Here is a 57,162-nt window from a genome sequence, read left to right on the forward strand (position 1 = left end):
GCAGGATCCCAAATACTCACTCGATCCCGTCATCAGCATCGGCCGCCAGATCGTCGAGACCCTGCGCACCCATGAGACGGTCTCAAAGGCCGAGGCAAGGGAACGCGCCCTCGACATGCTGGCCGCCGTGCAGATCCGCGATCCCAAGCGTGTCTTTGATCTCTATCCGCATGAGGTCTCGGGTGGCATGGGCCAGCGCGCCATGATCGCCATGATGCTGATCGCAGATCCGGAGTTGCTGATCGCCGACGAGCCGACCTCGGCGCTCGACGTGACGGTGCAACTCGATGTGCTGGCCATCCTCGACAAGCTGGTCTCGACACGCGGCATGGGCCTGATCTTCATCTCGCATGATCTGCGGCTCGTCTCCTCCTTCTGCGACCGTGTCGTGGTCATGTATGCCGGCAAGGTCGTGGAACAGCTACCGGCCTCGGAGCTGGCCAACGCACAACATCCCTACACACAAGGCCTGCTCGACTGCATGCCGAAGATCGGCAACGACCGGCATCCTTTGCCGGTGCTGGCACGCAAGGCGGAGTGGGCGGCATGACGGCGACACTTCAGGCAGACAGGGTCGAGGTCGTCTTCGACCACTTCAAGGCGCTGAAGGGCGTCAGCGTCGCAGTACAACCGGGTGAATCCTTCGGGCTGGTCGGCGAATCCGGCTCCGGCAAATCGACGCTGCTGCGCGCCATTGCCGGTCTTGCTCCGGTCGCCTCGGGCAGCATAACCGTCAACGGCAAGCCGCTCGGACGCAAACGGGACAAGGCCTTCTACCGTCAGGTGCAGATGGTGTTCCAGGATCCTTATGGCTCCCTGCATCCACGCCAGACGGTTGACCGGCTGCTGCAGGAGCCTTTGGCCATCCACGGCATCGGTGACAGCGAGGTCCGCATCCGGCGTGCGCTGGAAGAGGTCGGCCTCAGCTCCGGCTTCCGCTTCCGCTATTCGCACCAGCTGTCCGGCGGGCAGCGGCAGCGTGTGGCAATCGCCCGCGCGCTGATCCTGGAGCCATCGATCCTGCTGCTCGACGAGCCGACCTCGGCGCTCGATGCCTCGGTGCAGGCGGAGGTGCTAAACCTGCTCGAACAGGTGCGGCGCGACCGCAAGCTCACCTACCTCATGGTCAGCCACGACCTCGCCGTCATCAACCACATGTGCGAGCGGCTGATGGTCATGCAGAACGGCGAAGCTGTCGAAGAACTCGCCGCTGCCGACCTCGTCTCACACACCGTCACACAGGACTACACTAGACGCCTCCTCAAGGCTTCCGAGGGGTTCGTCAGGGCGGGGTGACGACACCGACCACCGGTTCGGAGTTACCCGAACAGCCGACTCGCTTCTTCGGCCGTGTAATATCCCATGGCGACATCGTGCCGGACGGCCTCGCTCGAACGTTCGAGCGGGTTGCCATAGCCGCCACCGCCTGGGGTACCGACACGCACGCGGTCACCGGCTTTCAGCGGAATGTCCTGCTCCTTCGACAGGTGCGGCGGGATATGTTCCTTGCCATCACGGATCACCGTCACGGTGTTGACGGCGCCGTCCTTGCCGCCGAGCGCACCCTGCGGGCCGAAACGGCCGTGGTCCATGACAAAGGAAGCACGCGCCTCACCACGCAGCAGTTCGACCTCATAGGCAAGGCCCATGCCGCCGCGATGCCGGCCTGCCCCGCCAGACGCTTCGCGCAGCGCATAGTGCCGATAGAGCACCGGAAAAGCCTGTTCCATGATCTCGACCGGCGGCGACTTCGAGATGCCGATGGTCGAGCAGCCGTTGGACAGGCCGTCATGCCAGGCATTGCCGCCGTAGCCACCGCCGGAGATCTGGTACATGACGAAGTCGCGACCACGGGCCGGGTCATGTCCGCCAAGCGCGAAATTGCCGCTGGAACCGGCGGGGGCGGCTGTTACCTTGCCCGGCAGGGCCTGCACCATGGCGGCAAACACCGCCTCGGCGATGCGCTGTGATACTTCAGCGGCGCAACCCGACACCGGGCGCGGATATCGGGCGTCGAGGAAAGTGCCTTCAGGGCTTTTGACGACAAGCGGCTCGAAGGCGCCGGCGCTGATCGGCACGTCCGGGAAGATGTGACGCATGGCGAGATAGACCGAAGACAGCGTGGTCGCCAGCACGCTGTTCATTGGTCCCGCGCAAGGCTTGGAGGAACCCGTAAAATCGAAGGTCAGTGTTTCGCCCTTCTTCTCCACAGCAAGCGCAATGGTGAGTGGTTCGTCGACGACACCGTCGGAATCGACAAAAGCCTTCGAGCGATAGATGCCGTCCGGGATCGCCGCGATGTTGGCGCGCATCTGTTCGGAGGCACGCTGGCGCAGTTCACGGATCGCTGCCGAGACAGTCTCGTCGCCATAACGGTCGAGGATTTCGCCGAGCCTGTCCTGGCCGACCAGCAGGGCGGCGGCCTGTGCCTTGATGTCGCCGATACGCTGGTCGGCGACACGGATGTTGGAACAGATGATGGCGTAGATCTCGGGATCGAGCACGCCCTGCTTGAACAGCTTCACCGGCGGCAGGCGCAACCCTTCCTGCTCGACGGCAGTAGCTGAAGCGGAAAAGCCGCCCGGCACGGCACCGCCGATATCGGGCCAATGGCCCGTGTTTGAGAGCCAGCAGAAGATGTTGCCGCCGCGATAGACCGGCATGACGAAGCGCACATCCATCAGATGCGTGCCGCCGAGATAGGGGTCGTTGACGATGTAGATGTCGCCAGGCTGCGGCGGCAGGCAACGGCCGGCCGCGATCATCTCGATCAGCGTCCTGGTCGAGTGCTGCATGACGCCGACAAAGACGGGCAGGCCCTGCGAACCTTGGGCAATCAGCGAACCGTCGACGGCGGAATAGATGCCATCGGAGCGGTCATTGGCCTCGGCGATGACCGGCGAAAAGGCGGCGCGCGAGAAGGTAAGGTCCATTTCGTCACAGACCTGCTGCAGCGCAGCCTGGATGACCGAGAGCGTGATGGCGTCCAGCGTGATGTGCATCATCGGCCGCCGACCTCCATGATCAGATTGCCATCCGCATCGCTGCTTGCCCTGTCGCCGGGTTCCAGCACTGTCGTCGCGTCCATCTGCTCGATGATCGCCGGCCCGTCGATGACGGCATCGAGCGGCAGCCTGTCGCGCGCATAGACAGGGGTGTCATGCCAGTGGCCGTCATACCAGACCGGTCGGATTTCAAGCCGCGCTTCTTCCAGTGTGTCAGCGCGTCCTGCCGGATCGATCAATGTCGAGAGATCGACTTCGGGGCGCACGCCGACGACGGACGTGTTCAGATTGACGAGATTGGCACGGATCTCTGGCAGCTCGACCTTGAAGCGGGCAAAATAGGCCTTCTCGAACAGATCCTGCAGCCCGGCGCGGTCGACCCTGGACGACGGCAGCGACACATTGATCAAATGGGTCTGGCCAACGAACTGCATGTCGGCGGAATGGCTGATGCGAACCGCCTGCGCTTTCACCGCCTCCTTGGCGATCAGCGCCTCCCCTTCGGCGCGGTGGCGTTCGAGAACGGCATGAACCTGATCCTCGTCGAGGGTGGAGACGGGCCGGTTCAGCGTGTTGACGAAATCGTGCCTGAGATCAGCGACCACGCAACCAAGCGCGTTGGTGATACCGGGTCGCGCCGGCACCAGGACACGCGGCAGGCCGAGTTCGCGCGCCAGTGCGCTGGCGTGCAGCGGGCCGGCGCCGCCAAAGGCGAACAGGGTGAAATCGCGCGGATCATGACCACGGCCGACTGAAACCATGCGGATGGCACCGGCCATCTTCATGTTGGCCAGTTTCAGCACCGCACCGGCGGCTTCGACACCGGAAAGGTTGGTGAAAAGCCCGATCCTGTCTTCGAACACGCGGACGACGCCTTCCACCGACACCGGATTGTCGACGGCGAGCAGCTTGGTCGGGGAAAGGCGGCCAAGCACCAGATTGGCGTCGGTGATGGTCGGTTCGGTGCCGCCGCGACCATAGCAGATCGGCCCGGGACTGGCGCCGCTACTTTCGGGGCCGACGCGGATGAGGCCGGCAGCATCGACGCGGGCGATCGAGCCGCCGCCGGCGCCGACCGTGTGCACGGCCACCATCGGCACGTGGATCGGCATGGCATATTCGAGTTCGATCTCGTTGGAGACCGCGGGCTCGGCGTCGCGGATCAGCGCCACGTCGGTGGACGTGCCGCCCATGTCATAGGTGACCAGATTACGATGGCCGGAACGGCGACCAGTGTAGGCCGCGGCAATGACGCCAGAGGCCGGACCGGACATCACGGTTTTGGCAGCTTCGCGGGCGACAAACCGCGCCGAGATCATGCCGCCATTGCCGTTCATGATCAGGAAATCGCGCCCATAGCCCTGAGCTGCCAGCTCCTTGCGCAGCTTCGCGACATAACGTTCAAGGATCGGCTGCACGGCAGCATTGACGGAGGCCGTCACGCCACGCTCGAACTCGCGCGCCTCCGACAGCAGCGTATGGCCGGCGGTGATGTGATCGTTTGGCCAAAGCTCGGCTGCGATCTCGACGCTGCGTCGCTCATGCGCCGGATTGGCATAGGCGTGCAGGAAATGGATGACGAGGGATTCGCAGCCCGCCGCCAGCAGGACTTGCACCGCGTGCCGTACAGCTGCCTCGTCCAAAGGCACGCGCACCGAGCCGGACGCTTCCATGCGTTCTGCGACCTCCAGCCGCAGGTTGCGGGGTATGACCGGCACGAAGGTCCCAGTCATACCATAGGCCTGCGGGCGCGTGCGACGACCGAGCTCGATGACGTCGCGGAAACCCGCTGTGGTGATCATGCCGGTCCTGGCCAGCCGGCGCTCCAGCACCGCATTGGTCGTGGTCGTGGTGCCATGCACGATGAGGTCGATGGCGGAGGCCGAAAAGCCGGTGGCTGCAAGTGCGGAAACAACGCCAGAAGCCTGATTGTCGAGCGTCGTCGGCGTCTTGGCGATGCGAACCTTGCCGCCATTGCGGCCGTCGATGAGGATCAGATCGGTGAAAGTGCCGCCGACATCGATGCCGGCCACGACGCTGTCTGATTGCGTTGGGTCCGATTGCGCCGGAACTTTCTCATCCATTGCCAAAATCCGAAATGTCCCAACTGCCGACAACGGTCAGTTTGGAAAGGCGTTCCGCGGCTCGATCTTGACGCTAAGTTCATTTGTATACTAATAGATTTCCGATACAAGAGCCTGCCCCCTGAGCAATGCCGTTGCATATCGGGACCCGCCAAGCGGGCACGCAGGACGGCCAAAGCATCAGGAAAAGGTTGGTTCCATGAGCACCGCTTCCGCCCCCAGCACGGACGCCGCAAAGCCGCTGGAGTTTCCGATTCCGGCGAATGTCTATGCCGAGAAGGTCGTTTCGGTGAAACACTACACCGACCGCCTTTTTGCATTCCGCATCACCCGGCCGCAGTCGCTCCGCTTCCGTTCCGGCGAGTTCGTGATGATCGGCCTGCCGAACGCCGAGAAGCCGGTGTTCCGCGCCTATTCCGTCGCAAGCCCGGCCTGGGACGAGGAACTCGAATTCTTCTCGATCAAGGTGCCGGACGGCCCGCTGACCCAGCACCTGCAGAAGATCCAACCCGGCGACACCGTGCTGATGCGCCAGAAGTCGACGGGTACCCTGGTGCTCGACGCTTTGACGCCAGGCAAGCGCCTGTTCATGATCTCGACGGGCACCGGCATCGCGCCCTTTGCCAGCCTGCTGCGCGATCCCGACACCTATGAGAAGTTCGAGCACGTCTATCTCACCCACACCTGCCGCGATGTCGCCGAACTGGCCTATGGCCAGGAACTGGTGGCTTCGCTGGCCGAGGATCCGTTGATCGGCGAGTTCACCAATGGCCGCGTGACGCTCTACAATTCGACGACGCGCGAAACCTCCGAGCGCATGGGCCGCATCACGGCGCTGGTGGGGTCGGGCAAGTTCTACACCGATCTCGGCATCGAGGCGCTGAACCCGGAAACCGACCGCATCATGATCTGCGGTTCGATGCATATGCTGAAGGACGTCAAGGAGATGGCGGAGAACCTCGGCTTCGTCGAGGGATCGCTGAGCGCCCCGGCAAGCTTCGTGGTGGAACGCGCCTTCGTTGGCTGATTTCCAGAGTTCGGCAATATGAAAAATGGCGCCTTAAGGCGCCATTTTTGTTTCAGTGATTGTTCTTATTTCACCGTCTTGCCGTCCGCGTCGAAGCGATAGGTCTTGCCGGCGTCCGGAGTCGCATAGAGCGTCGACCCCGGCTCGGCATCGTAGACGCCGAAGATACGCACGGTGATCAGGCCGGCCTTTTCGCAGTCGAGATAGACGTTGGTGTCGGCGCCGAGATGTTCGGTGTGCACCACCGTACCTTTCCAGTTGCCTGCATTCTTGTCGACCGTCACATGCTCGGGACGCACGCCAACCGTCTTGACGCTCTCGCCCAGTCTGGCGCCGTCGATGAAGTTCATCTTCGGCGAGCCGATGAAGCCGGCAACGAATTCATTGGCCGGCGCATGATAGAGCTCCATCGGCGCACCGATCTGCTCGATGCGGCCGGCGTTCAGCACCACGATCTTGTCGGCCAACGTCATCGCCTCGACCTGATCGTGGGTGACGTAGATCATTGTCGCCTTGAGGCGACGGTGCAGTTGCGCGATCTCCAGGCGTGTATTGACGCGCAGTGCTGCGTCGAGGTTCGACAGCGGCTCGTCGAACAGGAACAGCTTCGGCTCACGCACCAGAGCGCGGCCGATGGCGACGCGCTGGCGCTGACCACCGGACAGCTCCGCCGGGCGCCGCTTGAGATAAGGCTCCAGCGACAGCATCGTGGAAGCAGCCGTGATGCGTTTGTCGATCTCGGCCGCCGCTTCGCCAGCCTGCTTGAGGCCCAGCGCCATGTTGTCGCGCACGGTGAGGTGCGGATAAAGCGCGTAAGTCTGGAACACCATGGCGATGCCACGCTTGGCCGGTGGCGTCGAGGTGACATCCTGACTGTCGATCAGCACCTGGCCGGAGGTCGCGTCCTCCAGGCCGGCGATGACGCGCAGCAGGGTCGACTTGCCGCAGCCCGATGGGCCGACGAAGACGACGAATTCGCCATCCTTGACGTCGAGGTCGATGCCTTTCAGCACATCCACCGGACCGAAGGATTTCTTGACATTCTCGATCTTCAGAGAGCCCACGGCTGTTCCTCGCTCGATTGTTAGAGTTTGACGGGCTTGCCGGTGCGCACGCTTTCGTCGGCCGCAAGGCAGACGGCAAGCGAACGCACGGCATCGTCCATGTGACGGGTGAGGTCGATGTCCTCGCGGATGGCCTTCAGTACGAAGGCCTGTTCAAGGTCGCAGAGTTCCTGGTGGCCCGGCTCACCTTCCATGGAAAGCAGTTCGTCAGGCTTCAGGAACTTGCCGTCCGGACCGGTCGCGGCCTGATGCAGGCGGATGGTCGAGGTCTTGGTGTGGGTGTCGATATCGTCCGACTTGACGCCCTCGGCCATGACGATGGACACGCAGCCATTCGGCGACATCACGTCCTTCACGAAGAAGGCGGTCTCGGAAATCATCGGCCCCCAGCCGGCTTCGTACCAGCCGACCGAACCGTCCTCGAACAGCACCTGCAGGTGGCCGTAATTGTACATGGTGGGCGCAACCTCGTCGGACAGGCGCACACCCATGCCGCGAACCTCGACAGGCCTGGAATCGGTGATCTGCAGCATGACGTCGAGATAATGCACGCCACAATCGACGATCGGCGACGTCGTCTGCATCAGTTGCTTGTGCGTCTGCCAGGTATGACCCGACGACTGCTGGTTGAGGTTCATGCGGAAAACGTAGGGACCGCCAAGCTTGCGACCTTCGGCAATCAGCCGCATCCAGGATGGGTGATGGCGCAGGATGTAGCCGATCACCACCTTCTTGCCGTTGGCCTTGGCGGCGTCGACGACACGCTGTGCATCGGCGACCGTCGTCGCCAGCGGCTTTTCAACAAAGACGTGGCAGCCGGCCTCGAAGGCCTCCACCGCATAGTCGGCATGGCTGTCCGAATAAGTGGCGATGCACGCCAGCTCCGGCTTCTCGTCGCGCAGCGCGTCCTCGAAGGAACGGCGGATCTCATGGCCCGCCAGTCCACCGGGCAGCGGCACATCGGAGCGGTTGACGAGCGCTGCGATCTCGAAGCCCGGGTTGTTGTAATAGGCCAGAGCATGGCTGCGGCCCATATTGCCCAGGCCGGCAACGACTACACGTATGGGTTTCGTCGAAGTCACTGTGTTGTCCTGTATTGTTTTTCTTCGTTGTTGGTCTGAAGCGGCGCCTTACTTCACGGCACCCGAGGTGATGCCGCGGATGAGCTGGCGCGAGAAGATCAGGTAGAGGACCAGCACCGGCAGGATCGCCAGCGACAGCGCCGCCAGAATGGCGTTCCAGTTGGTGACGAACTGTCCGAGGAAGATCTGCGCGCCGAGCGTGACGGTCTTGGTTGCCTCCGAAGGCGCCAGGATCAGCGGGAACCACAGGTCGTTCCAGATCGGGATCATGGTGAAGACGGCAACGGTGGCCATGGCCGGGCGCACCAGCGGCAACACCAGCCGGAAAAAGATCGTGTATTCGGAAAGTCCGTCGATGCGGCCTGCGTTCTTGAGGTCGTCAGATACGCCCTTCATGAATTCCGACAGGATGAAGATGGCGAGCGGCAGGCCCTGCGCAGTGTAGACCAGGATGAGCGCCGTCAACGTGTTGACCAGTCCTGAAGCCACCATCAGCTGCAGGATGGCCACCGTGCCGAGGCGGATCGGGATCATGATGCCGAGCGCCAGATAGAGCCCCATCATCGTGTTGCCGCGGAAACGGTATTCCGACAGCGCGAAGGCTGCCATGGCACCGAACAGCAGCACGAAGAACAGCGAGACGACGGTGACGATCATGCTGTTCTGGAAATAGAGGAAGAAATCCCCCTGGCCGAACACGGTGGTATAGCCGATGAGGTCGAAGGTCTTCGTCGTCGGCGGCGTCAGCGGCTGCTGGAAGATCGCCTGGCGCGACTTGAACGAATTGATGACGACGACGAAGACCGGAAACAGCGCGATGATCGTGTAGGTCAAAAGGATCGCGTGCGCGCCGATGGTCCGTGGCAGGGAAGCAGTGGCCTTGCTCATCGTGACACCTCAGAACTGGTAGCGGCGCAGGCGCCGCTGCACGAGGAAAAGATAGAAGCAGACGCCGATCAGGATGATCAGGAACATCATGGTGGCGATGGTGGCGCCCATATTGGGATCGCCCACCTGCAGCTGGAAACCGAAGAAGGCGCGATAGAGGAACGTGCCCAGGATGTCGGTCGAATAGTTCGGTCCCGCCAGTGCGCCCTGCGCGGTGTAGATCAGGTCGAAGGCGTTGAAGTTGCCGACAAAAGTCAGGATCGAGATGATGCCGATGGCGGGCAGGATCAGCGGTAGCTTGATCTTCCAGAACTGCGACCAGCCGGTGATGCCGTCACATTCGGCAGCCTCGATGACCTCGTCGGGGATGGACAGCAGCGCTGCATAGATCAGCATCATCGGGATGCCGACGAACTGCCAGACCGAGATCAGGCTGAGCGCGGTCAGCGCATACTGCTCCTTGCCGAGCCAGGGTGTGAACAGGCTCTTGAGGCCGACCATCCCCATGAGATCGGGGGCAACGCCCCAGATCGGCGACAGGATCAGCTTCCAGGCGAAACCGACGATGACGAAGGACAGGATGGTCGGGATGAAGATCGCGGTGCGGTAAAAGGCAGTGAAACGCAGTTTCGGGCTGGACAGAAGTGCTGCCAGCATGACGCCGATCGGGTTCTGCACCACCATGTGGATGATGAAGAACCAGACATTGTTCTTCAGCGCATTCCAGAAATTGAACGACCATGACGGGTCGGTGAACAGGGTGCGGAAATTGTCGAAGCCGACAAAGGTCTGCACCTGTTCGATGGAACGGAACAGCGAGAGCTGCAGCGTGCCGAACAAAGGCAGGATCATGATCGCCGTATAGACGAGCAACGCCGGCGCCAGGAAGACGCCTATGTGCCAACGAAACGGTTTCTTCGATGCTGCAGCCATGAGCTCGGTCCTTGCCGCCTCCAGAGCGTCCTCGTTTTCACGGAAACGCTCCAACTCTCTGTTTCAACGCAATCCCGGGCGCAAAAACCATTACGCACGTTGCGGGAATTGCTCCGGTATCACCGTCAAATTGTCGGAATGCCGCCCTCGCTTGCCCGCCGTATCTTCCTTCGATCTTCGAGGAAGCGGTGAACGTGAAGCCGGCGCCCCTTCTCCAGTCTTCATCGAGCAATTCCAGGAAAAGTGTTTAACGGTTTTCCGTCCGGAATTGCGTAAAAACAAAGAGTTAGAGCGTTTCCGCGTTTCCGTAAAACGGAAACGCTCCAAGGAAGAGCGTAAGGGCGAGGAACCGCGCCGACAATCGGAAATTAGTCAGGGACAGGCCGGGCCACGGCTAACCGTGGCCCGGCCGTTTCGCAGTCTTACTTCGCCGGCTTGTACCAGCTGTCGAGGCCCTTCTGCAGCTTCTCGGCCGCGACTTCCGGCGTGTCGGTGCCGTTGATGACGTTGGCCGATTCAACCCAGGTCTCGTTTTCCAGGTTCGGCGTGCCACGCGACAGGACCTGATAGGTCGAGCGGATCGACGGCTTGCACTTCTCGCGCCAGGAAACGAATTCCTGCGCCAGCGGGTCTTCCATCTTCACCGGAGCGGAGTTCAGGCTGAAGAAGCCCGGCAGCGCATTGGCATAGATGGTGGCGAATTCCGGCGAAGCGACCCAGGTCAGGAAGGTCTTGGCCGCGTCGGCATTCTTGCTCTTGGCGTTCAGGCCGATACCGATGTCGGTGTGGTCGGAGATGTAGCAGGTGTCGCCGGCCTTGCCGACCGGCGGCGGGAAGGCGCCCATCTTGAACTGGGCCTGGGTGTTGAACAGGCCGATTTCCCACGAGCCGGCCGGATAGATTGCGGCGCGGCCGAGCGTGAACAGGTTCTGGCTGTCCGGATAGGTCTGCGCCTCGAAGCCATCGCCGAGGTAAGGCTTCCACTTGGCGAGTTCGGCGTAGGGTTCGACCCAGTCCTTGTCGGTCAGCTTCTGTTCGCCCTTGATCAGCGCCAGGCGGCCTTCTTCGCCCTTCCAGTAGTTCGGGCCGATATTCTGGTAGCCCATGGTCGCGGCTTCCCAGAGATCCTTGGTACCCATGGCCATCGGGATGTAGGTGCCGTCAGCCTTGATCTTGTCGAGAGCGGCGAAGAACTCGTCGCGGGTTTGCGGAACCTTGAGGCCGAGCTTTTCGAAGGCGTCCTTGTTGTAGATGAAGCCGTGGATGACCGAGGCCATCGGCACGCAGAAAGTGGCCGCGCCGTCGTCCGTCGTCCAGGCCGACTTGGCGACATTGGAGAAGTTCTCCATGCCGGACAGCTTGGTCAGGTCGGCGAGATCGCCCTTCTTGTAGAGTTCCAGCGACTTGTCGAACGGACGGCAGGTGATCAGGTCGCCAGCCGAACCAGCGGCGAGCTTGGCGCCGAGAGCGGCGTCATATTCGGTCGGAGCCGACGGCGCGAACACAACCTTGATGCCGGGGTTCTTCGCTTCGAAGGCCGGGATCAGCTTGTCCTTCCAGATGGCGAGGTCGTCGCCGCGCCAGCTCTCGATGTTGAGCGAAACGTCGGCAGCGGAAGCAACCCCGGCAAAGCCGAGTACGCTGGAGCCTAAAAGCAGTGCCGTAAGAAATTTCGTCTTCATTCTCAGTCTCCCTATTGACCTTTTTCAGGTTCGGTTTTGACGAGACGGGAAGCCTTAAGCCCCCTGTTCTCCTCTGATGGCGGAAAGGGCCGGCCGCAGCTTCTGGCCGGTCTTCTCCAATATTCCCTCGGCCGCATCGATGCTTTCGGCACCGGCAGCGAGCAGAATGGCCGTCTTCACCGCACCGCCGCTTTGCTCGAGCGAGCGGTCGGCGACATCGCGATCAAGCCCGGTGATGGCGGCAACGATGCGGGCAGCGCGGTCGCGCAGCTTGGCGTTGTCGGCAAAGAGATTGACCATATAGCCGTCATGGACGTGACCGAGATGGATGGCGGCTAGAGTCGACATCATGTTGAGCGCGATCTTCTGGGCAGTGCCCGCACCCATACGCGTGGAGCCGGCGATTACCTCCGGCGGGGTCTTCAGCAGAATGGCGACGTCGGCCGCATTGAGCAGCGGGGTGTCACCATTGTTGGCAATCGCGATCGTCGCGGCGCCGCGCCGGCTTGCATCGAGCAGGGCGCGAACCGCATAGGGGGTTGAGCCGCTGGCCGAAAGCGCGATGACGCAATCGGCTGCGGCGACGCCTGCGCCGTCGATCGCTGCCGCGGCCTCTTCTTCATCGTCCTCAGGACCGCCGGCCAGATTGTGGAAGGCCTCGTCGCCGCCGGCGATAAGGATGACGATGCGATCGCGCGTTATGCCGAAAGTGCCTGGAAGTTCGAGAGCATCGGCGACGGCCATCAGGCCAGAGCTGCCGGCAGCAGCGTAGACAAGCCGGCCACCTGCCTTGAGACGTTCCGAGATCAATGCGGATGCAGAGGCGATTGCAGGAATGGCTTCACGGACGGCGCCGGCGGCCTCGATCTGGGCTTCGGCCAGCGACTTCAGTACGGCCTCGGGCGCCTGGATATCCAGCCCCTCGGCATCTCGATGCTGCGCTTCAGTGCGCTTCTGCGCCATTCCGTTTCCTCCACCTTCCTAGACAATACCAAAAAAATACCACTTGTCCACTGGCATTAGCAATTTCGTAACGAGCTGGTTTACGCATGCGAAAAATGCTTAATATTTTCAGACAAATGCCGGTTATTGAATCGAACCATAATTTTGTCCTTGGCTATTGGTATTTTATTGGTATTATTCGGCAAGAGGAGATTTCAGCGTGACTTTCGTGCTCGGCATTGACGGCGGCGGCACCAGCTGCAGGGCAGCGCTCGCGACGGCGAGCGGTGAGATCCTCGGTCGCGCGAAATCGGGCGCCGCCAACATCCGCAGCGACCTGACCGGCGCACGCACCCATATCGTGGATGCTGCGCGACAGGCTTTTGTCGCGGCTGGCGCAGATCCCGAACTGATCACACAGACGCCTGCCATATTGGGCCTCGCAGGCGCCAATGTCGGCACCTACAAGCAGCAGCTCGAAGCGATCCTGCCGTTCAGTCGCTCGAGCGTGGAAACGGATTTCGAGATCGCGCTCGAAGGGGCGGTAGGTTCCGGCGACGGCGCCATCGCCATCCTCGGTACGGGCAGCGCCTATATGGTGCGCAAGAACGGCAGGTCGCATTCGGTGGGTGCCTGGGGTTTCCAGGTCGGAGACCAGGGCAGCGGCGCGCGCATCGGGCGCGATCTTCTGGAGCAGACCCTGCTTGCCTATGACGGTATTCGCGAGGCCTCACCGCTGACCCGCGAGATGATGGCCATCTTCCGCGACAACCCGCAGGACCTGGTCGAGTTCACCACCCACGCCAAGCCGGGTGATTTCGGCGGGTTCGCGCCGAAAGTGTTCGAGAATGCCTCAAAGGGCGATGCCGTTGCCACATGGATCGTCGACAAGTCGGTCGCGGATGTGGAAGCCTCGCTCAATGTGCTCGGCCTCCAGGCAGGCGATCCGCTCTGCCTGCTCGGCGGCCTTGCGCCTCTCTATGCCCCCCGCCTCGCCGAACGTTTTCGGGCACTGCTGAGGACACCCATCGACGACGCCCTGGGCGGCTCCGTGCGGATGGCGGTACGAAAATTCGCCAGCGTAGCGGAGGCGGCACGATGAGCGAAGCGGCGGACGTCATCTTTGCCTCGCTCAAACAAGCCTCGCAAAGCGGTGCGCCGCTCTATCTCCAGCTTCGCCGCAGCATCGAGGATGCCGTCAACCGCGGCCTGATCGGTCCCGGCGACGCGCTGCCTTCGGAGCGCGACATCGCGTCGATGGCCGACATCTCGCGCGTGACCGTACGCAAGGCGGTGCAGGATCTGGTCAAGGGTGGGATCCTGGTGCAGCGCCACGGTTCCGGCACTTTCGTCGCACCGAGGATGGAACGCGTCGAACAATCCCTGTCGCGGCTCACCTCTTTCACCGAAGACATGGCGCGGCGCGGCAAGACTGTTCGCTCAGCCTGGCTGGATCGCGGACTTTATGCGCCCTCGCCCGAAGAAATGATGGTGCTCGGCCTCGCGGCCAGCGAAATGGTGGCCCGGGTAGCCCGACTGCGTATCGCCAACGATACGCCTCTGGCGATCGAGCGGGCCTCGCTGTCGGCAAGCGCGCTGCCCGATCCGAGCGTGGTCGGCTCTTCGCTTTATGCGGCGCTGGAAGCGACCGGCAACCGACCGGTCCGGGCGGTGCAACGCATCTCGGCCGTCAATCTCAACGAAGCGGATGCCCGGCTGCTCGAAGCGCCGACCGGTTCGGCCAGCCTGCGCATCGAGCGCATTTCCTATCTCGCCAGCGGCAAGGTGATCGAGTTCACACGCTCGGTCTATCGCGGCGATGCCTATGATTTTGTCGCCGAGCTGCGGCTTGGCGTAACCAGTGACGACAACGGAGTGCGGCAATGACAACAACAAAATCCCATATGCTCCGCGAGGTCGAGGAGATTCCTCAGGCAACCGCCCGTCTCCTCGAAGGATCCGGCAAGGTGCTGGCTGAAGCCGGGCGCGGCATTCGCGAGCGCGACCCCAATTTCATCATCACCGTGGCGCGCGGCTCCTCCGACCATGCCGCCACCTTCATGAAATACGCGGTGGAACTGACCGCCGGGCTCGCCGTCGCCTCGGTCGGCCCGTCCGTCGCCTCGATCTATGGTGCCAGGCTGCGGTTGAACGGCTCGGCCTGCCTGGCCATCTCGCAATCGGGCAAAAGCCCGGACATCGTCGCCATGGCCGAGAGCGCACGGGCAGGCGGGGCGCTCACCATCGCGCTCACCAACACCGCCGATTCGCCGCTGGCGCGCGCGGCGGATTATGCCGTCGACATCCTGGCCGGGCCGGAACTCAGCGTTGCCGCAACCAAAACCTACGTCAATTCCGCGGTAGCCGGCCTCGCGCTTATGGCGCATGCGACCGGTGACAATGCGCTGATTGCCGCCCTGAAGCAGTTGCCCGGGCATTTCAGCAAGGCGGTCGCCTGCGACTGGACCCCGCTGACAGCGGCACTCGACGGACACAACTCGTTCTTCATTCTCGGCCGTGGGCCATCCTTCGCCATCGCCTCGGAAGCGGCGCTGAAATTCAAGGAAACCTGCGCAGTGCATGCCGAGGCCTATAGCGGCGCCGAGGTCATGCATGGTCCCATGGCCCTGGTCGGCCCGAAATTCCCGGTGCTGGCGCTTGCCGCCCGTGACGCTTCGGAACCGTCGCTCGCCGCTGCCGCCGACACTCTTGCCGCAAAGGGTGCGGCTACCTTCATCACCTCGATGCTGGCCAAGAACGCGACAACGCTGCCGCATGTCGCGACCGGACATCCGCTGACCGATCCGCTGACGCTGATCGTGTCGTTCTATGCTTTCGTGGAGTCCTTTGCCCGCCATCGCGGCCTCGATCCAGACACCCCGCCGAACCTGCGCAAGGTGACGGAAACCGTATGAGCAAGCATCTCGCACTCACCGGCGCCCGCATCTTCGACGGCGCCGACTGGCATGACGATGCTGCGCTGGTTGTCGCCGACGGGCTGGTCGAGGCTATCGTCGAACGCGGTGCTATTCCGTCCGGCGCCGACGTCGTCGACCTCGGCGGTGGCATCCTGGCACCCGGCTTCATCGACCTGCAGGTCAATGGCGGCGGCGGCGTGATGCTGAACGACCACCCTGACTTCGCTTCGATCGAAACGATCTGCCGGGCGCACGCGCCGTTCGGCACCACGGCGCTGCTGCCGACGCTGATCACCGACACGCCGGAAATAACCGCCGCCGCGATCGCAGCGGGTGCCGAAGCCGCGCAACGCAAGCTGCCGGGTTTCCTCGGCCTGCATCTGGAAGGCCCGCATCTGTCGCTTTCACGCAAGGGCGCGCACGATCCCAAGCTGATCCGGCCGATGAACCAAGCCGATCAGGCGGCGTTGATCGCTGCCAGGGCGAAGCTGCCGGTCCTGCAGACCACGATCGCCCCGGAATCGGTGACCGCGGCCCAGGTCGAGGCGCTGTCAAAGGCCGGCATCGTCGTCAGCCTCGGCCATTCCGATACCGACTACGCAACTGCCACTGCCTATGCCAAGGCTGGCGCTTCCATGGCCACGCATCTGTTCAACGCGATGAGCCAGATCGGCAATCGCGAACCGGGACTGGCGGGAGCAGCCATCGACGGCGGCACCATCCATGCGGGCCTGATCGCCGACGGCATCCATGTGCATCCGGCAACCATCGAGATCGCGTTGAAGGGCAAGCAGGGCCCGGCTCGCATCTTCCTGGTCACCGACGCGATGGCGACCATCGGCACCGACATGACCGAGTTCACGCTGAACGGCCGCACCATTTATCGCAAGGACGGCAGCCTGCGGCTCTCCGACGGCACGCTGGCCGGCGCCGACCTCGACATGATTTCGGCCGTCCGTTTCATGCACGAAGTGGTCGGCATCGATCTCGCCGAAGCCTTGCGCATGGCTTCGCTCTATGCGGCTGAAGCCGTCGGCCAGTCGCACCGGCTCGGTCATTTCGCCAGGGGCACGGCAGCCGACATCGTCTCCTTGAGCGACGATCTGGCTATGAAGGGCACCTGGATCGGCGGCGAGCGGGTTTTTGGCTGACAGCACGACGGTGCTGGTTACCTCGTCGCCTCTCTCTTGGTGCGTCCTTCGAGACTCGCCCGCATTGCTTTTCGCTATAATTCCAACGCCATGCGGGCTCGCACCTCAGGATGAGGGCGGTCGTACAAAGACAGCCTGGTTCTGAGACGTTTCAGAATGCTCGTCCGTGTAGCACAACGGCCCTCATCCTGAGGTGCGAGCCGGCAAGGCATTGGATAGATCGTAAAAAAACAGGCGGGCGAGCCTCGAAGGACGCACCCTAGAGAGAGACGCAGGTCAGAGCGCCGCCTTGTCCGCAGCCGTCCGGATCGCCGCGATGTTGCTGCGATAGGCTTCGACCGTGCCGCCCTTGAACACGGCGGCGCCGGCGACCAGCACGTTGGCGCCGGCGGCGGTAACCAGAGGCGCGGTTTCCGGCGAAACGCCGCCGTCGATCTCGATGTCGATCGGCCGATCACCGATCAGCGACTTGACCCGCTTCACCTTCTCGACAACCGCAGGGATGAAAGCCTGCCCACCGAAGCCCGGATTGACCGTCATCAGAAGGACGAGGTCGAGGCGGTCGAGCACATATTCGATGACGCTTTCCGGCGTGCCAGGATTGAGCGAGACACCGGCCTTCTTGCCGAGATTGCGGATGGTCTGCAGCGAACGGTCGAGATGCGGACCTGCCTCGGCATGCACGGTGATGCCGTCGCAGCCTGCCTCGGCGAAAGCCGCCAGGTAAGGATCGACCGGCGCGATCATCAGATGGCAGTCGAAATAGGCCTTGGTGCGGTTGCGGATCGCCTTGATGACCGGCGCACCGAAAGTGATGTTGGGCACGAAATGCCCATCCATGACGTCGAGATGAATCCAGTCGGCGCCGGCTTCGACAATCGCTTCGACCTCGTCGCCGAGCCTGGAGAAATCGGATGACAGCACCGACGGTGCGATAAGGGTTTTTCCGGCCATGACCGCTCCCGCAACTGTGTTTGCCACCGCCTAGCCGCACGAGCGCTAATTGTCGACAGGAATCGCCACCCGCTGATCCACAACTTCGGGTCAGCTTGACCCGCGCTGGGCACAATGCCAGCTTCGCCGGGTTATGCGGCTCTCTCAACAAGAAAGGTATAGGTGCTCAAATTGAGCGAATCAGAACAGTTAAAGGCATGGATTGAAAAAAACGGCCCGATCGAAAGCGTTCAGGCAGTGGTCTGCGACCTGAACGGCATCATGCGCGGCAAGCGCATCCCAGTCGAACAGGCATCCAAGGTTCTCGGCGGCGGCATCCGCATGCCACTTTCCATCGTCGGCGTCGACGTCTGGGGTGAGGACATCATCGGCAGCACGCAGGTCTTCGCCACGGGTGACGGCGACGGCATCTGCGAGGCTACCGGACGCGGGCCGCTGCCAGTCAGCTGGACCTCACGGCCAAGCGCGCTCATCCCGTTGCAATTGTCGCTGGAGGATGGCCGCCCGTTCCTGGCCGACCCACGGCAGGCGCTGGCAGCGATCGTCGCGCAATATCGCGAACTGGGCCTCCGGCCAGTCGTGGCGACAGAAATGGAATTCTACCTGATCGACCCCGAGCCTGACGGCGCCGTGCCACCTATCTCGCCCTATACGGGCAAGCGGCTCGATTCCGACGCCATCCTCTCCATCGATGAACTGGATGATTTCGGCGAGTTCTTCTCGGACGTCTACAAGGAATGCGCCAGGCAGGACGTGCCGGCCGACGCAGCGATCGCCGAAAACGGCATCGGTCAGTTCGAGATCAATCTTCTGCACACAGACGACCCGCTGAAGGCAGCGGACGACAGCGTCTTCTTCAAGCGCATCGTCAAGGGCGTGGCGCGCAAGCATGGGCTGGCCGCAACCTTCATGGCCAAGCCCTATGGCACGCGTTCGGGCAACGGCATGCATGTGCATTTCTCCCTGCTCAACGAGCAAGGCGAGAACGTCTTCGACGACGGCACCGCCGAGGGTTCGGCGGTGCTGAAGAGCGCAGTTGCCGGCCTGCTGCGGGGCATGGCGGAAACGACGCTGATGTTTGCGCCGCATTACAACTCATATCGCCGCCTGCGGCCCGATACGCATGCGCCGACCTCGATCTCCTGGGGTTACGAAAACCGGACGGCGGCTATTCGCATTCCGGGCGGTAATCCGAAGGCACGGCGTATCGAACACCGTGTCGCCGGCGCCGATTCCAATCCCTATCTGGTGCTGACGGCGATCCTGGGTGCGGCTCTGGTCGGTATCCGAAACAACTGGAAGCCGACGGCCCCGCAGACGGGACGAGCCTATTCGGCCAAGAAGCAGCGCAAGATCCCGGCGGAATGGGGTCAGGCGGTGGATGCATTCGAGAGCGGCCCGATCGCGGCCGAAATCTTCGCGCCGGTGCTTCGGCAGATGATGGTCGCGTGCAAGCGGCAGGAGATCGCCGGTTTTGCCGAGCAGGTGACGGACTACGAGTTCAGCGCCTATCTCGAAATCGTCTAGCCTCGGACTCTGGAGTGGAATGCTGTCGTGGCATTCCACTCCAATCGGTTGTTCTGGGCATCCTTCCTTCGAACAGGTCGCGCTCGCGGACCAGCCCGTCGCCGACCTGTTCGAAGAAAGCCCGCACCCGTGCCGTCCGTTTCAGGTCGGCATGGGTGACGATCCAGAATTCACCTTCCAGATCGGGCAAGGGTTCCGACCGCACCCGCACAAGGCCGGGATCGCTGTCGCCGAGATAGCAAGGCAGCAGCGCGATACCGATACCGGCCTTTGCCGCGACCGACTGGTTGACCAGGCTGTTGGTGCGGTAGACGAAGGCACTATCGGGTGCTGCCCGGCTCAACCATTCCGCCGCCTGAATGCCCGCCGCTCCCTCCTCCCAGCCAATCAGATCCTGGCGGTGACCAATGTCCGCGACCGGTCCATCGAGAGCCTCCAGATAGGAGGGCGCCGCAAAGAAGGTCCAGGCCGCAGCGCAAAGCTTGCGCCCCCACAGATCGCCTTCCTTCGGTCGCACCGGCCGCAACGCGATGTCGGCTTCACGCCGTGACAGGCTGAGCACGCGGTTGTCGATCAGCAGTTCGACCACGATCCCAGGATTGGTCCGGCGAAACGCCGCCAAATGGTTCGGCAATCGGCTGTATGCCAGCGTTTCGGAAGACGTCACCCGCAATCGCCCTGACAGGCGATGGTCGGAGCCGGCGATGTCGCGGTCGAGCGCCAGCGTCTCATCCTCGACGCGCTCGGCGGTCGCCGCCATGCGCTCGCCGGTGGCGGTGGCCTGATAGAGGCCGCCGGGCAGGCGCTCGAACAGGCGCACGCCGAGACGAGCCTCCAGGATATTGAGCCGACGAAAGGCCGTCGAATGATCGACGCTGAGTGCCTTGGCGGCGCCGGTCAGGCTTCCCTCGCGTTGAACCGCCAGAACCAACCGCAATTCATTCCAGTCATCCATGCCGGATGGATAGCACATTCGGTATTTGCAGTCATGCAAGCATGGCCGGCAAAAACCCAATGAGCAATGCGCAGATGCCAATCCTATTCTTCAGGACGGAAGACGTCGCCAGACGCGACGACACCAGTCCTCGGAAGGATCTGCCATGAAACTCTACTACGCCACCGGCACCTGCTCGCTGTCGCCTCACATCGTTGCGCTGGAAGCGGGCATTGCCCTCGACCTCGAAAGGGTCAACCTCGCCAAGACCCCGCACCCGACCGAAACCGGCTTGGACTTCACCACCGTCAACCCGCATGGTTATGTGCCCGCGCTTGAGCTGGACGATGGCTCGGTGCTGACCGAAGGTGCTGCCATCGCGCAGTATCTTGCCGATCTCAAGCCGGCATCGGGCCTGATGCGGCCGGCGGGATCGGCCGAGCGCTACCAGCAGCAGAGCTGGCTCAACTTCATCGCCAGCGAACTGCACAAGATGTACAGCCCATGGCTGTTCCATCCCGAATATGGATCGCAGGCACAGGACGTCGCACGCCAGAAGATAGCCGAACGGCTGACTGTCGTCGAAAACCACCTGACGAAATCGGGGCCCTATCTGACCGGGGACAGCTTCAGCGCCGCCGACGCCTATCTCTTCACCATCGTCGGCTGGTCGGCCTTCACCAAGGTCGACCTCACTTCCTTCCCGATGCTGCGCGCCTTCATGGATCGTGTCGGCGCGCGACCGAAAGTGCGCGCGGCGATGCAGGCCGAAGGCATGAAGATCGCGGCTTGAGGAGGTTCCCATGCAAACGCTCACGCTCGTCAGCCATCATCTGTGCCCCTATGTGCAGCGCGCCGCCATCGCACTGTCCGAAAAGGGCGTGCCCTTCGAAAAGGTGCTGATAGACCTTGCCGACAAGCCGGCATGGTTCCTCGACCTGTCGCCGCTCGGCAAGGTGCCGCTGCTGATCGTGCGGCAGCCAGACCGGCCGCAGGCGGTGCTCTTCGAAAGCTCGGTGATCTGCGAATACATCGAAGAGACGCGTGCAGGTCCCAAGCTGCATCCGGGCGATCCGTTGCTGCGTGCCCAGCATCGCGCCTGGACGGAATACGGCTCGACCATCCTTTCCGACGTCTGGGGCCTGGAGACGACGCCGGACCCCACGGTCTATGAGCAGAAACGCACCGCCATCGCCGACAAGTTCGAGCGGCTGGAAGCCGTAATCGGCAATGGACCCTATTTTGCCGGCAAGGATTTCAGCCTTGTCGACGCAGTCTTCGCGCCGGTGTTCCGCTACTTCGACCTGTTCGACACGATCGCCGAAACCGCCGTTTTGGCCAACACGCCGCGTGTCCGTGCCTGGCGGGCCGCTCTTGCGGAGCGCCCGAGTGTGCAGCAAGCCGTGGGACCGGATTATCCGGAGCGCCTGTACGCCTTCCTGCGCAGGCACGATGCCTACCTGCTGAAGGCAGCCTGAGGTTTGTGAGCGCATGAAGGCGCCGCAGCCGCGACGCCTTCATGCAAGCGATCAGGCCGTGACCTGCTTCGCGGCACCGAGCAGGCGCAGCGCATTCAGGGTGACCAGCACGGTGGCGCCGGTATCCGCCAGGATCGCGGGCCACAGGCCAGTGATGCCAAGCACCGTGGTGACCAGGAACACCGCCTTCAGGCCGATGGCGATGACGAGGTTCTGCTTGATGTTGGCCATCGTACGCTTGGACAGCTCGATCATTCCGGCGATGTCGCCGACGCGTCCGTGCAGCACTGCCGCATCCGCCGTTTCGAGCGCGACATCGGTGCCGCCGCCCATGGCGATACCGACATCGGCAGCAGCCAGCGCCGGCGCATCGTTGATGCCGTCGCCGACCTTGGCGACGGTAAAGCCTTGCGCCTTCAACTCGCCGACAATGCGCTGCTTGTCCTCGGGCAGCAATTCCGAACGCACCTCGATGCCGAGCTGCTTGCCGATCGCCGTGGCGGTACGGGCATTGTCACCGGTCAACATTACCGTCTTGATGCCGCGGGCGGTCAGTGCCCTCAGGCCGGCAACGGCGTCGGGACGCGGCTCGTCGCGCATCGCCAGCGCGCCGGCAAGCCGGCCGCCGGCGAGCAGGACCGAGACGGTCTTGCCTTCGTCGTTGAGCGCCGTGATGCGGGCGGATTGTTCGGCGCTGAGTGGGACGCGCTCGGCAACGGCTTTCGGCGAACCCAGGAAAACCTCGATCCCGTCGATGATGCCGGCTACCCCCTTGCCGCCCAGTGCCTTTGCCCCGGAAGCCTCCGGCACCGCGATGCCGTCAGCCTCGGCACGGGCGAGAATGGCCTTGGCGAGGGGATGGGATGAGCCGGTTTCCAACCCGGCCGCCAGCCGCAGCACTTCGTTCGCCGGCAGGCCAAAGCTGTCGACATCGGTGACCTTCGGCTTGCCCTCGGTCAGCGTGCCGGTCTTGTCGAATGCGACGGCCGTCATCGCGCCGAGATTTTCCAGCACTGCGCCGCCTTTCATGAGCAGGCCGCGCCGTGCTCCCGACGAGAGCGACGCCGCGATGGCCGCCGGAGTGGAAATGACCAGCGCGCATGGGCAGCCGATCAGCAGGATGGCAAGGCCCTTGTAAATCCATTCGTCCCACGCACCGCCCAGGAACAGCGGCGGGATGACGGCAACCAATGCCCCGAAGATCACCACGCCGGGCGTGTAATATTTCGAGAAACGGTCGATGAAGCGCTCGGTCGGCGCCTTCGATTCCTGCGCTTCCTCGACGAGACGCACGACACGGGCAATGGTGTTGTCGGCGGCAGCCGCGGTCACGCGAACGCGCAGCACCGCATCGCTGTTGACCGTACCGGCAAAGACGTTCGCACCCGGTTCCTTGCGCACCGGCACGCTCTCGCCGGTGACCGGCGCCTCGTCGACGGCGCTTTCACCGGAGACAACGATGCCGTCGGCGGGAATGCGGTCGCCAGGGCGCACCATGATGATGGCGCCCACGGCCAGGCTTTCGGCCGGCACTTCGGTGACCTTGCCGTCGCGCTCGAGCAGCGCGGTCTTCGGGACCAGGGCGGCAAGCGACTGGATCGAGGCACGCGCCTTGCCGGCGGCGACACCTTCGAGCAACTCACCGATCAGGAACAGGAAGACGACGGCCGCGGCCTCTTCCGTGGCGCCGATGATGACCGCACCGATGGCGGCAATCGTCATCAGCATCTCGATGGAGAAAGGCGTACCGACAAGAGCGGCCGCGATGGCACGACGCGCAATCGGCACGAGGCCAACCAGCATGGCGACGGTGAAGATCCAGATGTCATAGCCGGGCACCAGCTTGCCGATGCCATAGGCGACGGCCAGCGCAAGTCCCGCAGCGATCGTCAGCTTGCCCTTGCTCGACTGCCACCAGCGGCCGGTGGTCGGGCCATGGTCATGGCCGTGCAAGGCAGTCGCAGCGGGCTGGACCGCAACGCTTGCGACGGCGGCGCTGCCTCGCGATCCGTGATTATGCGCGGAATGGTCGTGGCCTTTGTGGTCATGCCCGGCGTGATCGTGCCCGCTATGGTCATGATCGGCATGGTCATGGTCGTGGTCCGCGTGATCGTGACCTTCATGACAATGATGGTCATGACCGCAGCCACAGGCATCGTCCTTGTTGGCAGCAGCCGGAACCGAATTGCTTCCCGCCAGCAACGACACCTTATAGCCGAGGCCGGTGACCCGCTTTTCGATCGCCGGGGCCAGTTCCGCGCTGCCATCATGTTTGACCGTCATCGTGCCGCGCGTCACCGAAACGGAGACATCCTCGACGCCTTTCAGGCGCCGGACGGCGGTGTCGATCTTCGATGCGCAGGAGGCGCAATCCATACCGTCGACGCGGTAGCGCATCTGCTCTGATGCTCGTGCCATGATCATTCCCTTGATTATGTTCGAGCAGACGCTACATCCTCTAGCGACTAGAGGAGCAAGAGGAAAAATGAAGTCCGAATTGACGATCGGCGATGTGGCCCGGGAAAGCGGCGTGAAAGTGCCGACCATCCGCTATTATGAGCAGATCGGGCTGCTGCCAGAGCCGCCGCGCACGGACGGCAACCGGCGTTTCTACGACGAGAAGGGACTGCGGCGGCTCGCCTTCATCCGCCACGCCCGTGAGTTGGGCTTCGAGGTCGCAGCCATCCGCACGCTGCTCGCGCTGCAGGACGATCCGGCCCAGCCCTGCGCGACCGCTGACGCCATCGCCAAGGCCAGGCTGATCGAGGTGGAACAGCGCATTGCCAGCCTGATGGCGCTGAAGGCGGAGCTGGAAGTGATGGTCGAGGAATGCCGGCACGGGCGCCTCGCCGAGTGCCGGGTGATCGAGGTGCTGGCCGACCACGGCAAGTGCATGCACGACCACCACTGAAAATTACGCCGGCCGATGCCGGCGGCGACACCATCACATGCGCATCAGGAGGCCGCCATCGACGGCAAGCTCGATGCCGGTGATGTAGCTGGCGGCATCGGACAGCAGGAACAGTGCGGCGTTGGCCATATCCTGCGGTGTGCCGATGCGGCCGAGCGGCGCGTAATTCGCGACAGCCTGGCGCTTTTCTTCCGTATCCCAGCGGGCCTGCAGCGGTGTCAGCGCCATGCCCGGGCAGATGGCATTGGAGCGGATGCGCTCCGCGGCCAGCTGCATAGCCAGCGACTTCGACAGCGCGCACACACCGGCCTTGGATGCCTGATAGGCATCCTGCGGTGCGGGATCGCCGCGATACCACTGGATGGTCGAGAAATGCACCATGGCGCCGCCGCGGCCGCTCGAACGCATGAACGGCACCACGGCGCGCGCCGTATGGGCGAATGACTTCAGATTGATGTTGAAGACCTGGTCCCAGACGGCGAGGTCCATCTCCAGCACCGACTTGTCACGGCCGAACCACAGCACACCGGCGACATTGGCGAGATAGTCGACGCCGCCACGCGCCTTGCCGGCCGTGCCGACGGCCTTCTGCACAAAGGCCTCGTCGGTGAGATCACCCTGTTCATAGGTCAGCCTGTCGCCGAAAGAAGACAGCGATGTCGGACATTCCTTGACGTCGATCGCCGTCACCGCGGCACCGGATGCGAGCAGAGCGAGCGCGATGGCCTCGCCCATGCCACCGCCGGCGCCCGCGACTACTGCGTGCCTGCCGGCGAAATCAAACTCGACCATCGATATCCCTCCTCCATTCAGCGCTTGCTGTTGCAGCGGACAATAGGAGGGAGCACGCAATCCATCAAGCCGGAATAGAAAAAATTTGCCAAAATGGAAAATCGAGATATCGTAACCGGGATAGCACTCTTTATCCGGCGGACATCACACCATGAACCTGCGCACCGACATCCGATCGTTTCCTGTTACATCTCCCGTCGACGGCTCCGTCTATGCGCGCCGCGACTACGTCGATGGCACCGCCATCGACGCCGCGATGGCCAGGGCCCGTGCCGCACTGAAACCCTGGCAGGCAACGCCGCTCACCGAGCGGCTGGCGATCCTGCTGAGATTCGGTGAAGAGATGAAGGCGCGCGCCGGCCAACTGGCGGAAATGGTTGCATGGCAGATCGGCCGTCCGTTGTGGCAGGCCGACGAGACGCCGCGCCTGGCGCTGGTCGGTGAGTTGCTGGCCGAGGCCGCCGCAGAGACGCTGGCGGACCTGCCCTATCCTTCGGATGAGAACATCCGCCGCTATGTGCGCCCCACGCCCGGCGGCGTGCATCTTTCGATCTGCGCCTGGAACTATCCGACCGCGATGCTCGGCTATCTGGTGACGGCGCCGCTGGCGGCGGGCAATGTCGTCATCTTCAAGCACTCGCCGCAGACGCCGCTGATCGCCGAGGTGGCGGAAGAAGCCTTCCGCGCCGCCGGCGGTCCCGAAGGCGTCTTCCAGAGCCTGCATCTCGACCATGCCGACGCCGAGAGGTTGATCGCGTCGGGCGCCTTCAACGCCGTCAATTTCATCGGTTCCGTCAATGGCGGCCGCCGCGTGCACGCAGCAGCGGCCGGCACCTTCACGCAGGTCCACCTCGAGCTCGGCGGCAAGGATCCGACCTATGTGCGCGCCGATGCCGATCTCGATGCCACAGTGGCGCAGATCGCGGAAGGCACCTACTCCAATGCCGGCCAGTCCTGCTGCTCGGTGGAGCGCATCTATGTCGACCGCAGCGTCCATGATCGTTTCGTCGAAGCGCTGGTGGCAGAGACGGCGAAATGGACGATCGGCCACCCGATCGAGGAAAAACCGATGGTCGGCCCGGTGGTGCGCGCGACGGCCGCCGAGACGATCCGTGGGCTAACGGAGCAAGCCGTTCGCGCCGGCGCCAGACGGCTGATGCCCGACAGCGCCGCACAAAGGGCAGCTGGGCTTGGTGCCGCCTACGTCGCTCCCGACGTGCTGGTCGGCGTCGATCATTCCATGCCGATCATGCGTGATGAACTGTTCGGGCCGATCGCCTGCGTGCAGGCGGTCGACAACGACGAACAGGCGATCGGCCTGATGAACGACAGCGACTACGGCCTGAGCGCAAGCGTCTGGACACAGGACATCGACCACGGCACTGCGCTACTCGACAAGGTCGAAGCCGGCACCGTCTACCTCAACCGCTGCGACCATGCCGACCTCTATCTGCCCTGGGGCGGCATCAAGAACTCAGGCATGGGCCGGACAAACGGCCGCTCGGGCCTGATCGAATCAACTGCGGCGAAGTCCTACCATGTCCGCTCCAAGATCGCCTGAGCTCCGCCTCGCCCCCGCCGAGGCCCCGGCACTCGCGGCCGGCGCCGTCGAGTGCCTGCTCACCGCAGCGGCCAGCCCCTATCTGCTGATTGCGGAGCATGCCGGCAACACGGTGCCAGCACCCTGGCACGACCTCGGTCTTGCCGCGCCTTATCTTGAAACGCATTTCGCCGTCGACCTCGGCATCGATGCACTGACGCGCCGTTTGTCACAGCGCCTGCGCGCGCCGGCGGTGATTGCACATTATTCGCGGCTTTTCCTCGACTACAATCGCCCGGTCGAGGAATGGGACCACATGCGTCCGGATCTCGGCGGCATTCCGGTGCCGGCAAACCTCTGCCCAAGCGACGCCGACCGCAAGCTGCGCCGACAGATCGGCTGGGCCCCGCTGGAGCGGGCGATCGAAAACAATGCGCCGGGACGAAAAGCCCTCGTTTCGATCCACTCCTTCACGCCGGTCATGGCCGGCGTGCGGCGCAACATCGACATCGGCATCCTCTGGCGCGAGCCCTCGCCCTTCGTCTCGGCGATCCTGCAGACGATACAAGAGAGGGGCCATGCAGCCGGATTGAAGATCGGCGACAACGAACCCTATGACTGGCGCCAGGCGGTGGGTTACACACTGAACCGCCACGGCCTCCAGCAGGGTTTGCCCTGTTTCTATCTCGAGGTCCGCAACGACCTGCTCACGGATGCAGATCGGCTCGAGCAAGTCAGCCGGATACTCGAAGACAGTTTTTCCGAGGTGGCGAAAATCCTATGGCCGGACAACGCGGTAGCCGTCTAAGGCGTTTCCGTCGGAAACACTCCAGTTCCCTTGTCGACGCAAATCCGGCCGCGAACCGCTGCGCACTTTTGCTGGAATTGCTCCAGGCGCTGGACGCCCGCGGGCCGCCTCGCTACAGCTTGAAGGCGATTTCGGAGAATTGTTGCAGCGATTTTGGACCAGAGCCCGCGCTTGACGGACGACAGATGCAACAATTCTTCGAAATCGCCTGAATGGAAACACGACAGCCAGGGGCGTGGACGATGCAAGGCAATGTGGGATCCAAGATCCGGGATGCACGCAAGCAGCAGAACATCACGCTGCGCGAGCTCAGCGAGCGTTCAGGCCTTTCGGTCTCGCAGCTGTCCAAGCTGGAGAACGGCAAGGCCCGGTTGACGGTCGACGTCGCGCTAACCATCGCAGGCGTGCTGCACGTGCCGGTGGCATCGTTCCTGTTCAGCCCGAAACCCGGCATGCAGGCCAGGCGCTCGATCACCCGGGCTGGAAGCGGCGTGCTGCACGAAGGCAACGCCATGGTCTTCGAGGTTCTGTGCAGCGATTTCCGCGACAAAACCAATATCTTCTGGCGTGTCACGCTGCATGCGAAGTCGTTCGACGAAAATGGTGGCTGGCGCAGCCATTCGGGCGAGGAATTCATCCATGTGCAGAGCGGCAGCCTTGAGTTGCACACCATCCATTACGACCCGGTGATCCTGCAGCCGGGAGACAGCATCCTGTTCGATGGCGAGATGCAGCATGCCTATGTGTCGCTGGGAGAGGAACCGACGATCATGCTGATGTCGAACACCGTTCCACGCGACGGCGTGCCGAATGTCGGGACCGGCTAAGCCGGGGGATGAACCGCCGGCGAGCATTTACTTTTTCCAAAATGGAAAAAAATACTTGTTATGGAAAAGATACGGGTCTAGCATCCTGAAGACCAGCCGAAGGGAGCAAACAGCCCACGGCCGGAATGGGAGGCGAAACCGATGTTGTCGGTGGAGGCAGTCAGCAAGACATTCGGCGGCGTGCAGGCGTTGCGCCAGGCCTCGCTGTCTTGTGCCGCAGGCGAAATCCTCGGCCTGATCGGCCCGAACGGCGCCGGCAAGTCCACCCTCGTGAATGCGATTTCCGGCGTGCTTCGGCCCGACACCGGCAGTGTCAGGCTGGCGGATCGCGACCTGACGGGACGCGGCCCCGAAGAATGCGCCCGTGCCGGCATCGCCCGCACTTTCCAGAACATCCGCCTGTTCAAGGACCTTACCGTCCGCCAGAACGTCGAGGTCGCGCATATCACCTGCCGCGACGTCCGCCCCGAAGCCGCCGGCCGCATCGATATCGACAGTCTGCTTCAGCAGTACGAACTCGACGCAGCAGCGGACGCACCTGCCGGGACGCTTTCCTACGGCAGCCAGCGACGACTCGAGATCGCACGTGCGCTGGCGCTGGGCCCCTCGCTGCTTCTGCTCGACGAGCCGGCCGCCGGCCTCAATGAAAGCGAATCCGAGACACTGGCCGAGGCGATCGAGGCCATTCGCCACGACTTCGGCTGCGCCATCATCGTCATCGACCACGACCTGCGCTTCATCAACCGGCTCTGCGACCGGCTCTGCGTCATGGACCAGGGCAAGGTCATCGCCTCGGGCGACACGGCACAGGTCTGGCGCGATCCACGCGTCATCGAGGTCTATGTCGGCCAGGCTCAGCCGTCGTGACAGCATCCGCATAACAAGAACAAGGGAGGGTTCGAAATGGATAAACTGACTTTGGGAGCCGCCGTCCTGACAGCCGGGCTGCTGCAGGCGGCCCATGCCGGAGCGAGCGAGCTCAAGATCGGTCTGGCCGTGGCCATGACGGGCACCTATGCGCCCTATAGCGAGGCGGAAGGCGCGCGCTGCATGGCCGACAAGCTGAACAAGGCTGCGGGCGCGAACGACCCGAAGATCGAACTGATGATCGAGGACAATCGCTCGGATCCGCAGCTCTCCGTTTCGCTCGGCCAGAAGTTCCTCGATGCCGGCGCCCAGGTGATCACCGGCGTTCCGTTCCCGGATGCCCTGATCCCGACCGCGCAGATTGCCGAACCCTATGGGGCGACCGTCTTTTCCGCGCCCAATACACAGCTCGAAATGCAGCAGGCCGGCCTCGACAATTTCATCGCCGGCGCCGTGCCCGACCCGATCAACGCCGCGGCGACCGCCAACGCGCTGTACGGCAAGGGTGCGCGGACGGTGGCGCTGCTGGTTTCGCCCGATGCCGGTTCCTATTCGGAAAAGCTGCCGGAATGGTTCGGCGAGGTGTTCGAGCATCTCGGCGGCAAGGTGGTCTCCAAGCTCAACTACTCCTGGGGCACCACCGACTGGTCGCCGCAGATCGCCTCGATCAAGGCGCTGCCGCAGAAGCCGGACGCCATCCACATCTGCGCCGTGCTGCCGGATGTCGGCATCCTGATCCGGCAATTGCGCGCCAATGGCTATGACGGCTGGATCGCCGGTTGCGATGCCTTCGACGACAAGTCGCTGGAAGGAACCGTCGGCGATGTGGCGGCACTCGAGAAGGTGATGTTCACCACCCACGGCGCCACCGGCATCGACGGGCCGATCGATCACTTCCTCGCCCAGTGCAAGGCTGACGGCTACAAGGTGAACGGCATCTTCGACGCACTCGGCGCCGACATGGTGCAGGTGACCTATGAAGCCGCGAAGAAGGCTGGAACCACGGAAGCTGCGCCGCTGCGCGAAGCGATCCGTGCGCCGGGCGGCTATCCCGGCACCACCGCTCCGACAATCTCCTTCGCCGAAAAGAAGGGTTATCCGGTCAAGGCCGTCCCGGTCATCGGTTTCGCCAATGGCAAGCGCGTGCTGATCACCGATACGCCGCCGACCTACGTCCCGGCGCTCAAGTAACGGATTGCCCGGCCATGACATCGCGCAATGCCCTGCAAACCCGGATGCCATCGTGCTGACGGTCGAGAACCTGTTCGTCCGCTATGGCGCGGTCGCGGCGGTGCGCGACCTGTCGCTCGAGATCGGGCGGGGCGAGCTCGTCGCGCTGCTCGGCCCGAACGGCGCCGGCAAGAGCTCGACCATCAATGCGTTGACCGGGCTGGTCACGCCGACGGCCGGGCGGATCGTCTTCGACGGCAGGGACATTTCGCGCACACGCACCGAGGATCGCATCCGGGGCGGGCTCACCTCGACGCCCGAAGGCAGGCACATCTTCGCCAATCTGACGGTCGGCGAAAACCTGCGCCTCGGCGCGGCGACACGCCGCGATCCGAAAGCCGTGCGCGCCGATATCGACCGTTTCCTGGCGCTGTTTCCTGTCCTTGGCGAACGCTATGCCCAGGCGGCCGGCACGCTCTCGGGCGGCGAACAGCAGATGCTGGCCATCTCGCGTTCGTTGATGTCGCGGCCGAAACTGCTGCTGCTCGATGAACCGTCACTTGGGCTCGCACCACGCATCGTCGCGCAAATCTTCGATTTCATCGGACAGCTGAAGGCGGAGGGGCTGACCCTGCTGGTGGTCGAGCAGAACGCCATGCAGGCCTTGCGCTTTGCCGACCGCGTCTACGTCGTGAGCTCGGGCGCGCTGCGTTATGACGGGCCGCCGGCAAAACTTGCCGATGAGCACGGCCTGCTCAACCTCTATCTCGGCGGGTAGGTCATGGATTACGCCCTGCAACAGCTTCTGAACGCCCTGGCCTTCGGCGCGGAATATTCGCTTGTGGCGCTCGGCCTCGCCGTCGTCTTCTCGATCATGGGCCTCGTCAACTTCGCTCATGGCGAGATCATCGGAGTGTCGGCCTACAGCGTGTTCCTGGCGGCTGCCCTTGGCCTCACCTCACCGATCGTCGCGGTGCTTCTGGCGGTGGCGGCGGCGGCACTTGCCGCCGTGGCATTCGAACGCGTGGCCTTCCGTCCGGTGCGCTATGCACCGACGACCACCGGCCTGCTGACGGCGTTCGGCGTTTCGATCGTGGTGCAGAACATGTTCATGCTGCTGATCTCGCCGAAGCCGCAATCGGTCTCGATCCTGAACGGCCTCAATCAGATGTGGTTCTTCGGACCGTTCGCGGTGTCGTCGCTGCAGGTGCTGGAACTCGTTGTCTCGGGCCTCACCATCCTGGCGCTGGTGCTCTTTCTCAACCGCTCCACGCTCGGCCTCGCCATCCGCGCGGCCTCACGCGACTTCGCCACCGTCCGGCTGATGGGCATCCGCGCCAACCGCGTGATCGCGACAGCCTTTGCCATTTCGGGCGCTCTTGCCGGCATTGCCGCCGTCTTCATCCTGGCACGGCGTGGCTCGGTCTCGCCGGATCTCGGTTTCGGCCTCGTGCTCAAGGCCTTCGTCGCATGCGTCATCGGCGGCTTCGGCTCACTGGCCGGCGCTGCAGCAGGCGGCATGCTGCTCGGCTTCATCGAGGTTGGCCTGCTGGTGGCACTGCCGCAGGAATACGGGGGCTTCAAGGACGCGCTCACCTACGTGATCATCGTCGCGCTGCTCGTCTACCGGCCGGAAGGCCTGCTCGGGCAGCGCGTCGAACTGGGCGACAAGGAGATCTGACGTGAGCGAGAGCGCCGAGATCATCGCTGCCGGTTCACCGGATGCCGTGACACGATCCGGAAGCGGCAAAGTCCGCCGATCCCTAGTTGGAGGGCTCGTCACCGCGCTGCCGGTCGTTGTGATCGGTCTCGTCATCCTCGCCTTTGCGCCGACTTACTACACACATCTGGCGCTGGCGGCCTTCGTCAACCTGATCATCGTCGTCGGCCTCCAGGTGTTCATGGGCAACAGCAACATCGCCAATCTCGGCCACAGCGCCTTCGTCGGCATCGGCGCCTATGGCGTGGCGGTGCTGTCGACGCCGCTGGCGATGAAGAAGCTGTCCATCCCCAATGCACCGTTCGGGCTGGCCTTCGTCGAGCTGAACCCTTTCGTCGCCGCAGTGCTGGCACTGCTGGTCGTTGCTATCCTGGCGACCGTAAGCGGCAAGATCATCAGCCGGCTCTCGGGCGTTGCCGCCACCATCGTCAGTCTGGCGCTGCTCATCATCGTGCATTCGGTGTTCCTGAACTGGACGGACCTGTTCAAGGGCAACCAGGCTTTCTTCGGCATTCCCAAGGTGATCAACCTGCCGGCAATTGTTGCTGCATCGGTGGCCGTGATCATCGTCGCCCGCCTCTTCAAGGACAGCCGCTGGGGCCTGCAGCTTCGTGCCAGCGCCCAAAGCCCGCAAGCGGCTGCGGCTTTCGGCATCGATGCGAGGCGGCTGCGGCTGATGGCGTGGGTGCTGTCTGCATTGATCTGCGGGCTGGCGGGCGTGCTCTTTGCCTATTTCGCCGGCACGATCAGCCCGAAGCTGTTCTACTTCCAGCAGATCTTCATGACGCTCGCCATGCTGATCCTCGGCGGCATGGCAACGGTGACCGGCGCCGTCACCGGCGTGATCGTGCTCTCAGTCGGGCTCGAATTCATCCGCAGCATCGAATCCGGCGTGACGATCGCCGGCATCCAGCTGCCGCAGCTGCTCGGCCTGTCCGGCGTGGCGCTCGGTGTCGTCATCGTGCTGTGCATGGCTTTCCGGCCGGGCGGCATCAGTGGACGGCTCGAGCTCGACGAGCAGCTTTCCAGGTTTTTCCGGCGCAATGCCCGCTAGGCGGCGCCGATGTTTTCTCAGGGTGGAGGACAAAGTGGAGTTTCAGGACAAGGTCGCCGAGTACGGACCCAAGCTGGAGGCATTGCAGCAGAAACTGGCATTGGACGGCGTCGAATTCATTCAGGTGCACACGGTCGACACCTCGGGCGCATTCCGCTCGAAGATCACCCCGCTTAAGCTCTCCACCTACGGCGAAGCGATCAACGCCATTCTCTACTGCGTCGCGCATGGCGACGGCCAGCCGATGGGTGATGTTGCCTTCGCCTCGCCGACCGCGAATGAAGAAAACGGCTTCCCCAACATCAAGGGCATCATCGATCCGGGCACCGTCGTCCAGCACGGCTGGAAACCGGAATATGCCTCGGCGATCACCTTTTCCTACATGCTCGATGGATCGCCCTGCCCCTACGATCCGCGCGGCGTTCTCGCTCGTGTCGAGCAGCGGGCGGCGGCGCTCGGCTATGAGCCGCGCTTTGCGCTGGAATACGAGTTCGGCATCTTTCACGCGGATCACGACCTGATGCGCGCCGGCCGCTACCGCGAGCTGAAGCCCTGGGGTCATTCACTGACCAACTATGATCTGGTGCGCAGCGCCGAGTACCAGGACTTCGTCGCGGAGCTGATCCGCCGTATGAAGAGCATCGGCATCGGCATTGCCTCGGTGGTCACCGAATACGGCTTCGGCATGTATGAATATGCGCTGACGCCGAAGACGGCCCTGCAGGCGGCAGACGACGCGATGCGCGCCAAGCTGCATCTGCGCGAGCTCTGCGCCGAGCGCGGACTGGTCGCCACCTTCATGACCCGCTTCCAGCCACCCGGCAAGGAAAGTGCCTGCGGCGCGCACCATCACGTCAGCCTCTGGAAGGACGGCAAGCCGGCCTTCGCAGCCGGTCCGAACAAGCTGACGCCCGTGGCCGAGACATTCCTCGCCGGCGTCCTCACTCGCATGCAGGAGACGCATCTGCTGTTCCGGCCGACCGTCAATTCATATCGCCGTTTCGACCGAGGAGCCTGGTCGCCAGAGGAGGTTGCCTGGGGCTATGAAAACCGCACGGCACCGATCCGCGCCATCACCACGCCCAATGACGGTGCCTGCCGGTTCGAACACCGGGCACCGGGCGCCGACATCAATCCCTACCTGTCTATCGCGGCGATCCTGGCTGCAGGGTGCGAGGGCATCGAAAAGGAGCTCGCCCTGGAAGCACCGGTGGGCGGCGACCTTGCCACGCTGGGCAAGCCAAAGCTGCCGCATACGTTGAATGCTTCGATCGAGGCGTTCGCGGCATCCGACTTCTGCGCCGAAGCGTTCGGCGAGGCCTTCCGCGACAACTATGCGGAAAGCCGCCGCGCCGAACAGGCTGCCTTCGAAGCCTGGCAGGCGTCGCACATCACCGATTTCGAGTGGCAGCGTTACTTCATCAACTGACCCTAGAGCGTTTCCGTTTTTCACGGAAACGCGGAAACGCTCGAAGTTTTGTTTTCGTCGCATTTTTGTAACGCCAAGTGGTTCCTCTTGGCTGCAAAAATGCGCTGGATCACGCGCGCAGGACGACGGCGTCCGTACCTCAACCCCGATTTGTTGGCGGGCACTTCCGCAGTTGACATTGCACGATCCGGTATCAACATGGAGCGAAGTCATTCGGCTCCACGTTCCTGCGCGCAGTCCCTCAAGGCTCTGGTCGGGAAATCCGGGCGACCATCCCCACAGCTGTCCGATATTCGCGAAAATCGCGAAACTGTTTGCGACAAAGCGGCCCGATTGGCCCCTTGCGCCAAGCAAATGAGCGGAAGTACTTCAAGATAACTTGGGCGAGTGTGCCTTATGTCTGCTTGTCGATCACCCTATGCCAGGGAGATGGACATCATGCGCCGGCAAACCGGCACATGTGGACTGTCGGCGTTCCACGAAGGTCAAGACCGCGTTCCGTGCCATGCACAGCGCGGCATCGTGTTGCGGACGGCAAGGGGGCCGTGCGCGGGCGGTGAGGAGGAAACGGGCAGCGGAGGAAAAGCTATGCTCGAGAAGTATTTCGAACTGAAGGAACTGGGGACGTCGGTACGGATCGAAGTGATCGCCGGCCTGACCACCTTCCTGACCATGTCCTACATCATCTTCGTCAACCCGGAGATCCTGTCGACAACCGGCATGGACAAGAGCTCCGTGTTCGTCGCCACCTGCCTGGCAGCAGCGCTCGGCTCGCTGATCATGGCGCTGGTGGCCAAATGGCCTATCGGCATGGCGCCGGGCATGGGCCTCAACGCCTTCTTCGCCTTCGGCGTCGTCGGTGCCATGGGCTTCACCTGGCAGCAGGCTCTGGGCGCCGTCTTCATCTCGGGCGTGATCTTCCTGATCCTGACCGTGACCGGTATCCGCAGTTGGCTGATCGCCGGCATTCCACATTCGATGCGCAGCGCCATCGCCGCCGGTATCGGCATGTTCCTGGCCATCATCGCCTTGAAAAGCTCGGGCATCGTCATTGCCAGCGAAGCGACTTTCGTCACGCTCGGCCACCTGACCACGACCGGTCCGCTGCTCGCCATTCTCGGCTTCTTTATCATTGCATCGCTGGACGGCCTCAAGGTGCCCGGCGCCATTCTGATCGGTATCCTGGCGATCACGATCCTGTCGTGGATCCTCGGCGTCAGCCAGTTCCAGGGCATCGTCTCGATGCCGCCGTCGATCGCGCCGACCTTCCTGCAGCTCGACATCGTCGGCGCCATGCACACCGGCCTCGTCCACGTCATCCTGGTGTTCGTGCTGGTCGAAGTGTTCGACGCCACCGGCACGCTGATCGGCGTGGCCAAGCGTGCGCGCCTGATCGAGGAAGGCAAGCCGAACCGCCTCGGCCGTGCCCTGCTGGCGGACAGCAGCGCCATCGTTGCCGGCTCGCTGCTCGGCACCTCTTCGACCACCGCTTATGTCGAAAGCGCCTCCGGCGTGCAGGCCGGAGGCCGCAGTGGCCTGACCGCCCTGGTCATCGCGGTGCTGTTCCTGGCAGCACTGTTCATCTCACCGCTCGCCGCCTCGGTTCCGGTCTATGCGACCGCACCGGCGCTGCTCTATGTCGCCTGTCTCATGATGCGCGAACTGATCGAGGTCGACTGGACCGAGATCACCGAAGCAGCTCCGGCCGCGCTGACCGCGCTGATGATGCCGTTCACCTACTCGATCGCCAACGGTCTCGCCTTCGGCTTCATCAGCTACGCCGTGCTGAAGACGGCAACCGGCAAGTTCCGGCAAGTGCATCTGGCGACCTGGCTGGTGGCGATCCTGTTCGTCATTCGCTTCGCCTTTGTCGAATAGAGCATGATCCCGAACCGAAGGTCAGCGAAGGAAAAAGTTGCAGACTTTTCGGACAAGATCACGCGGCAAAATAAACCTGGAGCGTTTCCGCGTTTCCGAAAAATCGGAAACGCTCCAGCACCGACGGAGAATGAAAAAAGCCGCGGCTGGATGTGGATCCGGCCGCGGCTTTTTTTATGATCCGAAGTAGCTCCGGTCAGATGTCGAATTTCAGCACGACCTCGACTTCGTCGTCATACATGTCGCCGGTTTCTCGGAAGCCCAGCCGCTTGTAGAAGCCTTCGGGGCTGGCGGTCCCAAGCCCATAACTGGTGTAGAGTTCGCCGATACCGCGCGCCTTAAGGTCCCGGATGACGAGGCCGATCGCCCTCTCGCCAAATCCCTTCCCTTGGTACGGCCCGCCGATCATCAGGCGCCACAGGAACACGCCGGGGCAATCGATGCCGTCATCGTGGTCCGCACCAATGTGCAGCATGAGAAAGCCGACCGGTGTATCCTCGGCATAGATGGCGCGGAACCAGGCGTTCTCGGAGAAATGCGCCTCGGCGATCGAAGTGCCGTTGTCGGCGACCTTGTTGCGCTGTTCTTCACTCAACGTCTCGCTGAGATCGCAGATATCGGAAACGGTCTGGGCCGTGATCCGCCGAAGCGTCACTTCGGCATCGGCAGACGGATACTCATCACTCATTGCTGTATTTCCTGGTTCGGTTCCGCCAGCGAGTCACCCCTCTGGCGGCAACAGCCGGTATTGGCAAAGACGCAGCCGATCAAGCGCGCTGCCCGTTCCGCCACGCAGCTCAATGTTCCGGGTGCAGCGCGTCGGCCAGATACATGCAGGTCAGCATGGTGAAGATATAGGCCTGGATCAGCGACATCAGCAGTTCGAGCGCGGTGAGCGCAACCGTCATGAGGAGCGGCAGGATGGCGGCGACGATGCCGACCGCGCCGAGGCTCGTCAGGCTGACCACGAAGCCGGCAAAGACCTTCAGCGTTATGTGCCCGGCCAGCATGACCGCGAACAGGCGGACCGAATGGCTGACCGGCCGCGACAGGTAGGAGACGATTTCGATCGGCACGATGAGCGGCGCCAGCACCAGCGGAACGCCCTTGGGCAGGAACAGACGGAAGAAGCGCAGGCCATGCGCCCAGAGCCCGTAAAGCGTCACAGTCAGGAACACCAGCATGGCGAGTGCGAAGGTGACGATGATGTGGCTGGTGACCGTGAAGGCAAAGGGCAGCAAGCCGAGCAGGTTCGCCATCAGCACGAACATGAACAGCGAGAACACCAGCGGGAAGAACCGCATGCCGGCCTCGCCGGCATTGTCGCGCAGGGTTTTTGCCACGAACTCGTAGAGCAGTTCGGCGCTCGACTGGATCCGCGACGGGACAAGTTCGCGCCGCAGCGTTGCGCCGAGCAGGAACAGGCCACCCAGAACCGTGGCGGCGACCATATAGGCTGCGGAATTGGTGAAGGCGATTTCTTGTCCGGCAATCTCGCCGAATGTCACGATCGGCTTGATCTCGAACTGCTTTAGCGGACTGGCCATCCGGACCTCCTCCTGCTGTTGGTGAAAACGGTTTGCGAGAAGGCATCACGCAAGCGAGAGCGCAGCAGCGCGCTGTGCTCAATCGCCCGGAAAAGGGAGAAGGTGATGCTGGCCGGCGGCAAGGAGATCAGGCTAGGACAAGGCGCCATCGTTCGGGTTCCCGAAACAATGGGGTCGTCCCCGATACAGATCCGAAGGCGCGGGTCGTCCAGCGCACGAGCCTGATAGCTTCAACCGATTGGGATGGCCACCCCTGCAAGGCAGCCCAGATTGTCGCACGGGGCCGCGAGCGATCCGGCTCAGCCGTCGCTTGCCCGCCTGCCGCGTTTCGCGCGCGAACCAGTCGAGCTCTCCCGGTCGGCATCCGAACGGCTCGTTGCCTTACCGGAAAGAGCGACCGCGATCGCTTCCTTGAGATCATCGCCACTGACCGGCTTGTGCAGAATGCGGAAGCCGCTCGCCGTCGCCTCTCGGATCCGCGACGGCGAGGTATCGCCCGTCACGACAATGCCCGGCACTGAGCGGCCGAGATACGCCGACAGCAACTTGATCGCCTCGACGCCGGTGGCATTGTCCTTCAGGCGGTAGTCGGCCACGATCAAGTCGACGGGCGCCGGCCCCTCCTTCGCGGCTTTCCCGTGAGCAGCCTCCACCTCTGCGGCGGATTGCCCGGCATAGACCCGGTGCCCCTCCACCGTGAGCAAGCCGACCATCGCGTCGAGCACGTCTCGCTCATCGTCGACGACCATCAGGCTTGCCGCAGTCTCGACCTGCGTTGCGCTGCTGACCTGATAGGCGGGTGCAGAGACCTGGACCACAGGGAGTGTCACCGAGAACATCGAGCCGCGACCCGGCACCGAGACCAGTTTCAGTGGGTGGCCCAGCAGCTCAGCCGTCCTGCGCACGATCGCCAGGCCAAGGCCGAGCCCCAGGGCCTTGTCACGCGCCGGATTGTGCAGCTGCACGAATTCCTCGAAGATCGCCCCCTTCTGATCCTGCGGTATGCCGAGGCCGGTGTCCCAGACCTGGATTTCCACCGCCACGCCACGCCGACGGCAGCCGAGAAGCACACCGCCCACATTGGTGTAGCGGAAAGCGTTGGTGAGAAGATTGTCGAGGATCCGCTTCAGCATCATCGGATCGGTATCGACATGGAGAGACGTGTCCACGACCCGCCAGCTTAACCCCTTCGATCGGGCTGACGCGAAAAACTCGCCACGCAGGTTGCGGAAGAGTTCACCGAGATCGACATTCTCCCTGGCCACGGTGACGACGCCGGCGTCGAGCTTCGAAATGTCGAGCAGCGCGTTGAGCAGGCCGCTCAAATTGCCGACGATCGCCTTCGCCGAACTGGCCAGGCTGCGCGCTTCGCCGGATGGCACGTCGCCACGGCGGCCAAGCACCGACAAGGTCGAGATCAGCAGGCCGAGTGCGTGGATCGGCTGGCGCAGATCGTGCGACGCTGCTGCAAGGAAGCGCGTCTTGGCACGGTCGGCACTCTGCGCGCGATCCCGTTCCTCCTGCAGGTGCCCGATCAGCCCCACATTCTCCAGGCGCAACCGGATCATCTCGTGCAGCATGCGGTAGGCGATGCGGCCATAATAGATGTTGATGGCGATCAGGCAGGCGAGCAGGAAAAGATAGGCATCGCCAACAGGCCCCGGCATTGTCGTGAAGCGCGCGGCAACCGGCAGCGTCGTCGCCAGAATCGAACCGATCAGTGCCGGCGGAAAGGCCGACATGGACGGGATGGTACCGCTGACCAGCCCGGCAAGAATGGCGACGATGAAGGCAAACAGATGTGGCTGGTCGGGCACGTAGCCGATCCAGGTCAGTGAGCCCCACAGCAAGCCCGAAATCCATGAAAAGCCGGCGGCGGCCCAGGCCCATCTGCGCAAGGAGGCAGGCGTGCGGGGGTGTTTCCAGAACCGTCGGGCCGTCAGAACGCGCGCCGCGATCAGTGCATAGACGGCAATGGCCCAGGGCACGAGCCAGTTCGTCGGCACCGAACCGTAAAGCACATAGATGATGCCCAGCGAGATTGTGACATTGGAGATGACCACGCCATAGGCATTGCGATAGAGGTGCTCGATCAGGGCTTCCTGGATCTTGTCTTCCTGCATCGAACCTCTCACGCTGCTGACCGCATTGGTCTGCCCGTTTTCCAAGCTTGTCGCTTGATCTATCGCCCGCGCATTTCCCATACGTTAGCAATCGCCGAATTAAGCTGTCGTCCCCAGGACAGAGACATCATGAATCGCCCGCTGACCGCCATCCTCGCCGACGATCACGCCATCATGCGCGAAGGCGTCAAGCTGCTCATCGGCGCAATGGAAAATATCTCGGTGGCGGCGGAAGCGGCGGACGGCGAGACGCTGCTCAAACGCGTGCGCGACACCAGGGCCGACCTGCTCGTGCTTGATCTCGGCATGCCCGGCGTTTCGGGCGTGCCGTTCATCGCCGAAATCAGGGAGCTGGCGCCACGGCTGAAAATCGTCGTGCTGACCGCCAACATCGAGCCGCGAACAGTCCGGCTGGCGCTGGAATTCGGAGCGGATGCCTATCTCACCAAGGACGGCGACCCCGAGGAACTCGGCGCGGCGATCGAGGCGCTGCGGCAAGGCGAAACCTATCTTGCGCAAACGGTTCGGTTCGCGGTCAGCGAGCCGGACAGGAGAAGCCGTGCGCCGGATGCGCAGGAAATCATTTCGCCGGTGCCGTTGACGCAGCGGGAACGTCAGATCCTGCTTCTGGTGGCGCAAGGCATGACGGCGCGCGAAACCGCCGAACGGCTCGGCATCAGCCAGGCCACGGCCCGCAAGCATCGTGAAAACCTGATGCGCAAGCTCGACCTGCACAACATTGCCGAGCTGACCGCTTATGCGGTTCGGCTGGGATTGCCCACCGGCTGAAATTGCTGCCTCCGTTGCCATCGCTCCGGTAACACCTGCTTAACCAAGATCATCGTAGCGGCGACGGGCGCATGCCGAAATACGGCATCTGCCGTATGCCTCCACGGCCCTTGTCCTCCTATCCCTTTCCGCGACGGCTGAAGCCGGACGGTCCGCACGCCCGAGGGCGTCACCGGACGAAGGGAGGACCGCATGCCATCGCTGCAGCCTTGGATTCCATTCATTGTGGCGACAGCCACGTTTGCGTGCATGCCCGGACCGGCAATCCTCTACATGACCGCGCAAACCGTGGCCCATGGTCACCATGCCGGATTGATGGCGGCGCTCGGCATCCATCTCGGTTGCTATTTTCACATAGCCGCCGCCACGATCGGCCTGGCAACCTTGATCGAGAGCGCACCGACAGCATACGCCGCCATCCGTTTCGCCGGGGCCGCCTATCTGATGTGGCTCGGCGTCACCATGTTCCTGGGCCGGAGCCATGCGGCCCAGGACAACAAACCACATCAGCCGAACACGCTGCGCCACAGCATCGTGGTGGAAGTGCTCAACCCGAAGACCGCCCTGTTCTTCCTGACTTTCCTGCCGCAATTCGTGGATACCAGCACGACTGTCCCGGTCTGGCTGCAGTTCCTGGTCCTCGGTATGGTAGTCAACCTGGTGTTCTCGGCTGCCGATGTCGCCGCCGTGGGCCTTGCCTCCGTGACGCTCGGGCGACTGTCGTCGACCACGTCGAGCTGGGTCGTGCCGAAGGCATGCGGCTCGATCCTGATCGGACTCGGTGTGGCGCTCGTCACCCATCAGGTCTAGCCCGCGCAGGGCTCGATCGCGATCGACGGCGGGCTGTCATGCTCTACGCACATCGTCGTACTAGGATTCCTCGACATGGTCATGCCATGCTGACTTTACGCGCGCGTCCTTGCTAGACTGCAAAAGGGTGAGGGTTCGCATGTGGCGGCTGGAGGGCCGCGGTCCATTCGGGAGGAACCATATGGCGATGATCTCACGCGCGATCGCGGTCGCGCTTCTGGCAAGCGTTTCACTACCGGCAGCCGCGCAGCAGTTTTCAGACAACAAGGTCAAGATCGGCATTCTGAACGACCAGTCGGGCGTCTATGCCGATTTCGGCGGCAAATGGTCGTATGAGGCGGCCAAGATGGCGGTCGAGGACTTCGGCGGCAAGGTGAAGGGGGTGCCGATCGAAGTCGTCACCGCCGACCATCAGAACAAGGCCGATATCGCTTCCAACATCGCGCGCCAGTGGTACGACACCGAGCAGGTCGACGCGATCATGGAACTGACGACGTCCTCGGTTGCGCTCGCGGTCCAGGGCATCTCGAAGGAAAAGAAGAAGATCGACATCGTCACCGGTGCGGCGACGTCCGAACTCACCGGCAAGTCCTGCTCGCCTTACGGTTTCCATTGGGCTTACGACACCCATGCGCTGGCCGTCGGAACCGGCGGTGCGCTCGTCCAGCAAGGCGGCGACACCTGGTTCTTCCTGACCGCGGACTATGCCTTCGGGTATTCACTCGAAGAACAAACCTCGAAATTCGTGACGTCGAAGGGCGGCAAGGTGGTGGGCGCGGTGCGCCATCCGCTCGCCACCACCGACTATTCGTCCTTCCTGTTGCAGGCACAATCTTCCGGCGCCAAGGTCATCGGTCTCGCCAATGCCGGCCTCGACACCGCCAACGCGATCAAGCAGGCTGCGGAGTTCGGCATCGTCTCGGGCGGTCAGCGCATGGCGGCGCTGCTGTTCACCCTTGCCGAAGTGCATGGTCTCGGCCTGGAGGCCGCACAGGGCCTGACGCTGACGGAAGGCTTCTACTGGGATCGCGACGACGAATCCCGCGCCTGGTCGAAGAAGTTCATGGACCGCACCGGCCGCATGCCCAACATGATCCAGGCGGGCACCTATTCTGCAGTGCTTCAGTATCTCAAGGCCATCGACAAGGCCGGCACCGACGAAACCGAAGCGGTTTCGAAAAACCTGCACGAGATGCCGGTCGAGGACGTCTTTGCCCGCGGCGGCAAGGTCGGTCCCAATGGCCGCATGATCTACAACATGTATCTGATGGAAGTGAAGAAGCCGTCGGAGAGCAAAGGCCCGTGGGATTATTACAAGGTTCTCGCGACCATTCCCGGCGACGAGGCCTACACCAAGCCTGCGGAGTCCGGATGCCCACTGGCGCAGTAGGGCGCAGCCAAGAACAGGGACGGGCGTATCGTTGAGCACCGAACCCCAATCGAACCCGCCCGTCCTGTCGGCGCGTGGCCTGCGGCGTGATTTTGCCGGTTTCGTTGCCGTGAAGGATGTCGACCTCGACGTCCATCACGGCAAGATCCACGCGCTGATCGGTCCGAACGGGGCCGGCAAGACGACCGTGTTCAACCTTCTGACCAAGTTCCTGCAGCCGACCGCGGGCACCATCACGCTGGCCGGCCAGGACATCACCAAGGCAGCGCCGTCCAAGGTGGCGCGCATGGGCGTCGTGCGCTCGTTCCAGATATCGGCGACCTTTCCGCACCTGACCGTGCTCGACAATGTGCGGGTGGCGCTGCAACGTCCGAACGGTCTCGCCACCCAGTTCTGGCGTTCGCTTTCCACGCTCGACCGGCTGACGCCGAAGGCGATGGAGCTGCTGCAGGCGGTCGGCCTGGACAATGCCAGGAACAGGCTGGCATCCGACCTTTCTTATGGCCGCAAGCGTGTGCTGGAGATCGCCACCACCCTTGCCCTCGACCCCAAGGTCCTGCTGCTGGATGAGCCGATGGCCGGCATGGGGCACGAGGATGTCGGCGCGATCTCCAGGCTGGTCCACACCATTGCGAAGGATCGCGCCGTACTCATGGTGGAGCACAATCTTTCCGTCGTCGCCGATATCGCCGACTGGGTGACGGTGCTGCAGCGCGGGCAGACGCTGGCGGCGGGCGACTACGATACGGTGAGCAAGGACGAGCGCGTGCGGGTCGCCTATATGGGGACCGAACATGACTAGCGCGGCGCCCCTGCTCTCGGCTCGTGGCCTGAACGCCTGGTATGGTGAAAGCCATGCGTTGCATGGCGTCGATCTCGACATCCGCGAAGGCGAGACCGTCACGCTGCTTGGCCGCAACGGCGTCGGCAAGACGACGACATTGCGGGCGATCATGGGGCTGATCCGCAAGCGAACAGGCCAGGTGACGTTTGCCGGCAAGGACCTGATCCGCATGCCGCTGCATCACACCGCACGTGCAGGCATCGGTTATGTGCCGGAAGAGCGCGGCATCTTCGCCACGCTGACCGTGGAAGAGAACCTGATGCTGCCGCCGATGGTGGCCTCGGGCGGCATGAGCGTCGACGAGATCTTCGAGCTGTTCCCGAACCTGAAAGAGCGGCGCAACAGCCAGGGCACCAAGCTCTCGGGCGGAGAGCAGCAGATGCTGGCGATCGCGCGCATCCTGCGTACCGGCGCCAGGACGATCCTGCTCGATGAACCGACGGAAGGGCTGGCGCCGGTGATCGTGCAACGCATCGGCGAATTGCTGGTGGAACTGAAGCGCCGCGGCATGACGATCCTGCTGGTGGAACAGAATTTCCGCTTCGCCAGCCGTGTCGCCGACCGCTTCTACCTGATGGAGCATGGCAAGGTGCTGTCGGAGTTTCCGGTCGGCGAACTCGAGAACAGGATGGATGAGCTGCATGACGTGCTGGGGGTCTGAACGGTGATTTTCGGCATCCCCATCCAGGCCTTTGCCGGACAGCTGCTGGTCGGGCTGATCAACGGCTCGTTCTACGCGATGCTGTCGCTTGGCCTTGCCATCATCTTCGGCCTGCTGCGCGTCATCAACTTCGCCCATGGCGCGCAATACATGCTCGGCGCCTTCATCGGTTATCTCATCCTCGCCAAGCTCGGCATCGGTTACTGGCCGGCATTGATCCTGGTGCCGGTCGTGGTCGGCCTGTTCGGCATCGTCGTCGAGCGGCTGGCGCTGTCGCGGCTCTATGACGTGGACCCGCTCTACGGTCTGCTGTTCACCTTCGGGCTCGCCTTGGTGCTGGAAGGCGTATTCCGTTACATCTATGGCGTTTCCGGCAATCCCTATCCGGTACCGCCCGCGCTCGCCGGCGGCGTCAATCTCGGCTTCATGTTCCTGCCGATCTATCGCGGCTGGATCGTGGTGGCATCGCTCATCGTCTGCCTGGGCGCCTGGCTGCTGGTCGAAAAGACCAAGTTCGGCGCCTACCTGCGCGCCGCCACCGAAAACCCCAAGCTGGTGCAGGCGTTCGGCGTCAATGTGCCATTGCTGCTGACGCTGACCTACGGGCTCGGCGCCGGTCTTGCCGGGCTCGCCGGCATCATGGCTGCGCCGGTCTACCAGGTCAGCCCGCTGATGGGCTCCAACATGATCATCATCGTGTTCGCGGTCGTGGTGGTCGGCGGCATGGGTTCGATCCTGGGAGCGATCCTGACCGGCTACATGCTTGGCCTCGCCGAGGGCCTGACCAAGGTGTTCTATCCGGAGGCGTCAAGCATCGTCATCTTCGTGATCATGGCGATCGTGCTTCTGATCCGCCCGGCCGGCCTGTTCGGGAAGGACGCCTGATATGGCTGACGCGACGGTCCACGCGAGCAAGACCGGAACCGCGAACCGCGTGGAGATGGTGCTGATCGGGCTCGGCGTGGTGGCGCTGCTGGCGCTGCCCTTCTTCGTCTACCCGATCTTCCTGATGAAGATGATGTGCTTTGCGCTGTTTGCCTGCGCCTTCAATCTTCTGCTCGGCTATACGGGCCTGCTATCTTTCGGCCATGCCGCGTTCTTCGGAGGAGCCGCCTATTTCACCGCGCATGCCGTGAAGGTCTGGGGCGTCCCGCCGGAAATCGGCATTCTCATCGGGGTCGCCGGTGCTGCCCTGCTCGGCCTCGTCATCGGCTTCTTCGCCATCCGCCGCCAGGGCATCTATTTCGCCATGATCACGCTGGCGCTTTCGCAGATGTTCTTCTTCTTCTGCGTGCAGGCCAGCTTCACCGGCGGTGAGGACGGCATCCAGGGCGTGCCGCGCGGAACCTTCCTCGGCCTGTTCGACCTGCATGACGAACACACGATGTATTACTTCGTCGCCGCCAACTTCCTGCTTGGCCTGTTCATCGTCTGGCGCATCGTCAATTCGCCCTTCGGCCTCATCCTGCGCTCGATCCGCGAGAATGAGAGCCGCGCCATCTCGCTCGGCTATTCCGTGCAGAACTACAAGCTTGCCGCCTTCGTGATGTCGGCGGCGCTCGCCGGGCTCGCCGGTGCGATCAAGGCGCTGGTCTTCCAGTTCGCCACGCTGACCGACGTCGCCTGGCAGATGTCGGGCGAGGTCATCCTGATGACGCTGCTGGGCGGTATCGGCACGATGGCCGGCCCGATCTTCGGTGCCGGCTTCGTGGTTGCCCTGCAGAACATGCTGGCGACCTCCGACTTCCCCGTCACCATCGCCACCGGCCTGATATTCATGGTCTGCGTGCTGATCTTCCGGCGCGGCATCGTCGGCGAAATCTATGCCTGGCTCGACCGCCGACGCGGAGACAAGCCGGAGTAGCAGGACGGGTGCTTGTTGGCGATCAGCGGCCGAGAAGAACACCTACATCGATGGCATCGGCCATTGCCCGGTTGCCCTCGTCGCCGGGATGGAGATGGTCTCCGGAATCGAAAGCCGCGATGAGACGGCCGGGATGGCCAGGGTCACGCAGGACTGCATCGAAATCCACGACGGCATCGAAGGCTCCGCTTTCCCGGATCCAGCGATTGACCTCCTGCCGCAGCACGTCCTTGTCGGGATTGTAGTAGTCACCAAGCGGCGTTCCGCTGAGCGCACCCTCGAAGGGAGGCAATGTCGCTCCGACAAGGCGCACATTGTTGGCACGCGCCAGCGCGATGACCTGCTGATAACCGGCGATCATATCGTCAATCGACGGGCGCTGCTGTGTTCGACCAAAATCGGTGCCCGGCCAGGAAATGTCATTGATGCCGATGAGCAGAACGACCGCTTTCAGCCCGGGCTGGGAGAAGACGTCCCGCTGCAGTCTTGCGGCGACATTCACACCCATCTTGTCCTGAAGCAGCCTGCCGCCGGAAATGCCGGCATTGAGAACCGCGACATGGTCGGGTGCGAGCCGTTGCGCGAGAAAATCCGACCAGCGTGTATCGGCGTCGACGGTCGCCCCGTTGCCATCGGTGATTGAATCGCCGACCACAGCAACTGCACCGTCATTCCGGGTTTCCACGCGCACCTCGCTGAGAAACATGCGGGCGTCCGTCGTCGCCGTCGAAAGGAAATCGCCTGCACGGGTGAGATCGCCATTGCCGAACCATGCCGTCTGGCGCCCGTCCCAATGGAATGTCGCCAGCGGTGTCTCGTCGGGCAGGTAGATCGAGACGGCGAGTTTCGCCCGCGTCTCGACGGTCAGCTCCAGTGGATCGCTGATGGCCGGGGCGCCGGGTGGAACAAGGATCCCATCCTTGCCGCCAAAAGTGACCTTGTGGATCGTGGCCGGCTCGACCGCTCCGTTGTCACCCGCGAGTCCCACGCTGGCGGCGCCGATCTTCAACGGCTGATCGCCATAGGCGTTGGAGAACACCAGGCGCACACGGTCGCCGCCGAGGCTGACCCGCACGACCTGCCTGATGGTCTGGTCTTTCACCGATTGCGGGATCTTGGTTGGAAGAGCGAAATCCGGCTTCCACACCGGTTGCGGGCTCGCCATCCAGGTACCGACCCAATTCTGCTCGCCGGCATGGGCGGCAAGCGACCCGGAAAGAGCCGCGCCGAGCGCAAGGGCGACAATGAGGAGAGCGGAGCGGATTGAGCTTCCGAGACGTGACGTCTCCTTGACAGTCGGGGAAAAAGGTGCCGGACGCATGATGTTTCTCGTTCTTCATTCAAAGTCGCCAGAAAATAGATCCTGGGCTTTGAGTGAAACAGAGTGCGTGCAGGACCATCACTTATGAACCAAAGTCATCAAAAAGGACCGACTTCTGACCGGAAGACCCGGCTAGCCGGGCCTCCGCTCCAGCACCAGTTCGAGGCATTGGCGTTTCAGCTCCACGATCTGCGGATCGTCGCGCAGCCGGGGCCGGTCGAGGCCGACATCGATGACGGACCGGATCCGGCCGGGATTGGCCTCGAGCACGATCACGCGATCGCTGAGGTAAAGCGCTTCCTCGATGTCATGGGTCACCACGACGATGGAGACGTTGTTGCGATCCCAGATGCGCAGCAGTTCGTCCTGCAGGCGCAACCGCAGCAACGAGTCCAGGGCGCCGAAAGGCTCGTCCATGAGCAGGATGTTGGGCTCGGACACGAGCGCGCGGGCAATGGCGGCGCGCTGCGCCATGCCGCCGGAAAGCTGCTTGGGATAGGCGTCGATGTAATCGGACAGTCCGACGAGGTCGACATAGTGCCGGATGCGGGCGACCTTCTCCTTGCCCGACAGATCGAGCGCCTCGAGCGCCAGGCCGACATTGCCGGCGACGGTCAACCACGGAAACAGGCGATGGTCCTGGAAGACCATGGCCACGTCGCGATTGAGGCCCTTGGTCTCCTCACCGGATACGGCGATGCGGCCGGAGTAGCCCTGATCGAGGCCGACGATCAGCCGCAAAAGGGTGGATTTGCCGCAACCGGATGCACCGAGGACGCCGACGATTTCGCCCTTGCCGACCGTGAAGGATACATCGCGCAGGATTTCCCGCGGCACGCCGTTGAGGCTGAACGACTTGCCGACACGGCCGATCGACAGGGCCGCTGATGCAGACGACATCGGGCTACTCCTTTGCCCAGGGGAACAGGGCGGTGAACAGACGTTCGCAGGCATTATTGAAGGCCACGCCACCAGCGGCGAGGACGAAGACACCGACCAGGACGATATCCATGCGGAACTGGTCGCGCGCGCTGGCAATGAAGCTGCCCAGGCCGCGACCGTTGCCGATGGCGTATTCGGCGCCGATCGTGCCGATCCATGCCGAAAGCACGGCGATGCGGAATCCGACCTGGATGGTCGGCAGCGCGGCGGGAAGATAGAGCCGGAAAAGCCGCTTGCCGAAAGGCAGGCCGAGCGTCCGTGCCACTTCCTCCAGCGCCTTCGGCGTGGAGCGGATCCCGCGCTCGGTTGCCAGGAAAATCGGGAAGAAAGTCGACAGCGCGGTAAACACCAGCTTGGTCGTCTCGCCATTGCCGAACCAGGCCGTGAACAGCGGAATCCAGGCAAAGACAGCAATCTGGCGCGCTGTATGGATGGTCGGCGCGACACCGAGCGAAGCGACCCGCGACAGGCCGCACAGCATGCCGAGGACCAGCCCGAGCACGGCGCCGGTCAATCCGCCGCCGACGACACGCAGGACGCTTGCGCCGAGCGAGGCCCAGACCTCGCGCCCATCCGGATCGACGAACGGGACACGCAGGACCTCGAGCGGCGAGACGAAGAGCGGACTGGCGGCGACCCCGCTGCCCGCCGCAAGCGCCCAGGCCGCAAGCAGTCCGAGCGGAACCCAGGCTCCTTTCGGGATGGTGGCCAGGACGCGCAGGAACGGGGCCTCAGCCATGGCGCAGCTCCGGTGCCGCGAAATGCGCTTCGAGCCGGCGCAGCAAGGCATCCAGCAGGAAACCGGCGACACCCACGACCAGCATGCCGACAATGACGATGTCGAGCTGGAAAAGCGTGCGGCCCCACACCATCAGATAGCCGATGCCATCCGTGCCGGCGAGCATCTCGACAACGATCAGCGAGACGAACGCCTGCGCGCTTGCCAGGCGCAGGCCAGTGAAGAAGAACGGGATGATCGCCGGCAGCGTCAGCTTGAGGAAACGGGTCCTGCGCGGCAACGCCAGGACGTCCGCGACTTCCTTGAGACGCGGCGGGATGTTGCGCACGCCTTCGGCGATGCTGATCGCCATCGGCACAAAGCACGCCTTGGCCAGGATGACGAGCTTCAGCGATTCATCGATGCCGAGCAGCAGGATCAGGACAGGCAGCCAGCCCAGCGACGGCACGGTGGCAATGGCTCGAAAGGTCGCGCCGAGATAGGCGTCGGCACGTTTGGAGAAACCGACCAGCAGGCCGAACAGAAAGCCGAGCGATGCGCCGATCAGCAGGCCATAGGCAATGCGCGTGAAGCTGATGGCGACGGCCGAGACGATTTCACCGCCACTGACCAGGTCGAGAAGTGTCTGCCATACCCAGGCGGGAGGCGGCAGGACCTGCACCGATACCCAAGCCCGATCTGCCGCGACCTGCCACAGAAGTGCCAAGGCAGCCGGCAGCGCTATCGCAACAGGCAGTCTCGCGACGAGCCGGCGGCTTCGATCGGCCAGCGGCTTCAGCCGTAGCCGAACGCCCGCTGCGGATGGAGCGCTGAAATCGCGCGCCGTTTTCAGATCGACCGAAGCCATCCTGGAATTGCTCTAGTTGGTCGCGACGCCGGCGGCGTCACGATCGGCCCAGAAGCCGTCCAGTTTCAGGGCCGAGATGGCCTTGTCGAGGTAGGACGGATCCGCCCAGGTGGCGAGGTCGACATCGCGGCGGGTAAGTTTTTGTTCCTTGTTGAAGGCGATGGCGCTGGCGTAGCGAGCTTGGAAGAAAGCATCGAGGCGCGGATTGTACTTGCCCTTGAGCACGGTGCCCTCGTTCGACTTGGTGATCGTGGCCACCGGCGTTCCGGCCCGTGACCAGATCTGGAACGCTTCGTCGCGGTTCTTGTCATCGGCCAGCCAGTGCGCCGCGGCGACAAAGCCGGTGACGACCTTCTGCGTCGCCTCGGGATAGGCCTGGCGGAACTTGTCGGTGACGAGGAAGGCGCCGAAGCCGTCACCGGACGGACCTGCGGTCGACGACTTGTAGAAGATCTTGGCGATGCCCTTGTCTGCCAGCGGCAGCAGGAAATCGGCGCCGAACACGGCATCGACGCTCTTGGCGGCAATTGCGGCAAGCTGGTCGGCATTCTTCAGATCGACGATGGTCACGTCCTTCTCGGACAGTCCGGCGTTCTTGAGAGCCTGGATCAGCGCCCAGTGAATGATCGTCGCCTTCTGGACGGCCACGCGCTTGCCCTTGAGGTCGGTGACCGTCTTGATCTCGACGTCCGGACGCGCCGCGCCGAAAATGATCGTTCCGCCATAAGAAGCGACCAGCACCGTATCGAGCCCGTTGGACTTGCCGATGATGTTGGGGACGGCGCCGTAGGAGGCGAAGTCGAGCTGGCCATTGGACAGCGCTTCGTTGATCGCCGGCCCGGTGCCGGTGAAATAGGTGAACTCGACCTTGGTCCTGGTGTCCTTGAACTGGTCGGCGATGAAGCCCTTGGCATCCGCGATGGCCAGCAGGCCGACGCCGAACGGCTTGCCGAAACCGAAGCCGACATCACCGATGCGGATGGTCTCGGGAGCATCCTCGGCCTGGGCCGGGACAACGCCGAACAGCGCTGCCGCGGCCACCATGAGCATTGTCAGATATTTTCGCATGGGTATCTCCAGCATTTGAGGCTTGGGCCGATCAGGGAACGATCGCGCCGCTTTCGAACATCCGGTAGCTGAGGTCGGCGGCGGTGCCGTAGGGCTTGGCGTTGCGCCAGCCCATCTCGCGCCGATAGCTGCCAAGCAGGCCGCTTGCCGCGAGATCCGCCTCGCTGCGGCCTTCGATCGCATCGACCAGCGGCGACACGTAAAGCGCGTCGACCGGGCAGAAGAGCTCGCACAGGAAGCAGGTCTGGCAATCGTCCTGCCGGGCAATGACGGGTACGCCATCCTTGACGGCGTCGAACACATTGTCGGGGCACGCAGCGACGCAGATGTCGCATTGGATGCAGCGTTCCGCGCTGACAAGCTCGATCATGATGCCGCCCTCACTGCCTGGTCCCGCGCGAGATCGTAGGCTGCCCAGGGGTTGTCGAGGCCACCGCTGACGATGCGCGTCCTCAGTGCCGGGTCACTCGTCGGAGCGTCCGTGCGACGATGAACGCCGCGACTTTCCCGCCGTAGCAAAGCGCTGGCCGTCACCCAGCGCGCCGTTGCGATGAGCGCCTCGGCTTCGCGGATCCGGGCTGCGTCATAAGCATCGCCGGGCTGACGCCAGGTTTCGTCTTTCCACAAGGCGCCCAGTTCGGCCTCGTTGCGGTTCAGGCTGTCTTCGGATCGGAAGAAGCCGCGATCGAGCGGCAATGTTTCGCTCTTGATGTGGTCGATCACCCGCTTGAGATCGGCCTTGCGGCTCTGGCCGTCGGCAGCCGGCCGGATTCGGGAGGGACGGACGGGCCTCATTGCCTGATGGATGCCGACGTGCCGCGCATGGGCGGCCGCGTCTTCGCCGGCCCAGGAGCCGGTCGCCAGCGCCCAGGATGCGTTGGGTCCGCCGCCACCGCTTGTCGCACCCGACATGCCCTCACGGGCGGCGGCATCGCCTGCCGCAAAGAGGCCGGGGACAGTGGTTGCGGCGCGGTCGTCGATGACGATGCCGCCAGTGCCGCGCACCGTTCCTTCGTGACGTAGTGTGATCTGGAAACGCTGACTGAACGGGTCGATACCGGCGCGATCGAAGGGCACGAAGATGTTGGGCTGACCTTTGCGGAACCCTTCCTGCAGCCGCGGCGAAACCTTGTCCAGGACCGCGAAGACAGGACCCTTCATGAGATATCTGGCCACGCTCTGGCGATCGCCGGGCAGCACGATTTCGTTGCCGTCAGCGTCCGAGAACGTCGCCCAGAAATAGACGATGCCCTTGGTGACGCCGGAGAAGCTCGGAGCGATGCCGTATTGGCCCGAGAACTCCATGCTGGCCAATGTCGTGCCGGCTTCCGCCGCCATCAGGTAGCCGTCGCCGGTCAGGTTGTTGGTTCCGATCGCGCCGCTGAGGAATGCGCAGCCACCGGTGGCCAGGACGACCGCGGCCGAGCGGACCTCGAGCAGGCCTTGGCCGTTGCGAAAGCGCGCACGCACGCCGGCAACCGCGCCGTCCTGCGTCAGAAGAAGCTCTTCGGCCGGGCAGTGATCGATGACGCGCACGCCGGCCTTGATCAGGCGCTGGCGCATGAAGCGCAGGCAATCGGGCCCGCGCAGCATGCCGCGATAGGGCCGGCCGTCGTCGTCGATGGGAAAGGCGTAACCCCACTGCGCCAGCAGATCGAGGTTCATACGGGCCCTGTCGAGCACGCTTTCGAGCAAAGGCCGGCGCACAAGGCCGAGACCACGATTGATGCGCTGGTTGACGGTAAACTCGCGTTCGGCGGTACCGCGTGCCGTGTCGATGGTCGTGTTGTTGCCCGCAGCCATGGCGCCGCTGGTGCCGATGTAACCCTTGTCGATGAGGATGACCGACGCGCCGCTGGCACGCGCGTTCCAGGCCGCCCAGCACCCTGCTGGACCTCCACCAACGACAATGACGTCCGCTGGCGCCGTTTCAATTGGGACGGCCTGCGCCATAGTTTCACCCGCAAATGATCGATGCGAGTAAATCTATAAATTAGCTATACATTATCGAGGAACCTCATGCTCAATCCGAGCACGAAAGCGGTATTGATGCCTCGCATTCACCGGCAAAAGGGTTTGTCCGCCATGCCTGGAACCGAACGAAGTCCGATCGCGCCTGTCCTCGTCGGGCGCAACTTCGGACAAGCTAGAGTGACCTTGCTGATGCGCGAGATCCTGCGTCATCCTCGATCATCGGGGTGCTCATGGCCTTGGCATAACTGGCAGGCGACACCCGCCAGTACAGCGCCGCGACGACGAAAACCGCGACCAGATGCATCAACCAGCCGGCGACGAAGCTGCCGGTGGCGTCATGCAGCGCAGCAACGATCCAGGGCGGCAATGCCGTGATCAGGAAGCCGCCGCCCTGCATCAGCGCCGACAGCGCCCCGGCTTCGGCCGGATCCGGCAGGTGATCGAGCGCGACGATCATCGACAGCGCGAAACAGCCACCAAGTCCGCTGCCGAGCAGCATCGCCGAAGCGAACGGCGCGGCTTCGGGCCAAAAGGCCAGCGCAACGAAGCCTGCCGCCTGCATGGCAAGTGTCAGCCACAGCCACGGCCGCAGGTCCTTGCCCCTGGCCAGCATCGGCAACAGCAGAGCCGCCAGTCCCTGGAACAGGGCCATGATCGCCAGCAGGCTGCCGCTGGCGGCAGCACTCCAGCCATGCTCGCGATAGAACGGCGCCAGCCATGCCACGACGGTCGAGTAGCCGCCATTGACCAGACCGAAACAGGCCATCAGCAGCCACAGGCGTGGTCGGGCGAGCATGGCCATGGCGCTGACGCCGCTCTTTCGCACCACATGGTCGCGCGGCAGGCTGTAGACCGCAAGCAGAAGCGCCGCCACCGCCGGGATCGCCATCCAGGCCAGACCGAAATGCCAGTCGCCGGTGGCCGATGCGATCAGCGGCGCAGCCTGCGCGCCCAAGGCGCCGCCGCCGACCAGCGTGGCGGAATAGAGCCCCATGACCACGCCGACCTGATTCGGGAACTGCTTTTTGACGATACCGGGAAACACCGCCTGGATGACCGCCACGCCCAGGCCAAGCAAGGCTGCGGTTCCCACCATCTGCCAGCCGGTCGTCGCGAACAGACGCAGCAAGGAGCCGGCGGCAAGCACGAAAAGCGAGGCAATGACAGAGCGCCGGGCGCCAATGCGGGACTGCAGCAAAGGTCCGGCAAAGGCCACAACCCCCATCAGGGCCATCGGAACCAGGGTCAGCAGCGAAATGCCCTTGAGGTCGAGGCCGGTCTGCGCACCGATGTCGTCCACCAATGGCCCGATGCCGGTGATGAACGGCCTGAGATTGAGGCCGACCAGGGCGACGGCGGCCAGCAGCAGCCCACGCGCGGCATGTGAAGGGCCTTCGGCAGCCATTGTCTACTCCGGCCTGCTCCGGACCTCTGTCCATTCCGCATAAAGGTCTTTCTCGCCATGCGGGCGCACCGGCACATAGCGGATCGTCATCGACTGTTCGGCGAATGGTTTGGCGAGATCCTCGTAGATGGCCGCCGTGGAAAGCCCGAACGGCGCGCCGTCATCGTTGGAATGGGCATAGAAGACACTTTCGACACCAGCCAGCCGCATCGCCGCCATGCACATGGGACAGGGATGCCCGCTGGCATAGACCGCACTGCCCTTGAGATCGGGGGTACCGAGCTTGCGGCTGGCAGCGCGGATGGCGTTGATCTCTGCATGCGAGGTCGGATCGTTGCTGGCATGGATCTCGTTCACCGCCGTAGCGACGACCTCGCCGTACCGAACCAGCACCGCACCGAAAGGCCGGCCACCCTTGCCGATGTTGGTGCGGGCGAGTGTTATGGCCTCTTCGAGAAAACGGATGTCGTCAGCCATTTTATCTCCCTCAACGCGCGCCGGCCGCCAGCAAGATCGCCTCGATCTTCCTGTAGCCAGCCGAGCGGGCGTGCTGGAGCGGGGTGACACCGTTGCCGTCGGCGAGGTTGACGTCGGCTCCGGCCTTGACCAGCAGGGCGACGATCTGCTGGTGGCGCTCACCGCCATCGCCGAGCATGATCGCTTCGAGCAGCGCGGTCCAGCCGAGCTTGTTGACATGATCGACATCGACGCCTGCCTCGATCAGCGTACGCACCGTCTCGACGTGGCCGCGCTCGGAAGCGGGAATGAGCGCCGTGCCGCCATAGCGGTTGATGCTCCTGAGGTCGGCGCCGTGCGCAAGCGTCATCTTGAGGATTTCGAGATGGCCACGAGCGCCGGCATAGAGGTAGGGGCTGTCGTTGATGTTGTCCTTGGCGTTGACGTCGGCGCCGGCGTCGATCAGCGCCTTCGCGACCTCGACCTGGTTGGCATGGGTGGCCACCAGCAGGGCGGTGGCGCCGCTGCCGTCCCGGGCATCGATCTTCGCACCCTCGGCGATGCGTTTCCTGACGGACGCGACATCGCCGCTTGATGCGGCAGCATGCAAGGTGGGCTCGCTCATGGTTTTCCCTGACGCAACGAGAGGGGTCGACGCCAGCAGCAGGCACGCGACACCCAGAAGAACAGATCGACGAAGCATTTTCCGGCTCCTGTATCATGCCCCGGAACCAAGAGAGCGGACGGGCACCGCATCCAGATAAGGATGGAAACGAGCATTTGGAAATTAAATGTTCAGATCAAATCCATTATGATTGTAAATACGAAGCTCGTATCACACTGAGCCTACAGCATGCTTGATCCACGCCTTCTTCGCGCCTTCTCCACCATCGTGGATGCCGGCAGCTTCACGCTGGCAGCAGATCGCCTGCATATGACGCAATCCACCATCAGCCAGCAGCTCGCCCGGCTCGAAGAAACGGTTGGATCCATCCTGGTCGATCGGGCAGCACGGCCGGTCGAACCAACGGTGGCCGGCGAACGGCTGCTTGGTTACGCCCGGCGCATCCTCGCCCTTCAGCACGAGGCGGAAGCCGCCCTGCGCGATCCGGCCGGCACGGCATCCATCCGCATTGGTGTCCCCGAAGATGTCGTCAACGTCACGATGGCAAAGGCGTTCAACGATTTTGCCCGGCACCACCGCGGCATTCGGCTGGATGTCACCGCCGGGCTGAGCCGCGACCTGACCCGGCGCTATCGCGCTGGCGACTTCGATATCGTGGTCGTCAAGGAACCGGAGGCCGGGCCAGACTGCCGCGCGACCTTCCCCGAAATCATGGCCTGGTTCGAAAGCGCGGATGCGTCGGGTACCTGGCCCAATCCGATCCCGCTGGTTGCGTTCCCTCCCGGAGGCCTCTACCGCGAGGCGATGTTCGAGCGCATCGAAAGCGAGGACCTTCGCTGGTATGTCGCCTTCTCGGGCAGCAGCCTTCACAACGTCATGGTCGCCGTGGAAGCCGGTCTCGGCCTGTCGCTGCTGCCAAGGAGCGCGACTTCCGGCTATCGCGTCCGGCAATACGCGCCTTTCGGCATGGGAGCGGCGATGGCGGTCTCTATCTACGCCTGGGAAAATGCCGGGCCGGTTTCTGAGTTGGTCGAGCGGATGGGAGCGGTGCTCGCCGCCAACCGCATGGCGGCATAGGCAGCTAAACAAGAA

At 63.4% G+C, this 57,162-nt stretch carries 54 protein-coding genes; 29 read left to right on the forward strand and 25 right to left on the reverse strand.

Going from position 1 to position 57,162, the window contains the following annotated elements:
- Together AC3WTO_RS21810 and AC3WTO_RS21815 are read left to right on the forward strand one after the other, a co-directional pair.
- On the forward strand, positions 1-550 hold a 550-nt coding region (locus AC3WTO_RS21810), incomplete at its 5' end, for an ATP-binding cassette domain-containing protein (RefSeq protein WP_492463016.1).
- On the forward strand, positions 547-1,296 hold the full coding sequence (locus AC3WTO_RS21815; RefSeq protein ID WP_492463017.1) for an ABC transporter ATP-binding protein: 750 nt from the start codon (positions 547-549) through the stop codon (positions 1,294-1,296). The genes AC3WTO_RS21810 and AC3WTO_RS21815, both read left to right, overlap by 4 nt.
- 23 nt (positions 1,297-1,319) lie before the next feature.
- Here AC3WTO_RS21815 and AC3WTO_RS21820 read toward each other — a convergent pair whose 3' ends face one another.
- Positions 1,320-3,005, reverse strand: a complete 1,686-nt coding sequence (locus tag AC3WTO_RS21820; protein ID WP_492463018.1) for a hydantoinase B/oxoprolinase family protein — start codon at positions 3,003-3,005, stop codon at positions 1,320-1,322.
- Entirely contained in the window at positions 3,002-5,089 is a 2,088-nt protein-coding gene (locus AC3WTO_RS21825) for a hydantoinase/oxoprolinase family protein (protein WP_492463019.1), read from the reverse strand. Before AC3WTO_RS21825 ends, AC3WTO_RS21820 begins: the two co-directional genes overlap by 4 nt.
- 199 nt (positions 5,090-5,288) lie before the next feature.
- Between AC3WTO_RS21825 and AC3WTO_RS21830 the strand changes: the two genes are divergently transcribed.
- Positions 5,289-6,116 carry a ferredoxin--NADP reductase gene (locus AC3WTO_RS21830; protein ID WP_326893108.1) on the forward strand — a complete coding sequence of 276 codons (828 nt, stop codon included), beginning with the start codon at positions 5,289-5,291 and terminating at the stop codon, positions 6,114-6,116.
- Positions 6,117-6,181: 65 nt separating this feature from the next.
- On the opposite strand, the gene AC3WTO_RS21835 is transcribed toward AC3WTO_RS21830, so the two are convergent.
- The 6 genes from AC3WTO_RS21835 to AC3WTO_RS21860 form a co-directional block, all read right to left on the reverse strand.
- On the reverse strand, positions 6,182-7,180 hold the full coding sequence (locus AC3WTO_RS21835; protein ID WP_492463020.1) for an ABC transporter ATP-binding protein: 999 nt from the start codon (positions 7,178-7,180) through the stop codon (positions 6,182-6,184).
- A gap of 20 nt (positions 7,181-7,200) precedes the next feature.
- A complete protein-coding gene (locus AC3WTO_RS21840; protein WP_492463021.1) occupies positions 7,201-8,262 on the reverse strand; it encodes a Gfo/Idh/MocA family protein in 1,062 nt (353 codons plus the stop codon).
- A gap of 48 nt (positions 8,263-8,310) precedes the next feature.
- Positions 8,311-9,150 (reverse strand): carbohydrate ABC transporter permease, encoded by an 840-nt coding sequence (locus AC3WTO_RS21845; protein ID WP_492463022.1) that lies wholly within the window; start codon positions 9,148-9,150, stop codon positions 8,311-8,313.
- 9 nt (positions 9,151-9,159) lie between these two features.
- The gene (locus AC3WTO_RS21850) at positions 9,160-10,083 is read right to left on the reverse strand and encodes a carbohydrate ABC transporter permease (RefSeq protein WP_492463023.1); all 924 of its coding nucleotides are present in this window, start codon (positions 10,081-10,083) and stop codon (positions 9,160-9,162) included.
- Positions 10,084-10,505: 422 nt separating this feature from the next.
- Positions 10,506-11,765, reverse strand: a complete 1,260-nt coding sequence (locus tag AC3WTO_RS21855; RefSeq protein ID WP_492463024.1) for an ABC transporter substrate-binding protein — start codon at positions 11,763-11,765, stop codon at positions 10,506-10,508.
- Between the two features lie 54 nt (positions 11,766-11,819).
- Positions 11,820-12,728, reverse strand: a complete 909-nt coding sequence (locus tag AC3WTO_RS21860; RefSeq protein WP_492463025.1) for an N-acetylmuramic acid 6-phosphate etherase — start codon at positions 12,726-12,728, stop codon at positions 11,820-11,822.
- 199 nt (positions 12,729-12,927) lie between these two features.
- On the opposite strand from AC3WTO_RS21860, the gene AC3WTO_RS21865 reads away from it, so the two are divergent.
- The 4 genes from AC3WTO_RS21865 to nagA are packed head-to-tail and all read left to right on the forward strand — an operon-like array spanning position 12,928 to position 16,776.
- Positions 12,928-13,809: a glucosamine kinase nucleotide-binding domain-containing protein gene (locus AC3WTO_RS21865; protein ID WP_492463026.1), complete on the forward strand. Its 882-nt coding sequence runs from the start codon at positions 12,928-12,930 to the stop codon at positions 13,807-13,809.
- On the forward strand, positions 13,806-14,594 hold the full coding sequence (locus tag AC3WTO_RS21870; protein ID WP_492463027.1) for a GntR family transcriptional regulator: 789 nt from the start codon (positions 13,806-13,808) through the stop codon (positions 14,592-14,594). Before AC3WTO_RS21865 ends, AC3WTO_RS21870 begins: the two co-directional genes overlap by 4 nt.
- Positions 14,591-15,622, forward strand: a complete 1,032-nt coding sequence (locus AC3WTO_RS21875; protein WP_492463028.1) for an SIS domain-containing protein — start codon at positions 14,591-14,593, stop codon at positions 15,620-15,622. The genes AC3WTO_RS21870 and AC3WTO_RS21875 overlap by 4 nt, the downstream gene beginning before the upstream one ends.
- Positions 15,619-16,776, forward strand: coding sequence for an N-acetylglucosamine-6-phosphate deacetylase (gene nagA / locus AC3WTO_RS21880; RefSeq protein WP_492463029.1), 1,158 nt, complete (start codon positions 15,619-15,621; stop codon positions 16,774-16,776). Before AC3WTO_RS21875 ends, nagA begins: the two co-directional genes overlap by 4 nt.
- Before the next feature lie 276 nt (positions 16,777-17,052).
- On the opposite strand, the gene rpe is transcribed toward nagA, so the two are convergent.
- Positions 17,053-17,730: a ribulose-phosphate 3-epimerase gene (gene rpe / locus AC3WTO_RS21885; protein WP_492463030.1), complete on the reverse strand. Its 678-nt coding sequence runs from the start codon at positions 17,728-17,730 to the stop codon at positions 17,053-17,055.
- 171 nt (positions 17,731-17,901) lie between these two features.
- Here rpe and AC3WTO_RS21890 point away from each other — a divergent pair, with 171 nt between their 5' ends.
- The gene (locus tag AC3WTO_RS21890; RefSeq protein WP_492463031.1) at positions 17,902-19,257 is read left to right on the forward strand and encodes a glutamine synthetase family protein; all 1,356 of its coding nucleotides are present in this window, start codon (positions 17,902-17,904) and stop codon (positions 19,255-19,257) included.
- Here AC3WTO_RS21890 and AC3WTO_RS21895 read toward each other — a convergent pair.
- The gene (locus tag AC3WTO_RS21895; RefSeq protein ID WP_492463032.1) at positions 19,232-20,230 is read right to left on the reverse strand and encodes a LysR family transcriptional regulator; all 999 of its coding nucleotides are present in this window, start codon (positions 20,228-20,230) and stop codon (positions 19,232-19,234) included. The genes AC3WTO_RS21890 and AC3WTO_RS21895 overlap by 26 nt on opposite strands.
- A gap of 127 nt (positions 20,231-20,357) precedes the next feature.
- On the opposite strand from AC3WTO_RS21895, the gene gstA reads away from it, so the two are divergent.
- Entirely contained in the window at positions 20,358-20,984 is a 627-nt protein-coding gene (gene gstA, locus AC3WTO_RS21900; protein ID WP_492463033.1) for a glutathione transferase GstA, read from the forward strand.
- Positions 20,985-20,994: 10 nt separating this feature from the next.
- Positions 20,995-21,669 carry a glutathione S-transferase family protein gene (locus AC3WTO_RS21905; RefSeq protein WP_492463034.1) on the forward strand — a complete coding sequence of 225 codons (675 nt, stop codon included), beginning with the start codon at positions 20,995-20,997 and terminating at the stop codon, positions 21,667-21,669.
- A 51-nt stretch (positions 21,670-21,720) separates the two neighbouring features.
- On the opposite strand, the gene AC3WTO_RS21910 is transcribed toward AC3WTO_RS21905, so the two are convergent.
- Positions 21,721-24,087 (reverse strand): heavy metal translocating P-type ATPase, encoded by a 2,367-nt coding sequence (locus tag AC3WTO_RS21910; protein WP_492463035.1) that lies wholly within the window; start codon positions 24,085-24,087, stop codon positions 21,721-21,723.
- A gap of 67 nt (positions 24,088-24,154) precedes the next feature.
- On the opposite strand from AC3WTO_RS21910, the gene AC3WTO_RS21915 reads away from it, so the two are divergent.
- Positions 24,155-24,580 carry a MerR family transcriptional regulator gene (locus tag AC3WTO_RS21915; RefSeq protein WP_492463036.1) on the forward strand — a complete coding sequence of 142 codons (426 nt, stop codon included), beginning with the start codon at positions 24,155-24,157 and terminating at the stop codon, positions 24,578-24,580.
- A gap of 33 nt (positions 24,581-24,613) precedes the next feature.
- On the opposite strand, the gene AC3WTO_RS21920 is transcribed toward AC3WTO_RS21915, so the two are convergent.
- Positions 24,614-25,372, reverse strand: coding sequence for an SDR family NAD(P)-dependent oxidoreductase (locus AC3WTO_RS21920; RefSeq protein WP_492463037.1), 759 nt, complete (start codon positions 25,370-25,372; stop codon positions 24,614-24,616).
- A gap of 151 nt (positions 25,373-25,523) precedes the next feature.
- Between AC3WTO_RS21920 and AC3WTO_RS21925 the strand changes: the two genes are divergently transcribed.
- The 10 genes from AC3WTO_RS21925 (at position 25,524) to AC3WTO_RS21970 (ending at position 36,665) form a co-directional block, all read left to right on the forward strand.
- Entirely contained in the window at positions 25,524-26,933 is a 1,410-nt protein-coding gene (locus tag AC3WTO_RS21925; protein ID WP_492463038.1) for an aldehyde dehydrogenase family protein, read from the forward strand.
- Positions 26,911-27,720 carry an N-formylglutamate amidohydrolase gene (locus tag AC3WTO_RS21930; RefSeq protein WP_492463039.1) on the forward strand — a complete coding sequence of 270 codons (810 nt, stop codon included), beginning with the start codon at positions 26,911-26,913 and terminating at the stop codon, positions 27,718-27,720. The genes AC3WTO_RS21925 and AC3WTO_RS21930 overlap by 23 nt, the downstream gene beginning before the upstream one ends.
- A 242-nt stretch (positions 27,721-27,962) precedes the next feature.
- Positions 27,963-28,547, forward strand: coding sequence for a helix-turn-helix domain-containing protein (locus AC3WTO_RS21935; RefSeq protein WP_492463040.1), 585 nt, complete (start codon positions 27,963-27,965; stop codon positions 28,545-28,547).
- A 141-nt stretch (positions 28,548-28,688) separates the two neighbouring features.
- The gene (locus AC3WTO_RS21940; RefSeq protein WP_492463041.1) at positions 28,689-29,414 is read left to right on the forward strand and encodes an ABC transporter ATP-binding protein; all 726 of its coding nucleotides are present in this window, start codon (positions 28,689-28,691) and stop codon (positions 29,412-29,414) included.
- A gap of 36 nt (positions 29,415-29,450) precedes the next feature.
- Positions 29,451-30,605 (forward strand): ABC transporter substrate-binding protein, encoded by a 1,155-nt coding sequence (locus tag AC3WTO_RS21945; RefSeq protein WP_492463042.1) that lies wholly within the window; start codon positions 29,451-29,453, stop codon positions 30,603-30,605.
- Positions 30,606-30,657: 52 nt separating this feature from the next.
- Entirely contained in the window at positions 30,658-31,362 is a 705-nt protein-coding gene (locus AC3WTO_RS21950; protein ID WP_492463043.1) for an ABC transporter ATP-binding protein, read from the forward strand.
- Positions 31,363-31,365: 3 nt separating this feature from the next.
- On the forward strand, positions 31,366-32,265 hold the full coding sequence (locus AC3WTO_RS21955) for a branched-chain amino acid ABC transporter permease (protein ID WP_492463044.1): 900 nt from the start codon (positions 31,366-31,368) through the stop codon (positions 32,263-32,265).
- A 1-nt stretch (position 32,266) separates the two neighbouring features.
- Positions 32,267-33,358, forward strand: a complete 1,092-nt coding sequence (locus AC3WTO_RS21960; RefSeq protein ID WP_492463045.1) for a branched-chain amino acid ABC transporter permease — start codon at positions 32,267-32,269, stop codon at positions 33,356-33,358.
- Between the two features lie 34 nt (positions 33,359-33,392).
- Positions 33,393-34,787, forward strand: coding sequence for a glutamine synthetase family protein (locus AC3WTO_RS21965; RefSeq protein ID WP_492463046.1), 1,395 nt, complete (start codon positions 33,393-33,395; stop codon positions 34,785-34,787).
- A gap of 588 nt (positions 34,788-35,375) precedes the next feature.
- Positions 35,376-36,665: an NCS2 family permease gene (locus tag AC3WTO_RS21970; protein ID WP_492463047.1), complete on the forward strand. Its 1,290-nt coding sequence runs from the start codon at positions 35,376-35,378 to the stop codon at positions 36,663-36,665.
- 196 nt (positions 36,666-36,861) lie between these two features.
- Here AC3WTO_RS21970 and AC3WTO_RS21975 read toward each other — a convergent pair whose 3' ends face one another.
- The 3 genes from AC3WTO_RS21975 to AC3WTO_RS21985 all read right to left on the reverse strand — a co-directional run bounded on the left by AC3WTO_RS21975 (position 36,862) and on the right by AC3WTO_RS21985 (position 40,335).
- Positions 36,862-37,353 carry a GNAT family N-acetyltransferase gene (locus AC3WTO_RS21975; protein WP_492463048.1) on the reverse strand — a complete coding sequence of 164 codons (492 nt, stop codon included), beginning with the start codon at positions 37,351-37,353 and terminating at the stop codon, positions 36,862-36,864.
- Positions 37,354-37,462: 109 nt separating this feature from the next.
- Complete coding sequence (locus AC3WTO_RS21980) at positions 37,463-38,212, reverse strand: F0F1 ATP synthase subunit A (RefSeq protein WP_492463049.1); 750 nt, start codon at positions 38,210-38,212, stop codon at positions 37,463-37,465.
- Between the two features lie 299 nt (positions 38,213-38,511).
- Complete coding sequence (locus AC3WTO_RS21985) at positions 38,512-40,335, reverse strand: hybrid sensor histidine kinase/response regulator (protein WP_492463050.1); 1,824 nt, start codon at positions 40,333-40,335, stop codon at positions 38,512-38,514.
- A 129-nt stretch (positions 40,336-40,464) separates the two neighbouring features.
- Between AC3WTO_RS21985 and AC3WTO_RS21990 the strand changes: the two genes are divergently transcribed.
- The 7 genes from AC3WTO_RS21990 (at position 40,465) to AC3WTO_RS22020 (ending at position 46,693) form a co-directional block, all read left to right on the forward strand.
- Positions 40,465-41,124, forward strand: a complete 660-nt coding sequence (locus AC3WTO_RS21990) for a response regulator (protein WP_492463051.1) — start codon at positions 40,465-40,467, stop codon at positions 41,122-41,124.
- Positions 41,125-41,316: 192 nt separating this feature from the next.
- The gene (locus tag AC3WTO_RS21995; RefSeq protein WP_492463052.1) at positions 41,317-41,934 is read left to right on the forward strand and encodes a LysE family translocator; all 618 of its coding nucleotides are present in this window, start codon (positions 41,317-41,319) and stop codon (positions 41,932-41,934) included.
- A 187-nt stretch (positions 41,935-42,121) separates the two neighbouring features.
- Positions 42,122-43,324 (forward strand): ABC transporter substrate-binding protein, encoded by a 1,203-nt coding sequence (locus AC3WTO_RS22000; protein WP_492463238.1) that lies wholly within the window; start codon positions 42,122-42,124, stop codon positions 43,322-43,324.
- A 31-nt stretch (positions 43,325-43,355) separates the two neighbouring features.
- A complete protein-coding gene (locus AC3WTO_RS22005; protein ID WP_492463053.1) occupies positions 43,356-44,126 on the forward strand; it encodes an ABC transporter ATP-binding protein in 771 nt (256 codons plus the stop codon).
- A complete protein-coding gene (locus tag AC3WTO_RS22010; protein WP_492463054.1) occupies positions 44,119-44,829 on the forward strand; it encodes an ABC transporter ATP-binding protein in 711 nt (236 codons plus the stop codon). The genes AC3WTO_RS22005 and AC3WTO_RS22010 overlap by 8 nt, the downstream gene beginning before the upstream one ends.
- A 3-nt stretch (positions 44,830-44,832) precedes the next feature.
- Entirely contained in the window at positions 44,833-45,714 is an 882-nt protein-coding gene (locus tag AC3WTO_RS22015) for a branched-chain amino acid ABC transporter permease (RefSeq protein WP_492463055.1), read from the forward strand.
- 55 nt (positions 45,715-45,769) lie between these two features.
- Positions 45,770-46,693 carry a branched-chain amino acid ABC transporter permease gene (locus tag AC3WTO_RS22020; RefSeq protein WP_492463239.1) on the forward strand — a complete coding sequence of 308 codons (924 nt, stop codon included), beginning with the start codon at positions 45,770-45,772 and terminating at the stop codon, positions 46,691-46,693.
- Between the two features lie 22 nt (positions 46,694-46,715).
- Here the strand turns inward: AC3WTO_RS22020 and AC3WTO_RS22025 are convergent, their stop codons facing one another.
- From AC3WTO_RS22025 to AC3WTO_RS22070, 10 genes are all read right to left on the reverse strand, one after another.
- Positions 46,716-48,014 (reverse strand): SGNH/GDSL hydrolase family protein, encoded by a 1,299-nt coding sequence (locus tag AC3WTO_RS22025; RefSeq protein WP_492463056.1) that lies wholly within the window; start codon positions 48,012-48,014, stop codon positions 46,716-46,718.
- A gap of 132 nt (positions 48,015-48,146) precedes the next feature.
- Complete coding sequence (locus AC3WTO_RS22030) at positions 48,147-48,914, reverse strand: ABC transporter ATP-binding protein (protein ID WP_492463057.1); 768 nt, start codon at positions 48,912-48,914, stop codon at positions 48,147-48,149.
- Positions 48,915-48,918: 4 nt separating this feature from the next.
- Positions 48,919-49,695, reverse strand: a complete 777-nt coding sequence (locus tag AC3WTO_RS22035) for an ABC transporter permease (RefSeq protein WP_492463058.1) — start codon at positions 49,693-49,695, stop codon at positions 48,919-48,921.
- The gene (locus AC3WTO_RS22040; protein ID WP_492463059.1) at positions 49,688-50,542 is read right to left on the reverse strand and encodes an ABC transporter permease; all 855 of its coding nucleotides are present in this window, start codon (positions 50,540-50,542) and stop codon (positions 49,688-49,690) included. The genes AC3WTO_RS22035 and AC3WTO_RS22040 overlap by 8 nt, the downstream gene beginning before the upstream one ends.
- Positions 50,543-50,554: 12 nt before the next feature.
- Positions 50,555-51,610: an ABC transporter substrate-binding protein gene (locus tag AC3WTO_RS22045; RefSeq protein WP_492463060.1), complete on the reverse strand. Its 1,056-nt coding sequence runs from the start codon at positions 51,608-51,610 to the stop codon at positions 50,555-50,557.
- Positions 51,611-51,641: 31 nt separating this feature from the next.
- Positions 51,642-51,980 carry a 4Fe-4S dicluster-binding protein gene (locus AC3WTO_RS22050; RefSeq protein ID WP_492463061.1) on the reverse strand — a complete coding sequence of 113 codons (339 nt, stop codon included), beginning with the start codon at positions 51,978-51,980 and terminating at the stop codon, positions 51,642-51,644.
- The gene (locus AC3WTO_RS22055; protein WP_492463062.1) at positions 51,977-53,563 is read right to left on the reverse strand and encodes an FAD-dependent oxidoreductase; all 1,587 of its coding nucleotides are present in this window, start codon (positions 53,561-53,563) and stop codon (positions 51,977-51,979) included. Before AC3WTO_RS22055 ends, AC3WTO_RS22050 begins: the two co-directional genes overlap by 4 nt.
- Before the next feature lie 193 nt (positions 53,564-53,756).
- Positions 53,757-54,989: a cyanate transporter gene (locus AC3WTO_RS22060; protein WP_492463063.1), complete on the reverse strand. Its 1,233-nt coding sequence runs from the start codon at positions 54,987-54,989 to the stop codon at positions 53,757-53,759.
- 3 nt (positions 54,990-54,992) lie between these two features.
- Positions 54,993-55,466 carry a nucleoside deaminase gene (locus AC3WTO_RS22065; RefSeq protein WP_492463064.1) on the reverse strand — a complete coding sequence of 158 codons (474 nt, stop codon included), beginning with the start codon at positions 55,464-55,466 and terminating at the stop codon, positions 54,993-54,995.
- Positions 55,467-55,476: 10 nt separating this feature from the next.
- On the reverse strand, positions 55,477-56,070 hold the full coding sequence (locus tag AC3WTO_RS22070; protein ID WP_492463065.1) for an ankyrin repeat domain-containing protein: 594 nt from the start codon (positions 56,068-56,070) through the stop codon (positions 55,477-55,479).
- 228 nt (positions 56,071-56,298) lie between these two features.
- Between AC3WTO_RS22070 and AC3WTO_RS22075 the strand changes: the two genes are divergently transcribed.
- On the forward strand, positions 56,299-57,147 hold the full coding sequence (locus AC3WTO_RS22075) for a LysR family transcriptional regulator (RefSeq protein ID WP_492463066.1): 849 nt from the start codon (positions 56,299-56,301) through the stop codon (positions 57,145-57,147).
- Positions 57,148-57,162 lie beyond the last annotated feature (15 nt).

The organism is Mesorhizobium sp. EU05-FHT14A09, from assembly GCF_058790995.1.

Coding starts and splice junctions, on each gene's coding strand:
- AC3WTO_RS21815 (WP_492463017.1), top strand. CDS start 547: ATGACGGCGACACTTCAGGCAGACAGGGTCGAGGTCGTCTTCGACCAC.
- AC3WTO_RS21820 (WP_492463018.1), bottom strand. CDS start 3,005: ATGATGCACATCACGCTGGACGCCATCACGCTCTCGGTCATCCAGGCT.
- AC3WTO_RS21825 (WP_492463019.1), bottom strand. CDS start 5,089: ATGGATGAGAAAGTTCCGGCGCAATCGGACCCAACGCAATCAGACAGC.
- AC3WTO_RS21830 (WP_326893108.1), top strand. CDS start 5,289: ATGAGCACCGCTTCCGCCCCCAGCACGGACGCCGCAAAGCCGCTGGAG.
- AC3WTO_RS21845 (WP_492463022.1), bottom strand. CDS start 9,150: ATGAGCAAGGCCACTGCTTCCCTGCCACGGACCATCGGCGCGCACGCG.
- AC3WTO_RS21850 (WP_492463023.1), bottom strand. CDS start 10,083: ATGGCTGCAGCATCGAAGAAACCGTTTCGTTGGCACATAGGCGTCTTC.
- AC3WTO_RS21855 (WP_492463024.1), bottom strand. CDS start 11,765: ATGAAGACGAAATTTCTTACGGCACTGCTTTTAGGCTCCAGCGTACTC.
- AC3WTO_RS21860 (WP_492463025.1), bottom strand. CDS start 12,728: ATGGCGCAGAAGCGCACTGAAGCGCAGCATCGAGATGCCGAGGGGCTG.
- AC3WTO_RS21870 (WP_492463027.1), top strand. CDS start 13,806: ATGAGCGAAGCGGCGGACGTCATCTTTGCCTCGCTCAAACAAGCCTCG.
- AC3WTO_RS21875 (WP_492463028.1), top strand. CDS start 14,591: ATGACAACAACAAAATCCCATATGCTCCGCGAGGTCGAGGAGATTCCT.
- nagA (WP_492463029.1), top strand. CDS start 15,619: ATGAGCAAGCATCTCGCACTCACCGGCGCCCGCATCTTCGACGGCGCC.
- rpe (WP_492463030.1), bottom strand. CDS start 17,730: ATGGCCGGAAAAACCCTTATCGCACCGTCGGTGCTGTCATCCGATTTC.
- AC3WTO_RS21895 (WP_492463032.1), bottom strand. CDS start 20,230: ATGTGCTATCCATCCGGCATGGATGACTGGAATGAATTGCGGTTGGTT.
- gstA (WP_492463033.1), top strand. CDS start 20,358: ATGAAACTCTACTACGCCACCGGCACCTGCTCGCTGTCGCCTCACATC.
- AC3WTO_RS21905 (WP_492463034.1), top strand. CDS start 20,995: ATGCAAACGCTCACGCTCGTCAGCCATCATCTGTGCCCCTATGTGCAG.
- AC3WTO_RS21910 (WP_492463035.1), bottom strand. CDS start 24,087: ATGGCACGAGCATCAGAGCAGATGCGCTACCGCGTCGACGGTATGGAT.
- AC3WTO_RS21915 (WP_492463036.1), top strand. CDS start 24,155: ATGAAGTCCGAATTGACGATCGGCGATGTGGCCCGGGAAAGCGGCGTG.
- AC3WTO_RS21920 (WP_492463037.1), bottom strand. CDS start 25,372: ATGGTCGAGTTTGATTTCGCCGGCAGGCACGCAGTAGTCGCGGGCGCC.
- AC3WTO_RS21925 (WP_492463038.1), top strand. CDS start 25,524: ATGAACCTGCGCACCGACATCCGATCGTTTCCTGTTACATCTCCCGTC.
- AC3WTO_RS21930 (WP_492463039.1), top strand. CDS start 26,911: ATGTCCGCTCCAAGATCGCCTGAGCTCCGCCTCGCCCCCGCCGAGGCC.
- AC3WTO_RS21935 (WP_492463040.1), top strand. CDS start 27,963: ATGCAAGGCAATGTGGGATCCAAGATCCGGGATGCACGCAAGCAGCAG.
- AC3WTO_RS21940 (WP_492463041.1), top strand. CDS start 28,689: ATGTTGTCGGTGGAGGCAGTCAGCAAGACATTCGGCGGCGTGCAGGCG.
- AC3WTO_RS21945 (WP_492463042.1), top strand. CDS start 29,451: ATGGATAAACTGACTTTGGGAGCCGCCGTCCTGACAGCCGGGCTGCTG.
- AC3WTO_RS21955 (WP_492463044.1), top strand. CDS start 31,366: ATGGATTACGCCCTGCAACAGCTTCTGAACGCCCTGGCCTTCGGCGCG.
- AC3WTO_RS21970 (WP_492463047.1), top strand. CDS start 35,376: ATGCTCGAGAAGTATTTCGAACTGAAGGAACTGGGGACGTCGGTACGG.
- AC3WTO_RS21975 (WP_492463048.1), bottom strand. CDS start 37,353: ATGAGTGATGAGTATCCGTCTGCCGATGCCGAAGTGACGCTTCGGCGG.
- AC3WTO_RS21980 (WP_492463049.1), bottom strand. CDS start 38,212: ATGGCCAGTCCGCTAAAGCAGTTCGAGATCAAGCCGATCGTGACATTC.
- AC3WTO_RS21985 (WP_492463050.1), bottom strand. CDS start 40,335: ATGCAGGAAGACAAGATCCAGGAAGCCCTGATCGAGCACCTCTATCGC.
- AC3WTO_RS21990 (WP_492463051.1), top strand. CDS start 40,465: ATGAATCGCCCGCTGACCGCCATCCTCGCCGACGATCACGCCATCATG.
- AC3WTO_RS21995 (WP_492463052.1), top strand. CDS start 41,317: ATGCCATCGCTGCAGCCTTGGATTCCATTCATTGTGGCGACAGCCACG.
- AC3WTO_RS22000 (WP_492463238.1), top strand. CDS start 42,122: ATGATCTCACGCGCGATCGCGGTCGCGCTTCTGGCAAGCGTTTCACTA.
- AC3WTO_RS22010 (WP_492463054.1), top strand. CDS start 44,119: ATGACTAGCGCGGCGCCCCTGCTCTCGGCTCGTGGCCTGAACGCCTGG.
- AC3WTO_RS22020 (WP_492463239.1), top strand. CDS start 45,770: ATGGTGCTGATCGGGCTCGGCGTGGTGGCGCTGCTGGCGCTGCCCTTC.
- AC3WTO_RS22025 (WP_492463056.1), bottom strand. CDS start 48,014: ATGCGTCCGGCACCTTTTTCCCCGACTGTCAAGGAGACGTCACGTCTC.
- AC3WTO_RS22030 (WP_492463057.1), bottom strand. CDS start 48,914: ATGTCGTCTGCATCAGCGGCCCTGTCGATCGGCCGTGTCGGCAAGTCG.
- AC3WTO_RS22035 (WP_492463058.1), bottom strand. CDS start 49,695: ATGGCTGAGGCCCCGTTCCTGCGCGTCCTGGCCACCATCCCGAAAGGA.
- AC3WTO_RS22040 (WP_492463059.1), bottom strand. CDS start 50,542: ATGGCTTCGGTCGATCTGAAAACGGCGCGCGATTTCAGCGCTCCATCC.
- AC3WTO_RS22045 (WP_492463060.1), bottom strand. CDS start 51,610: ATGCGAAAATATCTGACAATGCTCATGGTGGCCGCGGCAGCGCTGTTC.
- AC3WTO_RS22050 (WP_492463061.1), bottom strand. CDS start 51,980: ATGATCGAGCTTGTCAGCGCGGAACGCTGCATCCAATGCGACATCTGC.
- AC3WTO_RS22055 (WP_492463062.1), bottom strand. CDS start 53,563: ATGGCGCAGGCCGTCCCAATTGAAACGGCGCCAGCGGACGTCATTGTC.
- AC3WTO_RS22060 (WP_492463063.1), bottom strand. CDS start 54,989: ATGGCTGCCGAAGGCCCTTCACATGCCGCGCGTGGGCTGCTGCTGGCC.
- AC3WTO_RS22065 (WP_492463064.1), bottom strand. CDS start 55,466: ATGGCTGACGACATCCGTTTTCTCGAAGAGGCCATAACACTCGCCCGC.
- AC3WTO_RS22070 (WP_492463065.1), bottom strand. CDS start 56,070: ATGAGCGAGCCCACCTTGCATGCTGCCGCATCAAGCGGCGATGTCGCG.
- AC3WTO_RS22075 (WP_492463066.1), top strand. CDS start 56,299: ATGCTTGATCCACGCCTTCTTCGCGCCTTCTCCACCATCGTGGATGCC.